We start from the raw sequence: 57,671 nt of genomic DNA, 5'->3' as shown, positions 1-57,671 counted from the left end.
TCTCCGAGCTTCATGATTGGAAAACGAGCCATAAAAATAAGGACTTATATTCATGCCTTTAACCCAAATCTCACCATTATTGATATAGCAAAAGGCATCCACCAACGACGCTTTGCCTAAGCGGATGGATTTTATCTCCGTACCCGTGAGAACAATTCCTGCGGTATAGGTGTCTATAAAAAAATATTCAAAAGAAGCCCTTTTGTTCTTAATTTGGATGGGGCTTTTCTTCCGAAGTGCTTGTTCATCTTTATTCATCATCAAATAATTTTAGCAAACTTATCAATATGCTGATCTACATAGTTTGCAATCTCGCTTGTCCAACGTTCTTCGTTTTCTACAAACGTATCATCATAATCGTCAAATTCTGGATACTTTTCAAACAATGCCATAAATTCATCTTCCGAACAATCGCGCTCAATTTCCTCACCATATTTACGGTATAGGTTATGACACTTTTTCATGATTCTAAATAAGTCTATCATTCCCCACGCTCTCACAGCCTTATCAAACGGATTATGAAAGATAAATGCACCATAACCATTATGGATTAACTGGATGAAGCCGCCGTCCATTACCTCCTTATGAAGAATGTCGTAAGCCAATAACGTAATTTGATCGGCATTTAGCTGACTCATCGTATCAGCCGTCAGTTCTCCACCAATGGCTTGATAAATAGCATCTATAAAGGTTTGGAGAAAAGCATCCATCCCTTGTTCAGCAGCTTTCTGCAAAGCGGTATCTCTAACTGTAACTTCTAACATATCTTTGTTTCTTCGTGCAAAGATATTTATTTTTTACTAATATTCTATCATTCCTTAGCGATATTTCAATTACTGACCGTGCCGACAAAACATTTCAAACAAAAACGCAGCAACAATCAATGAAACATAAATTATTCGTTTTCTTTGCTCGTTGTATTCAAAAAAGAATTATATTTGCAGCGGTTAAAGAAAGAGAGATAAAATGCAACCATCAGAACAAACAATCAATCAAATTGAACGTACCATTCGTAAAATTGCACAGAAATTTTCCGAAGAGATAGAATCTGTGAACATCACAGACATACATCTAAGAGTAGGTCAAGACGGTGGTGAACTAAGAGCTTATAATGACGATGATCAAGAAATTACACGATGTGTTATTTCTGAATGGATTGATTACAAAGACGACGATTTTTATGATGTGGTGACAGATATCTTAAGAACGAATCTTAAGAAACATAGCCACCTCGTTGACCAAATGAATATTCTTAAACCCTTCAGCTTTATTCTTGAAGATGAAGACGGTGAACATCTTGCAGAACTCTATGTGGCAGACGACGATACTGTGATTATTGGAAAAGATTTGATGAATAATTTGGAAGAGGACTTAGACTCTTTCTTAGATCACCTATTAAATGAAAATCTTTCATAAACGTCAAAAGAGCTTTTTTGAAGCTCTTTTGATGTTATAGTTTTATATTTTTATATTTTTCTTTTTTCCTTTACTCTCATTATTCATCCTATCTACGGCTGTTACCACATATCTATATTTTGTCTTACCATCTGCATAAGGCAACTTATACATTGTTTTATTTGTAATGGTAACAATCTTTGACGGGTCATCTAAGTCGACACGTTCCCCTTTATTAAAACGATATACCACATACTTCGTGGCAACATCATCCCAATTCTTTCCACGAGGTGGTGTCCAAAACAACAAGTAACCGCTACTGGTCCATACAGCTTTTACCTTTCGTGGCTTTTTAGGTCTCTTATCATCGATAAAAGGCATTTTGGGTTGCAGGGCAGGATATTTCCAGTAATAGTTTCGCAAAGTAGTGCCGTAGTTACCAACATTGTCAACCACCGCCTTTGCATACCACAGCACAGTGCCTTTTACATGATTCATCTCCTCATGGAGTTTGAACTTAGCAGGCATTTGGTGACTGTTAGGATTCTTAGGATCAGCAAATTTAACAGTTCTCTCAACATCCTCACCTATATAAAGAGGTCGGTTTCCTGCATACTTGTTCCACCATTTTATCAATGTCTCATAATCAGCAGCCGAATGTCCTATTTGCCAATAGAGCTGTGGCACACAATAATCTACCCATCCATTATTTACCCATAACAGTACATCAGCATAAAGGTCGTCATAGTTTTGCAACCCACGTGTATTGCTGCCTATGTTCGGATCAGACTTCTTATTACGATAGATACCAAAAGGCGAAACACCAAATTTGACCCATGGCTTTCGTTGATGTATTTTCTCTCCTAACTCTTTGATAAAAACATTTACATTATAACGACGCCAATCATCGATATTATTTATACCATTGTGATATTGTCTATACTCACGTCCGTCTTGAATAATCTCGCCTGGTGCAGGATAAGGATAAAAATAATCATCGATGTGAAAACCATCAATGTCGTATCGGCTCACAATATCATCTACTACTTGGTAGATATAAGCCCTATTGGCAGGATTACCAGGGTTAAGAATAAATTGTCCTCCGTAGGTAAATACGCTTCCTGGTTGCTTTATTGCAATGTGGTTGCTGGCTAAAGCCGTTGTTCCTTTTGTCTTTGCTCGAAAAGGGTTAATCCATGCATGCAGTTCCATGCCTCTTTCGTGACACTGTTCTATCATCCATTGCAACGGATCCCACAATGGATAAGGGGCTTTTCCCTGAACACCTGTCAGGTATCTGCTCCATGGTTCATATCTACTTGGATAAAGAGCATCACATTCTGCTCTTACTTGAAAGATAATGGCATTAACGCCGTCCTTCTGAAGTTCATCTAACTGATAACGAAGTGTCTGTTGCATTTGCTGGGTACCCATACCTTCAAATTGTCCATTGACACATTGAATCCATGCTCCCCTAAATTCATGTTTTTGAGCATTTCGTGCAAAAACAAAAACACTGAGTTCACAAAATAAGAATAAGAATAATAACCTTATTGAGATTAAATATTTGTTCATCTTGCTATTTCTTTTCTGCAAAGATAAAACATGTAATGCGAAAAACCAAAAATCCCTACATGTTGTTATATTATTTCATGTTTAGCAATGAATATTTAACGACTTAATTGGTTCAGTTTCACAAAGATTTTCTATCTTTGTAAAAAAGAATACGATGCTACACATCAAAGAAATAAAAAAGGATTCAAAAGATATAGAGCTCGTGAAAAGACTCTATGTAGAGGCATTTCCCAAAGTTGAACGCATGTCTTTTGACTCGTTATTGCTATTGCAACAAAAAGCAGATGTCCGTTTTTTAGGCTTTTATGATAAAAATAACGAATTCAAAGGGCTCACATATACATATCATCATGACAATTTGAGTTGGTTGTTTTATTTTGCTGTAATGCCTAACGAAAGAGGAAAAGGGTATGGCACGAAGATTATCAAACATCTTTTAAGAATATATAAGAACGAACGTTTTATGATTGATATAGAGGATGTCGACCAACCCGCATCTAATACCGAGCAGCGAAAAAAGCGATACGAATTTTACAAACGTATGGGATTTATTGATTATGGGGTCAGAAAGGTTTGGCCTGGCATTACTTACAATATCATGTCGTGTGGAGGACCGGTCACTTTAGAGGATTACAATCGCGTCTATAATGAGTTTTGGGAAATCATCGAACCTTTAGAAGAATCAGAATAACGATTGAAGAACATCATTGTATATGACAAACAATGGTTGCAAAAAAGATTCATCATCTATTTGCATTAGTACCTTCGTTTGCTGACAAGTAGAGAGGAAATCAGATAACAATCCATGCTATCGGTCAGATGATGTGAAATAGATGCAAAATACATCCACACTATTTGCAGTTGAACCAAAAAAGAAGCCACGAACCACACGTTACAATAATAGTAACAAGGTTCGTGGCTTGGTGAAAGAGAAATATATCAATCTTCCATTAACTTACGATAGCGTCCTTTTTTAATATCTTCGTTGCCTAATCGGCGCGCTTTATTGATTTCATATTCAGAATAAGTTCCTTCAAAATAGAATACTTCGCCATTACCCTCGAATGCCAAGATATGCGTACAAATACGGTCTAAGAACCATCGGTCGTGACTGATGACAACCGCACAACCAGCAAATGACTCCAGACCTTCTTCCAACGCTCTCAGGGTATTCACATCAATATCGTTGGTAGGTTCGTCCAACAACAAAACGTTACCCTCTTGTTTTAACGCCAATGCCAACTGTAAACGATTTCGTTCTCCGCCAGAAAGCACTTCGCACTTTTTGTTTTGGTCGGTACCAGAAAAGTTAAATCGCGACAAATAAGCACGTGCATTGACATCACGACCGCCCATTCTTATATTTTCATTGCCTTGCGAAACAACTTCATAAACTGTTTGCTGGGGGTCTATATCTTTATGTTGCTGGTCTACGTATGCCAGCTTTACCGTTTCTCCTACTTCAAAAGTACCCGCATCAGGCTGTTCGAGCCCCATAATCAAACGGAAAAGTGTGGTTTTACCTGCACCATTGGGTCCTATCACACCTACAATGCCATTAGGAGGTAACATAAAATTGAGATCTGTAAACAACACTTTTTCTCCAAAAGCTTTTTTCACATGCTGTGCTTCAATCACTTTATTACCCAAGCGTGGTCCGTTAGGAATGAAGATTTCTAATTTATCCTCTCTCGTTTTCTGCTCTTCATTCAGCATCTGTTAATACGAGTTTAGACGCGCCCTTCCCTTTGCTTGTCGAGCCTTTGGTGCCATACGCACCCACTCCAATTCACGCTCTAATGTCTTGCGACGCTTAGATGCGGTCTTTTCCTCTTGATCCATGCGCTTGGTCTTCTGTTCCAACCACGAAGTATAATTACCTTTCCATGGAATACCTTCGCCACGGTCTAACTCCAAAATCCACTCACTAACATCGTCTAAGAAATATCGGTCGTGCGTTACCGCAATAACTGTTCCCTCATACTGCTGTAAATGCTGCTCCAACCAATCGATACTTTCAGCATCAAGATGGTTGGTTGGCTCGTCTAATAACAATACATCGGGCTTTTGTAAGAGCAAACGGCACAGCGCCACACGTCGTCGTTCACCTCCCGAAAGATTTGTTACTGGCAGATGACCAGCAGGACATCGCAAGGCAGCCATCGCACGTTCTAACTTAGAGTCCATGTTCCAAGCATCGGTAGCATCGATGATGTCTTGCAGTTCTGCTTGTCGCTGCATCAATTTGTCCATTTTGTCAGGGTCGCCATAATATTCTTCCAGTCCGAACTTGACATTTATTTCGTCATATTCTTTCAATGCGTCATAGACTTTATGCACCCCTTCTTGCACGTTTTCTTTCACGGTTTTAGTTTCGTCCAATGGTGGGTCTTGTGGCAAATATCCTACACTATAGCCAGGACTCCACACCACATCTCCTTGAGTTGGCTGCTCTATACCAGCAATAATCTTCATCAAAGTTGATTTACCAGCACCATTCAATCCTATAATACCAATTTTTGCACCATAAAAGAAAGACAAATAAATGTCTTTGAGAATTTGTTTTTGGTTTTGAGGAATAATCTTTGATACTCCCACCATTGAGAAGATTATTTTCTTGTCGTCTACAGTTGCCATATAAGTTTTTGAGTTTTTGAGTTAATGAGTTATTGAGTTGAGTTGTTAAGTTATTAAGTTGCTGAGTTATTAAGTTCTTAAGTTGATGAGTTGTTGGTTGTGATTTCAAATTTCAAGCGCAATTTCATCAAGAGAGGCATCATTTTTTGAATTATATTTCTCGTAATCGAGCGATGTATTTTCCTAAGATATCAAACTCTAAATTGACAATAGACCCTACTTTGATATCACAAAAGTTGGTATGCTCTTTCGTATAAGGAATAATCGCTACGGTAAAACGATTGTCTGTTGGTTCGCAAACCGTCAACGAAACACCATTTACCGTTACGCTCCCTTTATCAACTGTGATATATCCTCGTTTCGCCATTTCTCTGCTATAAGGATACTCAAAAGTGAAATAAGTAGAACCGTCAGCATCTTGCATCTTCACGCAAGTGGCTGTTTGGTCTACGTGTCCTTGAACAATATGCCCATCCAGCCTGCCATTCATCAGCATTGAGCGTTCTACATTCACCTTGTCTCCAATGGTTATCAATCTCAGATTAGACCGTTCCAACGTCTCCTTCATCGCTGTTACCGTGTATGTATCATCGTGAAGACGCACAACGGTTAAGCAAACGCCATTGTGACTTATACTTTGGTCAATCTTCAATTCGTCAACAAACGAAGATTTCAATGTAAAATCAATGTTTTCTTGATCATGGCTAATCGCAACTACGGTTGCCATCTCTTCTACAATTCCAGAGAACATAAACAAAGTTTTTAATTGGGTTCTATAAATTATCCTTGTCAAGTTTTGAACTTATGTCACACGAAGTAGGCTGCACCTCAACGCAGAAAGCAAACTTTCGCTGCATTCGGCTTGCACTACCTTTTGTTATCAATCTGTAAGTGAGTAAGGTTGTGTAGCTACTACACTCCCAATGACACTAACGCATTGAACCATAAAGGTACGAAACGTTGGCAAGACGTAACCCATAATATATTTAGTTGTGGTGGTAATTTATAAAACCCACCTTATATTTATAAAGGCAGGAAACACACCTGCCTTTATGTATGAAAAAGGGGTTGCTCGATGATGTGATGAAACTCCGAACTATATAAGATTTGAGAGCTCTCCGTCTTTGTAATCCACCGGCTTTACAGCTTAGTCCTAAAAGGATTTATGTGGCCCGCCATTAACAAAAGAAGTCTTCTCGGTTTCATGTTTTTATTGATGAGTATCCCGATCAAATCGACACAACCCCATGTTGTACTCTTTCTAAATGCAAAGATACAAATTTAGAATGAAACCTACAAGTTTTGTTTTCTTTTTACATTCATCTGCTGATGTTTTTTTTAGTCAAGTCCTGCTTCTTCTGCTTTATAACGTTCAAAATGGTCTAAACTATAACTCACGCATTCCATTTGTTACAGCATACTTTATTTTCTTTGGTATTTTTCACTTCATTCAGCCAATGTGTAAATAAGAATATTCCTTACATATAAAGAATGGCGAACGAAATCAAAACCCTCCTTCATCAATGTATGAAACTTTTTTGCTACTTTTGTCGTCAAAGAAACGTATGGTAACCCATCTTCATACAAATAACAGTTACGAGTAACAACTCATCTAAAAAATCTACTATATGAACAAGATTTTTCAAATCAGCCTTTGTGGCATGGCTTTGCTTCTAAGTACATCTACGGTTCAGTCTAAAGAGTGGTCGTTGAAAGACTGCATTCATTATGCGCTAACCCATAACATTTCGTTGCAAAAGAAGACACTACAACATTTGAGTGCGCAAGAAGACACAAAACAAAGTCAAGCTGCCCTATTGCCGTCATTGGCGGTAAGCTCCTCCCAAAATTTGACATACCGCCCCTGGCCACAAACAGGAATTTCCACAGGGGGTTATATGCAGGCATCGGTAGATAAGGTGTATTATAATGGTTCGTATAGCATTAACAGCAATTGGACGGTATGGAATGGTGGAAAAAACAGACATACGATAAAGCTCAACAAAATTCTTGAGCAACAAACGGCATTGGATTCGGCAGAAATGGCTAACAAACTGATTGAGCAAATTGCACAACTATACGTTCAAATACTTTATTCCAAAGAAGCGGTAGCTGTTAATCAATCGATTTTAGCAACCAGCAAACAGAACGAAACACGAGGCAAAGAGTTCCTAAAAGTTCAAAAGATGAGTCGTGCGGATATGGCACAATTGACCGCCCAACGTGCTGCAGATGAATATAATGTTATAGAATCAGAAAACAACTTGCGCAACTATAAGCGACAGTTGAAGGAACTTTTACAAATTATTGACACAGAAGAGTTTGACGTGTTACCTCCTCACCAAATAGAGACCGTTGAAAATCAAGCGATACCCAGTGTGTCTGAGATTTATACGACTGCTCTCAACAACCGACCCGAAATAAGAAACGCAGCATTGGGCATCGAAAGTAGTAACCTTAGTGTGCGTATTGCCAAAGCTGGGAAATTACCTACATTGGGAGTAAGTGCGGGTGTAGGAACGAGTACTACCTCCATGAGCAACTATGAATGGGGCAAACAAATAAAGAATAACTTTGATATTGGAGCTGGTATTTCCATTAACATCCCCTTGTTTGACAATCGACAAACCAAAACAGCTGTCAACAAAGCTCTTTTGCAAAAGCAGAGTTATATGTTGGATCTCAAAGACAAACAAACCAAACTCTACTCTACTATCGAGGATTATTGGTTACAAGCCACCAACAACCAACACAGATTGCGAGCTGCCATGATAAGCACCAAGAGTGCCGAAGAAAGCTACCAGCTGCTCAAAGCGAAGTTTGACGAGAACCTTATAAATATTGTAGAACTGATGAAAGGGAAAGATCAGCTGATGAACGCTCAACAAAACGAGCTTCAAGCCAAATATCTTACCCTACTCAACATCCACCTATTAAAGTTCTACCAACAAGGAGTCATGGAATAAAATAAAGCAAAAGTGGCTTCTATCTATTATTGCTCACAGATAGAAGCCACCACTTTCCAAAACTTTTATTACTTGATATCTGGCGGTAACATCAATTCTTGCGGAGACGAAACGAACGTTGTCGCACCATGCGCCAACAGAAATTCCTTGTCACGAAATCCCCATAACACACTGATACACGGCATGCCGCTGTTACGAGCCGTTGCAATGTCTACGTCACTGTCACCAATATAGACAGCATCTGTTTTATCTACCCCTAATTGTCGCAACGCTTCCATTACTGTATCAGGCGCAGGTTTGCGGTGAATATCCTCCCGTTCCCCAATGGCTACGCTCACATAATCGCTAAAAAAATGTTGACAAAGCTCACGAGTAGCATCATAGAACTTATTACTGACCACAGCCAACTTTTTTCCATGTTCGTGCAAGTTTTTCAATAGGTCCATCACACCCAGATAAGGGCGCGTGTTATCTAAGTTGTGAACCATATAATGCTGGCGGAAATCCTGATAAGTTTCGTCAAATTCAGGATGTTCAAGACCGCCCGGAATGGCACGCTCCATGAGTTTTTTTACACCATTTCCCACAAAATGCCTTACCTCTTCTATTGTTCGTTCGGGCATTTGGTGTTTCTTCAGTGCATAATTACAACTAACAGCTAAATCTTGGAGACTGTCTAAAAGTGTGCCATCCAAATCAAAAATATACGTACTATACTCCATATTGTTACGTGCATCAATCGCACATCATTAAAAAATTAATTCTTAACTCAAACGATTAAGAAAATCGTTGCTCTCATCAACATCCTTATCATTTAACAGGAATGATGCAAGCAAAACAACCTGACACATCAGCATTGCTTTAATGACTGCAAAGGTACAAATTGTATTATGGATTTCCAAATCATCTTTCGTCTTTCGTGACATAGTTCCACATTCGCTCAACATCGCTTCTAAAGTTCAGTAATTAACTGTCAATAAATTTAACAAAACACCTCTCATAACTTTCATATTTTCAACAAAAAGAAAGTTGGTTGAAAATATTCGAGTATTTGCGAGTTTTCATAACTCTTTGAATAACACATACTTATAAAAATTCACCACTAATAAGCCCCTTGTTTAACCTGAATTTTCCACTAAAAGCAATGATTTATGTGGATTGGAAGCACCACCTAAGCCCGCTATTCCATTACAATAGGGCAACTATTATCACCATCTAACGGGGTTAACTCAATGGGATAACAGCCAAATCTACTCATTTTCACGATAAAAACTGCCAAAACTGTATGAAAGAAAGCCATATTTTGTGCTAGAATGCAAAATTAAAAACGCTCATTTTTGGTAATTAAAATTTACAAACTGCTGTATCACATAAAGGGAAAAATCTATTTGTCAATTCACAATTTTTTGCCATGAAAGAACATGCTGATTATAAGAAATTATAAAATTAATAAGGTTTTATTTTGCCCAATGTATAACTTCTACTACCTTTGCAGCCGTTAAAATCATTTGATAATGGATCAACAACATAAAAATAGATATTTAATAGCGGCTGCCACTTGCTTATTTTTAGTCTTTGGCTTGATGTACTATTACTTTTTTTCCGCATTCTCAAACTCAGAAACCACTCAGTATATCTACATTGATGCCGATGACAATGCAGACTCTGTTGTCGCTAAATTAACGCCCATCGCCAGACAACACAGTCTTCATGGATTTACCACACTGATGCGCCATAGTCAGTATGCCGACCATATACGAACGGGAAGATATGCCATTAAGCCCTCACAGGGTGCATTCACTGTTTTAAGGCACATAAAAAATGGCATCCAAGACCCCATCAACCTCACGATACCCTCTGTTAGAACCATGGATCGGCTGTCAGAAGAATTAAGCAAACGCTTAATGCTTGACAGTACCGACATCGCCAAGGCTTTGACCAGTCAGGAAGTCTGCAAGAAATATGGCTATGATACAGCGACCATTGCTTGTATGTTTATTCCCGATACCTATGAAATTTATTGGAATATATCCATAGACCAACTGTTGGACAGGGTAAAGAAAGAAAGCAATCGTTTTTGGAATAGCAAGCGCACGGCACAAGCACAAGCACTGAAACTATCCAAAAATGAAGTCATCACATTGGCAAGTATCATTGACGAAGAGACCGCTAACAATGCAGAAAAGCCAATGATTGCAGGAATGTATTACAATCGTCTGATGCTCAGAGACAGCAAATATCCAAATGGAATGCCACTTCAAGCAGACCCCACCATAAAATTTGCATGGAAAGATTTTGATTTGCGACGCATTTATCAAAAACTTCTAAACATCAAGAGTCCGTATAACACATACAACAATACTGGTTTGCCACCAGGTCCTATCCGTATAGCCTCCATTGCTGGCATTGATGCCGTATTAAATATGGTGCACCACGACTATCTGTACATGTGTGCCAAAGAGGACTTTAGCGGTACTCATAACTTTGCGAAAACTTACCAAGAACACTTGGGAAACGCAAATAAATACACCGCAGCACTCAACAAAAGAGGAATTCTATAAGATATTTTGCAAAGATGATTCATGAAAAGGCAGCTACCTGTCATTGAATGATCAAAAACTTTGAATTAAAAAATGCCCGTTTCTTCACAGAGATGGGCATTTATTTTCAATAGGTATTAGTTTTCTTTAAGGTAAAAGATTGTATTCAGGATAACACTGCAAATATAGAGAATTAAAATGAATCAAACAAATTTATTTCCATATTAAATAATATAATTCTATCATTTGCACAAAAAACTATGGCTGGTAGAATGAATAATCTTTAGTTTTTATTATCTTTGCACATATTATATTAATGATATAAAGGTTAGCCACGGCTTTTGTAAGCCAAGAGTTATCCCAAAAATAGTTGAATATGACAGTACAAGAGGACAATCACACAGAAGAGAAAAAAAGCCTGAGTTTTGTAGAGCAACTCGTTGAGGAAGACCTTGCGAAAGGCAAGAATGGTGGAAGGATTCAGACACGTTTCCCCCCAGAGCCCAATGGCTACTTACATATAGGACATGCCAAGGCTATCTGTATGGACTTTGGCATCGCAGAAAAATACAACGGTATATGTAATTTACGCTTTGACGATACGAACCCAAGCAAAGAAAACAACGAATATGTCGAAAATATTCTCAACGACATTTCATGGTTAGGGTTTAAGTGGGAAAATATTTATTACGCTTCAGACTATTTTGAAAAGCTGTGGGATTTTGCGGTTTGGATGATTCGAGAAGGACATGCCTACATTGACGAGCAAACCGCTGAACAGATTGCGGAACAAAAAGGTACACCTACAACTCCAGGTGTGGCTTCTCCTTATAGAGATCGTCCCATCGAAGAGTCGTTGAAACTCTTTGAACAGATGAACACACCAGAAGCCGTTGAAGGTAGTATGGTGCTCCGTGCAAAATTGGATATGGCAAATTCCAACATGCACTTCCGCGATCCTATCATCTATCGCATTATCCATATTCCTCACCATCGTACAGGAACTAAATGGCATGCCTACCCTATGTACGACTTTGCCCATGGACAAAGCGATTACTTTGAGGGTGTAACTCATTCTATCTGTACACTCGAGTTCGTTCCACACAGACCTCTTTATGATCATCTTATTGATTTTTTGAAGGAGATGGACGGAACAAGTGACGTCATGGACGACAATCGCCCACGACAAATAGAGTTCAACCGACTGAACTTAACCTACACAGTGATGAGTAAACGCAAACTTCATGCACTCGTAGAAGAGCATGCTGTTTCGGGATGGGACGACCCTCGCATGCCGACACTGTGCGGAATGAGACGTCGCGGGTATTCTCCTGAAAGTATTAGAAACTTTATCAAGTCTATCGGCTATACCAAGTTTGATGCGCTGAATGACGTGGCATTGCTCGAAGCTGCCGTGCGCGACGATTTGAACAAGAAGGCTTGTAGGGTGAGTGCCGTGTTGAATCCCGTAAAACTGGTGATAACCAACTATCCCGATGGAGAGTCTGAAGAAATGGAAGCCATCAATAATCCAGAGAATGAAGCAGACGGCACGCACACCATCACATTTAGCAAAAATCTGTGGATTGAGCGAGATGACTTTATGGAAGATGCACCCAGAAAGTTTTTCAGAATGACACCTGGCAAAGAAGTGAGACTGAAGAATGCGTATATTGTTAAGTGTACAGGATGTACCAAAAACGAAAATGGTGACATTATAGAAATCCAAGCCGAATACGATCCACAAAGCAAAAGTGGAATGGAAGGGGCAAATCGCAAGGTAAAAGGTACACTACACTGGGTATCCGCAGACCATTGTCAACAGGCAGAGGTAAGAGAGTACGACCGATTGTTCTACGTAGAGAACCCTGGAGCAGATGAAAGAGATTTCCATGAGTTGCTAAATCCAGACAGTCTACATATTTTCAAAAACTGTTATGTCGAAGAATATGCAGCTAACAAAAAGCCTGGAGAATACTTACAGTTCCAACGAATTGGTTATTTTATGGCAGACCCAGATAGCAGTGCATCGCATTTAGTCTTCAATAAAACAGTAGGATTAAAAGATGCTTGGGCAAAAGTAAAGAAGTAAGCATATCCATTTATTCTATCTAAAGAACCGCTTAAATGACAAGTAACGACAATTCGTATTTTGAATCGAAAGAGTTTAAAAATATTTTGCAGCAATTTGAAAAATCACAAACGTCAGGCAATCCTATGTTTATGGATTCAGACGACTTTTCAGATATAGCAGAATATTATTTTAATCACGGAGATTTCAAAAATGCCAAAAAGGCTGTCCATGTCGGTTTGGATATCTTTCCTCATTCAACGACTCTGTGGATTATCAAGGCAAAATTAACTGCTTTAGTAGAGAAGGATATTACAAAAGCTTACACCTATCTTGAGAGAGTTGAAGATAAGAGCGACTTTGAGTACATCTACTTGTTAGGTAAGTTGAAATTGCGTGAAGAACAAACGGAAGAAGCAGAGAAATTATTTCGGAATCACTTGAATGATTTAGTCGAGGAAGAGCGAGAAAATTTCATTTTCGACATCGCCTCACTATACGCAATAAACGAGCAATTCATGAAAGCCGAAGACTGGTTCGAGCTATTGAAATCAAAAACAGATGATGACTGCCAAGAGTTGAAAGGGCGTATACTTTTAGGTTTGGGCGATTATGAGGAGAGTGAACGAATCTTTCAAAAACTCATAGACAAGAATCCATACTCTGTTGATTATTGGACAGATTTAGCTTCTTTGCAAGCTATCAATGACCGCTTTAGCGATGCGATTACAAGCTGTGAATACGCTATTGCTATCAATCCCAAGAACTCACTCGCAATAATTATCAAAGCCAATTCACTTTTCAACTTAGGGAACTTTGAGGAAGCCTTGAAATATTATCTTGCATACCAGCAGTTAGACCCAAATGACGTGACTATTGACGGTCTGATAGGTGTTTCTTATCTTCAACTTGACCAGCCCGCAAAAGCACTTGCTCACTTGAAAAGGGCAGAACAACAGAATCAAGTCACTCCAGAAAGCTTGGCAGAGATTTATGAAAATATAGCCTTGACGCTGTCTCATTTAGGGAAAATGGATGAGGCTTTGTCCTACGTCGATAAGATGCAGAATTTGGAGTGCATGGACATGGAGGACATAAAACTAACGAAAGGGCATATCCTACTTGAAAATGATCAAGTAGAAGCAGCGCAAGAAATTTTTCAAGAAGCCATACGCCAGCCTAATGCTTCTACTTATACAGCCTTGAAAATAGCCGTCTTTTCATATAACTGCGGTTATGTACAAATGGCTTATGAAGTTCTTAAGAACTTACTTGAGAGTGTGGATGAGACTTGGGAATATGGATATTCCTATTTTGCTGTATGTTGTAAAACTCTCAATAAAACGGATGAATTTATACAAGCAGTGAAAAAAGCATGCGAAAAAAATCCATATGAAGCCCAAAAGGTATTACAAACCTTTTTCCCAGAAGGTATGGCACCTGAAGAATATTACAACTTTCTCCTTCAGAACCAATAAGTAAAAAATGTGTTTAGTATCACAACAAACTATTTAAAATTATTCACATGAACTGGTTTTCTTCACTCATGGGAAACTTAAATTATGGTACCGTCTTTCTACTGATGTACATTGAAGGTACTGTGATACCCGTCCCATCGGAGTTAATTGTGTCGCCAGCAGCTTATCACGCTGCCGCAGGACACCTTGATATGACACTTGTCATCATTGTCGCTACTTTGGGAGCTGTTCTTGGCTCCGCTACAAACTATATAGCTGCTTATTATTTAGGCAGACCGATTGTGTATAAGTTTGCAAATAGCAAATGGGGACACATGTGCTTGTTAAACCAAGAGAAGGTAGAAAAGAGCGAAAAATACTTTTATGATCATGGCGTTATCGCAACATTGACTGGACGTTTGTTACCAGGCATTCGACAAATCATCTCTGTACCAGCAGGTCTTGCAAAAATGAAGTTTTGGAAGTTTATCCTTTATACCACCATTGGTGCAGGAATCTGGAATTGTGTGTTAGCGGCATTGGGATGGTATTTGCATTTTATAGTACCAGAGGAACAACTCAACGAAAAGATTATTGAGTATAACGACCATATCAAGGTTGTGATTCTTGGTATAGCTGCCATTGTTGCACTCTACTTCCTTATAAAATATCTTTATCGAAAAAACAAGCAAAAAAAGACGGTTTAAGAACTTTTTTCCAGCTTAACAGCATGATGCACATAAGTCTGTTAACAGGTATTATCGTTCACTAAGCGTCAAATCGGCACTATTTTCATATCCGCAATGCCCATCAACAGGCGTTGCGGACTTCTTTTTGGAAAAGTAAGCCGCCTATTAAACTATCCTTCATCAACTTTTCACTAAAATGAAAGAATGGAAGACACTATCTTTAAAAGCTCCTAAACTTTCGAAAAAAGCTGATGTGTCACAAAAACAAAGTTTGATTTGGCTTTTTTTCAAACAAATATTATCTTTGCAAGAGATAGAAGCAAAAATGGAAAGATATTATTTTCCATTAGTAGCTTGTTCTATCTGGTGCAAATGAAAAATCAATATTTCAAGATATTCATACTACTCATCATCTGCCAGTATGGCTTGTTAGGATCGTTATCAGCTAAAAGCAAGAAAGATTCTATCTTAACTCGCATATTTACATATCCCGAAAAAATAAAGACACTACAAGCACCTGACACTGTGAGTTATGCATATATGAAGTCTTCTTTTCACATTAACAAGCGAAATCTGCTGTTAATGGCTGTTCCAACTATGTATGCAATGGCACATGTTGGCAGCAGACGTTATCTTGAAGAAAGCTATAATAAAGTCACTTTCTTACCAAATGGCAAGTACCAAATAGATAAAATTCTTTCATTATCTTCTGCTGGCACTCACCGTTTATCATTTCCTGCCATGCTTCATTACTTGACACCTAATATATATGATGTCACTCTGATTAACGAGAATGTGCTTTCTCCTTTTAACAGGCAAAATAAAATTTATTATAAATATACTATTGAAGAATCGGCAGACAGCTTACTAAAGCTCCATTTCAAACCACGGTTAAAGAACACACTGTTAGTAACTGGTGAGGCGAAAGTCGATGCTCGTTCGGGGAAAATTAGCACTATACAACTAACGGGCGAGTATGATATGATTTTTTACAGGCTATCCATTCAGATGGGTAACCATGGAGTACAATCTCTGACGCCTCAAAATTGCAGCCTTACTTCACGCTTTTTATTCTTTGGTAACGATGTCCGAACACATTATACCATTGCTTATCACTTGCCTAAGATTCTACCTAACATCTCGGAAGCGAATCAAAATTTTCAACTGATGGAGCAGATTCGCCCAGAACCGTTAACTTCTTACGAGAAAATGGTGTATAGCGAATTACTCAAAGATAAACGAAACGAAGAAAAAGACACTACCGCATTGGATTCTGTTGCAACTCCTCCTAAAGTAAATTTTGTGAAATCTGTCCTTTGGGATATGATTGGCGAAAATATATTCAATGACATCCACCAAGATTTTGGTCCAAACAAAGCAGGCTCTCTGCGAATAGATCCCATCTTAAATCCATTATACATGGAATATAGTCCGAGTCAGGGATTTTATTATAACTTCAACATTCGTGGCGGATACCATTTTTCTGAAAATAGCAACATTTGGCTTCAGCTAAAAGGAGGTTATTCTTTTCGACTACATCAATTTTCTTTTTGGATTCCTCTCATCTATTACTTTGATATACGGCACAACGGATTTATCAGCTCTGGATTATCAGGAGGTCGAAGAATTCAAAATGGAAATTTAGTAAATGAATTGAGAATAGCAACAAACAACAATCGTGTGTGGGATAATCTGAATTTATATGAGTTTAACGATTCCTTTTGGGATTGTTATGCGAACTACGACTTTACGCCTAAGATAGGCTTCCAAGCGGGCTTTGTTTTTCACCGCCGAACAGCATTAAACAAAGTAGGATTTGAACTTATTAACAAACCTTCTGTATATACATCTTTAGCTCCCAAGTTTCAAGTACATTATAGACCTTGGGGATATCAAGGTCCTACACTGATGGCTTGTTACGAAAAGAGCATCAAGAAGCTGGCAGGAACCAACACACCTTATACTCGTTGGGAGTTTGATGGACAATATATCTTGCCCCTTCACAACGTACAATCGCTATCCATGCGTGTTGGAACTGGATTTTACACCGATAGATCTCATAATGATTACTTTGTGGATTTTGAAAATTTCAGACAAACTTTCCTACCAAATGGTTGGAACGACGAATGGTCTGGTGAATTTGAACTCTTGGAAAGTAGTCTATATAACCAATCTAATTATTACGTTCGTGCAAATTTCACCTACGAATCTCCTTTCTTAGTATTGGCTTGGACACCTCTCATAGGGCATTTTATTGAACGTGAAAGGCTATATCTGAGTGCACTTCGTGTTAAAAATGCAAATCCATATTTAGAATTGGGCTATGCAATCAAGACACGCTTTCTCTGTATTGGCGCATTTATGTCGAACATGAATGGCAGAACAAAGGATTTTGGGTTTAAGTTTGGTTTTGAATTATTTAGGCGGTGGTAACCCTTCATCACAGAAATAAAGAATATGAATACACAGCAACCGAGTTCTCTTACTATCTCCAAGGCAAGTGCGGGGAGTGGCAAAACTTTTAAATTAGCCACAGAGTATATCAAAATAGTCATTGATAATCCGTACGCTTATCGCAACATCTTGGCGGTGACATTTACCAACAAAGCGACAGAAGAAATGAAAATACGCATTCTCAGTCAACTTTACGGTATTGCTCATGGACTGTCTGATTCAGAAAGTTATTTACAAGAAGTGAAAAAAGCCTTAGATTTATCAGACAAACAGATAAGGGAACGGGCTGAAAAGGCATTAGACTTATTGCTCCATAATTACAGCTATTTTCGGGTAGAGACGATAGACTCCTTTTTTCAGAGTGTACTACGAAATCTTGCACGCGAGTTAGACTTAACGGCAAACTTAAGGATAGAACTCAATGACAAAGAGATACAAGAAAAAGCGGTAGACCAACTGATAGAAGAACTTCATCCCAAACAACAACTGTTAGGGTGGATATTAGACTTTATTGAACAGAAAATAGCAGATGACAAATCATGGAATGTGATTGGGCTCATCAAGGATTTTGGTAATAATATTTTTCAAGAAACCTATAAAGACCATCAAAGCGAACTCACTATCAAGCTCAACCAAAAAGGATTCTTCCCTCAATATGTCCAACAGTTATATGCCATTAAAGAGAAGACTATCAAGGAATTAAAAGATATTCCGCAAGAGTTTACGTCCCTTCTGACGAAATACAACGCTTGCATTGACGACTTGTCGAGAAAATCAGGAGGACCTGCAAGCTACTTCTTGAAAATGAGCAAAGGTACTTTTGACTCCAAGATGCTCATCAATTCGTATGTTCAAAAGGCTTTAGATAGCCCAGACGGTTGGTTGACTAAAACAAATTTGAAAGACCCACGATTATTTCAATTAGCAACAGAACTGACACAACTTCTGGAAAATGCGGAGAAAAAGCGAAGAGCATTGACTAAGCCTTATCGCACAGCTGACCTTATTTTGAAGAATCTCAACCAGCTACGCTTATTAAGTAGTATTGAAAATAAGGTCAGAGAACTGAACGACGAAGGCAATAACTTCTTGTTGAGCGACACACAAACATTGCTACATGAGTTGATAGACCAAAACGACAGCCCCTTTATTTTTGAGAAAATTGGAACGCAGTTATCACACATTATGATTGATGAGTTCCAAGACACGAGTACCGTACAATGGAAAAACTTCAAGATACTGCTTCAAGAGACAATGAGTCATCAAGACACCAACAGTTTGATTGTTGGAGATGTGAAGCAAAGCATCTACAGATGGCGTTCTGGAGATTGGCGATTGCTAAACAATATTGAGCAAGAGTTTGCCCCGTCTCATCAATTAAAAATTGAACCTCTCGATACCAACTATCGGTCAGAACATCATATTGTGAACTTTAACAACCACTTCTTTGAAATTGCAGCACAACAGGAATACGAAGAGTTGGTTGCCTCACAAACGCAAGGAGCTGAGCAAATGCAGAAGGCTTACGCAGATGTCGTTCAAAAGATTCATAAATCGAAAGATAAACATGGCTGTGTACGTATCAAACTCTTCCCTAAGGAGCAATACAATGAAACTACAATAGATGAGATAATCCAAACCATTCAGTTGTTGTTAGACAACGGAGCCAAAGAAAACAGCATTGCCATTTTAGTGAGAAACAAAGCGAACATCCATGATATAGCCGATGTGTTGATGCAAGTAATGCCTCATATCAAACTCGTTTCTGACGAGGCGTTCCGCTTAGATTCTTCAAGTGCGGTGAACATATTGGTGGATGCCCTCCACTGTTTGACGCATCCAGAAGACCAACTAACAGTGGCAAATTTGGCAAAAACATATCAAACTCAAGTTCTCAACCACGATTTGGACGATGATGATTTGTTGATTCAAGGAAAAGATATTTGGGATTTCCTACCCAAGCAATATGTCTTAGAAGCAAAAGCGCTATTGTCTCTACCTGCAATGGACTTGGTGGAGCGACTATACGCACTGTTTGATTTATCCTCTCTCAAGCACCAAAGTGCCTATATATGTGCATTTTATGATGTACTCAGTCAGTATATTTCAGACAATATTGCCGAAATAGACAGCTTTATCAATCAATGGAATGAGACGTTGCACGAAAAGACCATCCAATCTGATGGCATTGACGGCATCAGGATGTTGACAATTCATAAGAGTAAAGGATTAGAGTTTGATCATGTCATTATTCCTTTCTGTGATTGGAAATTGGAAAAAGAAAAAACACTATGGTGCAAAACCGATGTTGCCCCATTCAATGAACTGCCCGTGATACCTATTACATTCAATGAGGGGAAAATGCAAGAGTCCTATTTTGAAGATAGCTATCAGTACGAACACCTGCAAAATGTTGTTGACAACATGAATCTTTTATATGTTGCCTTTACCCGTGCATGTAAGAGTTTATTTATTTTTGGGCAGCGAAAAGTACAAGCAAGGCGTTCTAAAATTATTGAAGACTCGCTGGAGAAACTGCATACGTCTTTATCCGAAAGTAGACTGGAAGGAGATATGAACAAGCGAGACGATGTGCTTTGCTTTAGCTACGGAGAGTTATGGGTACCTTCTGAAGAAGAAACGAAATTTTCAGAAAATGTTTTCTTTGCGCCCATTCAAACGCAATCCGTAGAGATGAAGAGTTATGGCAACAGTGTAGAATTTAGACAAAGCAATCAGAGCAGAACATTCACTCTCCCTGAAACAAACGAAGATACCACGCAGCAAAGCTACATTCAACTTGGTAATGTGCTACACATGCTATTTTCCAAAATAAAAACCACATCCGACATCCCCACCATTTTAAGAGAACTGGAGTTTGAAGGAGTGCTTTACGACAATATCATTACCCATGAAAAGCTGCAACAGCTATTGGAGAAACGCTTCAACAATCCAAAAGTAGCAGAATGGTTTTCGCCTCAATGGGAACTATATAACGAGTGTAGCATCATCCACACCAATCCTGTCACAGGCGAAGTCATGACCCACAGACCCGATAGAGTAATGATGCAAGGAGATAAAGTTGTGGTGGTAGATTTTAAGTTTGGTAAACCTCGTCCCGAATATCACGACCAAATCAGAGAATACATCCATCTACTTCAGCAAATGGGACACGCCCAAGTAAAAGGATATTTATGGTTTGTTTATAGTAACTTGATTGAAGAAATAAAATGAAATATAGCTTTTTAGAATATGTTGCCAAAGATTTATTAGAAAAATTTGGTACCAATTTATCACACATTGCCGTTGTCTTTCCCAACAAACGTGCCTCACTGTTTTTGAACAAGCACCTTGCACAGCTGTCCGATCGCCCTCTATGGAGTCCATCTTACCTCACCATCAGCGATTTGTTCCGACAACACTCTACACTTACTGTTGGAGATCCTATCAAGTTAATATGTGATCTCCACAAGTCGTTTATCACCTGCACTGGCAGAGAGGACACGCTGGATGTGTTCTATGCGTGGGGTGAACTGCTATTGGCAGATTATGACGACATTGACAAGAATTTAGCAGATGCCGATAAAGTCTTTGCAAATCTACAAAACATTCACGAGTTGGATGACATCTCGTATCTGTCCGAACATCAAAAGCAAATATTGCAAATTTTTTTTAGCAATTTTGATGAAAACCATCACACAGAACTCAAACGCCGATTCATCGAACTGTGGAGTCATTTAAGCGACATCTATCACCATTTCAATGAACAGCTATCGCTGCAAGGGCTTGCCTACGAGGGAGCATTATATAGAAATGTGGTATCAGACAAAAACCTCTCATTTGAATTCGACCAATATATTTTCGTAGGTTTCAATGTGCTGCAACAAGTTGAGCAAGAGCTGTTTCGTCATTTAAAGAGCATGGGTAAAGCCAAATTTTATTGGGATTTCGACGATTACTATATGAGCGATGAGAAACAAGAGGCGAGTCACTTCATCCGCCAATATCTTGACGTTTTCCCCAATGAGTTAGATAGTCACAATGCCGACATCTACCAACAATTCAAACAGCCCAAGCAAATTACTTACCTTTCTGCGCCTACCGAAACAATACAAGCAAGATATATCAGCGAATGGCTACAACACAATGGCAGAATGGAGGCTGGCATTAAAACCGCTATCGTGATGTGCGATGAGTCTATCCTGCAAACAGTCATCCATTGCATCCCGCCTGAAGTAAGCAAGGTTAATATTACCACTGGCTATCCTTTAGCCCAATCACCTGTAGCGTCATTGATACACCAACTGCTCAAATTGCAGTTGTCAAGTTATGCGCATAATGGCAAATATCGATTAACAGAGGTGAAACGCATGCTTAGCCACCCCTACATCAAATATCTCTCAGAAAATGCACCAGAATTGATAGTAAACTTGGAAGAAAATAAGCATTATTTCCCAACTCGGGAAGAATTATCTGTAGATGCAGGATTAACTTTGGTGTTCAAAGAGTTAGTAGACGATTCTACAAACCTCTATCTTACTGAGTGGATATTAGATATACTTCAACTCATTGGCAAGAATGGCAGAGATAGTGAAGATGCCTTTTTTCAAGAGTCTGTATTTCGGATGTACAAACTCATGAATCGACTACATGAGCTCATCCATAGCGGAGATTTGCGCATACAGCTCACTACTTATGAGAAACTCATTCTCCAGTTCATTCAAAATACTTCCATTCCTTTTCATGGAGAGCCTGCCGAAGGCATCCAAATCATGGGAGTACTCGAAACCCGCAATTTGGATTTCGACCACATCCTCATTCTCTCTTGCAACGAGGGGAACATGCCAAAAGGTGTCAATGACGCCTCATTTATCCCCTACTCTATTCGTGAAGCCTACGGACTCACCACCGTGAAGCACAAAGTAGCTATCTATGCTTATTATTTTCACCGTTTATTACAACGAGCCCCTGACATCACACTCACTTACAACAATTCGACAGAAGGAAGTCATAAAAGCGAGATGAGTCGATTTATGTTGCAAATGTTGGTGGAAAGCGGACATCCTATCCAAAAAATTGCGATGCTCTCTGGACAGGAAATCAAACACCATGAAGCCCACCCCATTGAGAAGAAGGAAATGGTCATGGAGGTGTTGTACAACATGAACCAAATTTCACCAACTGCGATTAACAGATATATGAGATGTCAATTGCAGTTTTATTACAACACTATTGCAAAACTCTACGAACCAGAGCCCGATAACGACATTGATAACCGCATGTTCGGAAACATCTTTCATAGAAGTGCAGAACTCATTTATACATCTTTACAACAAGAGAGCGAGTGGATAGAACCCACGCAGCTTAACAAGTTAAGAACCAAAAGTCAGCTACTCGAAAGATTTGTAGATCAAGCCTTTTATGAAGAAATTTACAAATCAAAAGACAAGGTACGCCCTATTGAATATAATGGTTTGCAACTGATTAACCGTAAAGTGATTATCGACTATCTAAAACGACTGTTGAAAATAGACGAAGCCTTAGCTCCTTTTAGGATTATTTCGTTGGAAGAAAGAGTAAATACAACGATTTCTTTTGAGACTGCACAAGGATTGAAAACCATCACTGTGGGTGGCATTATCGACAGGTTGGACGAAGTTACCGACCCAGACGGCACACATCGCATACGAGTCGTTGATTACAAAACAGGGCGACCAGCAACTTCTGTACCTACAGATGTAGAAGATATCTTTAGTGACGACAACTTAACAGAGAAGCACAAAGACTATTATCTACAAACCTTTCTGTATGCCAACATTGTAAGACAGCATCAAGAGCTCAATCCACATGGTTTGCCTGTCAGTCCTGCCCTACTCTTCATACAGCGAAATCCGGGTGATGACTTTGACCCGACACTGCTCCTATCAAAAGATAAAGTGAGCGACATCGGTACTTACAGCTCGGCTTTCAGCAAACACTTACAACAAGTATTGACCGATATGTACGATTCATCTCACCCCTTCACCCCTACCCAAGACACCAAACGGTGTACCTATTGTCCGTACAAGCGAATTTGTGGTCGAAATTAGTCAAACAGGATGAAGGTTGAGCACCAATGACTCAAGTTTAGAATGGTACGCAAATGGAAGGAGAATTGATGCCGAATTTTCTTTACAAAGACCCTCTCATAACTCGCGTGAAAACAACCAACGACAAAGTGGGTCGCAAATACGCGAGATATGAGCGAGGTTTGTAACATACTGTTAGTAAGGAAGTTATGAGAAAGTCGTTTCTTTTCGTTCGCATTTTTGCCCTTTCTTGGCGACTGAAGCATTGAGTTAAGCGTGTTATTTGCATGCTTTAAGGCTGCTGAAGCATGTAGATAACACCTCTAATACATGTTTCCAAGCCCGTTAACTCAATGTTTCAGCTTGAAGAGGCATTTATTTTGTGAAAATCAGCCCATTTTTGTTGGGCGTTTGCCTATTGAAATTTTCTATTTTGGAAATTTTTAATGACCGTTTTTTGGTAAAATTACAGGACAAAAACCACTTTCACACAACTGTCAACATCCCATTAAAAAGTATAAGGAGTGACAAGATCATCCCCCGCTAAAGAAACTTTTAATCGATATTTGTCCGTGTAGGTTATTTGCATTAAACGCTTCGGTTGGGGTACATCATTTGTCGACAAACTTAATGCAACATGTCCCATAGTACGGCGAAAATTGATTTCAACGCATGGGTGTACACACAATTCTGTTGCTTCAGCCAACTTTACAATCATCATATCCACGCCAAAAGGACCCACATACTTTCCAGATACTTCCGCAACCAACAAGGAATGCAAGGTACGTTGCAAGTAATTGAGCAAATCAAGGGATATAAATTGTGCAATCTCTTGACGCTTTACCTCCTCACTGGCAACGATATTCCCTAAATAAGCGCCATGCACAGTAGAAAAGAGAGAAAGCCCCAAATATTGGATATCACCTTGTGCGGAGGCTTCAAATTCCATTCCAAAATCTAATACCTTTTCATATTGTGGTTCTATCATGATGCCACCCTGTCGATGTATCAAGTTTTTGCACCACCCTTCTACATGGGGTGTGAAATCATGATCAACATATCGCATTCCTCTCCCACTGCTACTCCATGGCGCTTTCAACACAAAACGTTGACGAGGTTGATTGAACAGTGTCTTGAGACTTTGTACTTGTCCTGTAAAATAGGTACTTTTCCCCACAAATCTTGGATGAGAAGCAACCAAGGCAGGAAGGATATGGGTAGCTGCAAACCTACGATTGCTCATTTGTCGAATGGTGTCCAACTGTGCATCGTTGGGCAATACCGCTGTAAAGTCAGGATTGCAGGCTAACAAACGCTTTACCAAACTTTTGTTCATTCCCCATGATTCCACATTCATGGGTGACAATGTAGATAATTGTTGCAAATCACGATCCGTGACAAATATCACTTCCTGCGCATCATCACCATGATGCCGTACCGCTTCTAAAGCTGCAGGAACATCGTCGACCAATACCATATCTCCATCTTCAGCCCATAGTGCTGGCAGATAACCCAAGTCGGCACGCAATTCACGGGCCGCATGTGGCGCAGTAAACTGTTCCATATTGACAGCCAAAGCGATGTCATGTTCAGGATTGAAAACATGCAATTTCATTGAACAAATCTCCTTTCGTTTTAAGTACATGCAAAAATAATAAAAAAAGATGATATTTTGCAATATAGACTTTGCAATTATCGAAATTAATATTACCTTTGCAGTGGTTAAAACTTCATAATTAGTTTTTTTACATGGAATCTTTCTTTCGCACACATACGAACCTTGTCGAACATACAAAAGCGCCAGTTCGTCGCACCCTCATGGATGAGATTGACTGGAATGATAGGTTGATTGGAATCAAAGGCTCCAGAGGGGTTGGCAAGACAACCTTTCTATTGCAGTATGCGCAAGAGAACTTTGAAAGCACAGATAGAAGTTGTCTGTACATCAATATGAACAACTTCTACTTTCAAGGATGTGGAATTGACGAATTTGCAGCCAACTTTGTACAAAACGGAGGAAAGGTTTTACTGATTGATCAGGTTTTTAAGCAGCCAAATTGGAGTTCAGAACTCCGCCGATGCTATGATAATTTTCCTGATTTGAAAATCATTTTTACGGGTTCGAGCGTCATGCGCTTAAAAGAAGAAAACCCCGAACTCAATGGCATTGTCAAGAGTTACAACCTTCGTGGGTTCTCTTTCAGGGAGTTCTTAAACTTAAAAACAAATCAACACTTTAGGGCTTATACGCTTGATGAAATTCTTAAAGACCACGAACGCATTGTTAAGCAAATTTTACCAAATGCAAGTCCTAATAAATATTTCAAAGATTATATCCATCATGGTTTTTATCCATTCTTCTTGGAAAACTGCAATTTCTCGGAAAATCTACTGAAGACCATGAACATGATGACAGAGGTAGACATTCTGCTCATTAAGCAAATAGAATTGAAGTATTTGACAAAAATAAAAAAACTGTTCTACCTCTTGGCTACAGAAGGTCAGTGTGCACCTAATATCAGTAATTTGGCGCATGAGATAAAGACAAGCCGTGCCACGGTGATGAATTACATCAAATATTTGGCAGACGCACGTTTGATTAACATTATCTATCCCGTGGGGCAGGATTTTCCAAAGAAACCCGCGAAGGTAATGATGCATAATACTAACTTGCAATATGTTATCTATCCCAACAAAGCAAGTGAACAAGACCTGATGGAGACGTTCTTTGTGAACTGTATGTGGAAAGATCATATCGTTAATCAAAGTACCAAAGACCATTTCTTCATCGTGGATGACAACAAAAAGTTTAGAATTTGCGATGCCAAGAGTGAACATAAGATAAGGTACAACAATGACACGCTGTACGCAAGATATCATACAGAAGTTGGACACGATAATAAGATACCACTTTGGCTTTTCGGTTTCCTATATTAGCTTGATAATAAGCAGCGAGACAAGTTCAGAGTTATGCAAAAGAATAGTAGTATTTTGAATACATAGATGATATACAAAACATTCATTAATATTTAATAAAATGGCAAAAGAGAAAAAGTTTATCACTTGTGATGGTAATGAAGCCGCAGCACATATTAGTTATATGTTCTCAGAAGTTGCAGCTATTTATCCTATCACTCCATCATCAACGATGGCAGAACACGTGGACACATGGGCTGCCAAGGGTCGTAAAAATATGTTTGGACAACCTGTCCTCGTACAAGAAATGCAATCAGAAGCTGGCGCAGCTGGTGCCATGCACGGCTCATTGCAATCGGGTGCACTGACCACCACCTACACAGCATCGCAGGGTTTACTGTTGATGATTCCTAACATGTACAAGATTGCAGGCGAACAGTTGCCTTGTGTCATCAATGTTTCAGCACGTACAGTAGCTACGCACGCACTGTGTATCTTTGGAGACCATTCTGATGTTATGGCTTGTCGACAGACAGGATTTGCTATGTTCTGTTCAGGTTCTGTTCAAGAAGTTATGGATTTGTCAGCCGTACCACACTTGGCAACCTTGAAAACAAGCATTCCATTCATCAATTTCTTTGATGGTTTCCGTACTTCTCATGAATATCATAAAATTGAAATGATTGATGAAGAGGCTCTCAAAAACATGGTTGACTACGATGACATTAAGCGTTTCCGTGATCGTGCATTGACACCCGAACGCCCTGTAACACGTGGTACCGCAGAAAACCCAGAGACCTTCTTTACACATCGTGAAGCATGTAACCAATATTATGACGATGTTCCAGATGTAGTTGAAGGCTACTTGAAACAAATTTCTGATTTGACAGGTCGTGAATATCATATCTTCTCTTATTATGGTGCAAAGGATGCAGAGAACATCATCATTCTGATGGGATCGGCTTGCGAAGCTACTCGCGAGGTGATTGACCACCAAATGAAGGAAGGCAAGAAAGTGGGAATGGTTTCTGTACACCTGTATCGTCCTTTCTCTGTAAAGCACTTGTTAGCTGCTGTTCCTAAAACAGTAAAGCGAATTGCTGTGCTTGACCGCACGAAAGAGCCAGGTGCAGAAGGTGAACCATTGTACTTGGACGTAAAGAGTGCATTCTATGATGTAGAAAACAAACCACTCATCGTTGGTGGACGCTACGGATTGGGTTCGGCAGACATCACTCCAAGCCACATCATCTCTGTATTTAACAACTTGGAGATGAACGAGCCGAAGAATCATTTCACTGTAGGTATTGTTGACGACGTTACATTTACTTCTCTTCCTTTGTTAGAAGATAAGCCTTTAGCATCTGAAGGACTGTTTGAAGCAAAATTCTTTGGATTGGGTGCTGACGGAACAGTAGGTGCGAATAAGAACTCGGTGAAGATTATTGGTGATAATACCGACAAGTATTGTCAGGCTTACTTCTCATACGACTCCAAGAAGTCAGGAGGTTTTACCTGTTCGCATTTGCGTTTTGGCGACCATACAATTCACTCCACCTATAAAGTGATTACGCCTAACTTCGTGGCATGTCACGTACAGGCATATTTAAGAATGTATGATGTTTTACGTGGACTTCGTAAGAATGGAACATTCCTTCTGAACACGGTCTTCGAAGGAAAAGAATTAGCTAACTTCATTCCTAACAAGTTGAAACGCTACTTCGCTAAGAACAACATCACCGTTTACTACATCAACGCTACCAAGATTGCACAAGAAATTGGTTTGGGTAATCGTACGAACACCATTCTTCAGAGTGCTTTCTTCCGCATTACAGAAGTCATCCCTGTTGACCTTGCCGTAGAACAAATGAAGAAGTTCATTGTAAAATCTTACGGTAACAAGGGTCAGGATATTGTTGATAAGAACTACGCTGCCGTAGAACGTGGTAACGAGTACAAGCAATTGGAAGTAGACCCAGCATGGGCTCAACTCGAAGACGACCCAGAGGTGAAAGAAGAAGATGTACCCGCATACATCAAAGAGATTGTGCGACCTATCAACTCACAAGCAGGTGACTTGCTCAAGGTTTCCGATTTCATCAAGCATGATATGGTAGATGGCACCATGAAAAATGGTTCAGCCGCTTACGAGAAACGAGGCGTTGAAGCTTTCAACCCCGAGTGGACCTCAGAAAACTGTATCCAGTGTAACAAATGTGCATACGTATGTCCTCACGCAGCTATCCGTCCTTTCGTTTTAGATGAAGAGGAAGTGAAAGGCTTTGATGATACTACCTTGGCAATGAAGGTTCCGAGACCAATGGCAGGCATGAACTTCCGCATCCAAGTAAGTGTGCTTGACTGTGTTGGTTGTGGCAACTGTGCCGATGTATGTCCTGGAAACAAGCAAGGAAAGGCATTGAAGATGGTTCCATTTACCCGTGACGAAAAGATGATAGAAAATTGGAACTACCTCACAAAGAACGTAAAGAGCAAACAACATCTTGTAGATATCAAGAGCAATGTGAAGAATACACAGTTTGCACAGCCGCTCTTTGAATTCTCAGGAGCATGTGCTGGTTGTGGTGAAACGCCTTACGTTAAATTGGTTTCACAACTCTTTGGAGATCGAGAAATGATATCAAATGCAACAGGATGTTCTTCCATTTATTCTGCATCATTACCATCAACACCTTACACTACCAATGCAGAAGGAAAGGGACCAGCTTTTGCAAACTCATTATTCGAAGACTTCTGTGAGTTTGGTATGGGTATGGTATTGGGTAATAAGAAGATGCGAGACAGAGTTATATTGCTCTTAAACCAACTTATTGAAAAGGATGATACCTCAAGCGAGCTGAAAGAAGCTGCACAAAAATGGATGGAAGCGAAGGATAATGCTGATGCTTCGAAAGAAGCAGCAGCTCAACTCAGACCTCTTATCCAGGCTTGCGCTGACAAAGGCTGCACTATTGGCAAAGAATTGATGACACTTGAACATTATCTCATCAAACGTTCGCAATGGATTATTGGAGGTGACGGAGCATCTTACGATATTGGTTTTGGTGGATTAGACCATGTCATCGCATCTGGTGAAGATGTTAATTTCTTGGTTCTCGACACAGAGGTTTACTCAAATACTGGTGGACAGAGTTCAAAAGCTACGCCTTTAGGTGCCATTGCGCAATTTGCAGCACAAGGAAAGCGTATCCGCAAAAAAGATTTAGGTTTGATGGCAACCACCTATGGCTACGTTTACGTGGCACAAATAGCTATGGGAGCTGATCAAGCACAAACATTAAAGGCGATTCGTGAAGCAGAAGCTTATCCTGGACCATCACTCATCATCGCTTACTCACCATGTATCAATCATGGTTTGAAAGCTAAGGGAGGCATGGGAAAGAGTCAAGCCGAAGAAGCTCGTGCCGTTGCTTGCGGTTACTGGCATCTGTGGAGATACAATCCATTACTTGCTAACGAAGGAAAGAATCCATTCCAACTCGACTCAAAAGAGCCTGACTGGAGTAAATTCCATGACTTCTTATTAGGTGAAGTTCGTTATCTGTCTGTTAAGAAAGCCTATCCCGATGAAGCAGAAGAACTATTCCAAGCTGCAGAAGACATGGCAAAGTTGCGCTACAACAGCTATGTAAGAAAAGCACAAGAGGACTGGAGTTTTTCTAATGAAGAGGTAGATGAAACAGAGAACAACAATCCTAATACAGCTGAAACAAAAGAAGAAGTAGTTGCAAGCAAGCCGAAAGAAGATTCTAAGGCTGAGCATGTAGATGCAAAATCTTAAACATCTGTATTGATTTTGTGTATGAGTACGAAATCTTAACTCAATCTCGTTACACAAACACACTTTATATTTATCACAGCAAGGTTGTCCTTGCTGTGATTTTTTTTATAAATAGTTCGGTTCTATTTCATGATTGTACTGCTGTATAGAGTGTTTTATTCTTAAAATCTTTCATTTGAACATCTTGTTATATTCATCAATTTTCGTATCTTTGTCCATGAGAATCAGTAAGACCATTTTCAGATTCTAATAACCATACAATAAATTACATCATTCACTATTAAAAGAAGGAATGATCACTTTCTCAACAGAAAATATTTTTCTATTAGGCTCTTTCTTAGTATTAGTCAGCATACTTATCAGTAAAACAGGCTATCGCTTCGGCATCCCAACATTGCTGTTATTCTTGTTTACAGGAATGTTTTTTGGCAGTGAAGGGTTGGGTATGGAATTTGATAGCCCACACGACACACAATTCATTGGTATGGTGGCATTGAGTATCATCCTGTTTTCTGGCGGTATGGATACCAAATTTAAGGAAATAAAGCCTATCATTGGAATGGGTGTCATCTTATCTACTTTGGGTGTAGTGATGACAACAGTCTTGACAGGAGGGTTTATATTTGCATTATCGCAGTGGGCTGGTATGGATATTCAAATGTCCTTGATTGTATCGATGCTGTTGGCTGCAACCATGTCTTCGACAGATTCGGCTTCTGTGTTTAATCTTTTGCGAACACAAGGAATTGGCTTGAAACACAAATTGCGACCAACGTTGGAATTAGAGAGTGGTAGCAACGATCCCATGGCTTATATGCTGACGATAGCGCTCATCAACGTAGTCCTCTCGGGTGATGATTTTTCTTTTTTAGACTTATCACTTAACATTGGTGAACAGTTTTTATTAGGAGGAGCATTAGGCTACGGTCTTGGTCGCTTGACAGTTTGGTTGATTAATCGTATCAATCTCCCAAACGCAGCACTCTATCCTGTACTTCTCCTAAGTATGGTGTTTATCACCTTTACACTGACCGACTTATTAAACGGCAATGGATATTTAGCAGTTTATATAGCTGGACTTGTTGTGGGCAACTGCCGTCTGTCTTATCGACGAGAGATGTCTACGTTCTTAGATGGACTTACTTGGTTGCTCCAAATCATCCTATTCCTCACCCTTGGATTACTGGTTAATCCTTCTGAGTTGGTTGACGTAAGCCTCTTCTCTCTCGCCATCGCAGTGTTTATGATGCTTGTTGCGCGCCCTGTAAGTGTATTTTTTTGTTTACTACCCTATCGCAAAATTCCATTGAAAGCCAAGACTTTCCTTTCATGGGTTGGTCTTCGAGGAGCTGTCCCCATTATCTTTGCCACATATCCCATCATTAACGGTGTCGAAGGAGCAGACCTCTTGTTTAATATTGTCTTCTTTATCACCCTGCTATCACTTACGGTGCAAGGTACTACTATCTCTTTAGTGGCAAAAAAACTCCAGCTCGATATGCCAGAAGAAAAGAGCGGTAATGAGTTTGGAGTTGAGATTCCAGAGGAATTAGGTTCAAAACTAAAAGAGGTAACTTTAGAAGAGAGCATGCTTGAAAATGGAAACTTATTATCTGAAATGAACATTCCTAAAGGAACGCTTGTCATGATGGTGAAACGTGGAAAAACCATCTTGGTTCCCAATGGTCAATTACCTTTAGAGAAAGGTGACATCTTGTTATGCCTTTCCAGTGCCAACAAGAATCCTGAGTAGATGATTCAAAGCGAACATTAGCACAACATTCAATAATACTAAAAGAGTTGTAACTCATCTGGGAGTTACAACTCTTTTAATATTTGTGACTAAGTTTATCTTCCTTTACTTTACTTTGTCAACGATAGCCTTGAATGCTTCAGGGTTATTAACAGCGAGATCTGCAAGCACCTTACGGTTAATTTCAATGCCTGCCTTGTTCAAAGCACCCATCAAAACTGAGTAACTCATTCCTTCAAGGCGAGCTGCAGCATTAATACGCTGTATCCATAAAGAACGGAAGTTGCGCTTCTTATTACGACGATCACGATATGCGTAGGTAAGACCCTTTTCCCAAGTGTTCTTAGCTACTGTCCACACATTCTTTCTTGCACCGAAATAACCTTTAGTCTGCTTAAGGATTCGGGTTCTCTTTGCTTTTGATGCAACATGATTTACTGATCTTGGCATAGTTTTTCTTTCCTTTAAATAATTTGACTAAAAGTGAATTAACGCAAGTTGAGCAAGTCACGTACTTGCTTCAAGTTTGACTTGTCTACAAGAGTGTAGCCTACTAAGTTTCTCTTTTGCTTCTTAGTCTTCTTTGTCAAGATATGACTATGATAAGCATGATTACGCTTAATCTTTCCTGTTCCAGTGAAACTAAAGCGCTTCTTTGCACCGGAATTTGTTTTTTGTTTTGGCATTTTTTTACTTTTTAAATTGTTATTTATTTACTACTGTGGCAACGTATATACCAAGACGTTACGCACAATCCAGTTTTATTCTTCTTCCTTAAGCTTCTTGAGTGCCTCAGAACCATTTTTAGCGTTATCAAAAAGTCCGCCATTAGACTTTTCCTCCTTTGATGATCCGTCTGTTGGAACTTTCTTCTTCGCCTCTTTTGCTTCTTTCAAAGCTTGCTCACGATCACGCTTTTGTTGACTTTTCTTCTCCACACCTACTTGCTTTGGTGAGAGATAAATAAACATTCGTTTACCTTCTAACTTTGGCATTTGTTCTACTTTACCAAAGTCTTCCAAGTCGTTAGCAAACCGTAACAACAACACTTCGCCTTGTTCCTTAAACAAGATAGACCTTCCACGGAAGAAAACGTATGCCCTCACTCTATTACCTTCATTCAGAAACTCGCGTGCATGCTTGAGTTTGAATTGGTAGTCGTGCTCATCTGTTTGAGGTCCAAAACGTATTTCCTTGATATCTACCTTTACCTGCTTCTGCTTCATTTCTTTAGCACGCTTCTTCTGTTGGTAAAGGAACTTACTATAGTCGATGAGACGACAAACTGGTGGCTGCGCATTTGGAGAGATTTCTACAAGATCAACATCCTGCTGACGAGCTAAATCCAAGGCTTGACGGGTTGGCATTACCTGCGATCCGTCATCACCAACAACACGCACTTCCCTTACGCGAATCTGTTCATTCACGCGGTACTGTTTACTTAATTTGTCATTTTTCATTCAACTATATTAATGGTTCTAAGTGTGAAACGGCTGCAAAGTTACTGATTTTATTACAATGAGCCAAATCTTTATTCATATTTTTTAGCACAATAAGCATCAATACATGAAAGTGTAGAGACGATTAACAGATACAAAATCACGACTTTTGAATAGAGACAACCTTTCAGTTTCTTACAAAGTACTATTGTAGCAATTCGCAAACAAATTTCTCTGTTCAGTCATTTGCATTAATGTAGGTTCTATCTGTGAACCTCGAAACTTGAATAATCTTGCTGTTTGAGCAATTCTTCCCACGTAAAAGTTCTGTGCTGTCGCATAAATTGATCAATCATATTGACTTGAGAAGTTTGATAAATTCGTCTTCCAAGCACTTTATTTGTTGTCCACATCATTTTTGCCATGTGCAGTTCTTTCACAAATTCTGAATGCTGATGCTCTTTATTTAACGGATATTTACTTAACAGATAGAACACCAAACAATCAGGTACGATAAATTCACGCTTCATAGATTCACGCTGTCGCTCCGTATAGAATTGTCGATAAATAGGATAATCTGCTCCTAAATACTTATCCAAAGAAATGCCTATCGCATCATTTCCAATCACTATACTTTGATCTAACGCCCCAATTTGTGAATAAATAATAGGAACTTTGAGGTCAGGCAATAGCCTCTGAAGTTTTCTAAAGGCATTACTTAAATCTTTATTGATATCGTCCATGCTTACAAACTCCGATTCGGCATCGGCAATGATCACCTGCAATAGCGAATCTTGATAGAAGTTTAGAAACTTGGCATTGATTCCCGTCTCGTTTACTTCTCCAATATTCAGTACATCTTCTATGAGAGTACGAGTTTCCATAGGATAGGTAGTATTCATTTGTTGCAATGCCGAATAATCTCCTGTGGTGAGATAACGGCTTTCAAGTCGATCATAGCGCTGAACTTCTACCAGCAACTTGCGATCGTCTTCATTATTTGGCTTGAGTTTTAATTGACAGGCACTCAGCAAAAGAATAAATAATATGAATATGTGATGTACTTTTATCAAATCTCCAACCTATTCTTGATTATACTTAGCAAAAGTACATAAAAATAATAAAAGTTGCAAATTTTAAGATAAAAAGTATAAATTTTAAGCAAATTTATTTTAAGATAGTACCGAAATGCTCCTATTTCTTGGTGTCAACCCACTTTAATGATGTTTCCAATTGAAATCATCAAGACATGATTTCGCTTAACCAAATAGACCTTATTTAATGAGTTCAGTAAAATGGTGGCGACTCTTTCCGTAATATTGCCACAAGACAGAATATGGCGACAAGAGTTGATGATTGGAAACACTTCTATGTTGCTGTAGGTATTGTTGGTCGCCATCAAAATCTTTTTTCCACTTACGAAAGGCTTTACGTGCTTTGAATACGGCTTTGAAATCACCCCAATGCCCATCAAGAATCAGCATTTTGAAAGCAGCAACATAGTCAAGCCACCACCTGACACGCATCACATGCTGCAACTCGTCTGCCTCCAAGTTCTTATAAAGCATGGTGAGATTGTTCCTAAAGTTCAAATAAGTTTTCATTGGATTGTTCTTTGGCAAGGTTCCTCCACCCACATGATACACCTTACTTTTAGGAACACAATATATTTCTCGTCCCATGGCGCGCAATCTCCAGCAGAGATCAATCTCTTCGTTGTGTGCAAAGAAGCGACCGTCTAAGCCGCCTACCTTCCAATAATCAGTGGCTCTTATCATCAAACAAGCGCCAGTAGCCCACAAAATAGGACAAACCTCATCATATTGTCCCTCGTCTTTCTCAACCACATCAAACACCCTACCCCTGCAAAACGGATATCCATACTTATCGATAAATCCTCCACAAGCTCCTGCATACTCAAAATAGTCGCGTTGCCTTATCGACAACAACTTGGGTTGGCACGCAGCAGCCTCAGGATGTGCGTCCATCCATGTGATTAATGGAGAAAGCCAACCAGAAGAAACTTCGATGTCTGAGTTTAATAATATATAATAGGTGGCATTGATTTGTCGTAGAGTTTGATTATATCCCTCGGCAAATCCCCAGTTTTTATCCAAGAGTATGCGTTTCACTGAAGGAAACTTTTCCTTTAACAATGCAACAGAATTATCGGTAGACGCATTATCTGCCACAAATACCTCAACAGACTCCTGCAGATGTTGCAAGAGAGTTGGAAGATATTTGACCAACATTTTCTCGCCATTCCAATTTAAGATAACGACAGCTACTTTCATAAAGCTACTTTTAATGCTGATTGTTGATGATTGAAGTCGCCCAACTTAACGGTAATCAATTGGTTGTCGTATTTGTCTTTAGCTAAAGACGCAGGGAGTTCTACACGAATATAGTTCTTCGTAAAACCATGCATGGTTCTTCCTCTTACCGCTTTTTCAAACAAGACTTCTGCCTCTTGACCGATAAACTTTTGATAAAAAGCTTTTGTTTTTTCATCAGAAAGCTGAAGTAGACGCTTCGAGCGTACCTTCTTTTCTTTGTCCGTAACGACATAAGGTATCGATAGCGCTCTTGTCCCTGGGCGCTCTGAGTAAGGAAAGACGTGCAACTGGGTTACATCCAACTGTTTCAAAAATTGATAACAAGCCTCAAAATATTCAGGTTTTTCTCCACGTGAACCCACCATCACATCTACTCCAATGAAGGCATCGGGTATTTTTTCCTTGATATACTGTATTTTATGGGCAAACAATGCGGTATCATAATGGCGATGCATGAGTTGAAGAACCTCATCAGAACCACTTTGCAAAGGGATGTGAAAATGTGGCATAAACGCTCTGGAATGTGCGCAATAATCTATCAACTCATCGTCAATGAGGTCTGGTTCAAGACTAGAAATGCGAAAACGCTTGATGCCTTGCACCTGATCCAAAGCTTTGACCAAGTCCAAAAATGTCTCGTTGGTACTCTCGCCAAATTCACCTATATTTACACCAGTCAACACTATTTCCTTCCCTCCTTCGGCTGCAGCCTGTTCAGCCTGCTTCACTAAAAAGTCAATAGAGGGATTACGCGAGAAACCACGCGCAAAAGGAATGGTGCAATAGGTACAGAAATAGTTGCAGCCATCTTGTACTTTCAGAAAATAGCGAGTTCTATTTCCTCTCGAACACGAAGGTTGAAAAGTCTTGATATCCTTGGTCTTAACCGATTGATACGTATGAAGAGATGGACGATGATTCGGACTCGTTGCAGCCAACTCACTCTTTTGAAGCCAAGCATCATTGAGATACTGCACCAAATTCGCTTTTTCGTTGGAACCTAACACCAAGTCAACCCCTTCAATTTGGCTCACCGTTTGTGATTCTAATTGTGCATAACAGCCTGTCACTATCACAAATGCACCGGGATTCTCACGCACCATGCGCCGAATAGCTTGTCTACACTTATGGTCTGCCACCTCAGTGACAGAGCAAGTATTGATAAGACAAATATCAGCTGGTTCACCTCGCTGCACCGTTCGTACCCCCATCTCTTGCAAGAGTTCTGCAAAAGTAGAGGTTTCTGAAAAGTTGAGCTTGCAACCCAGTGTATAGTAGGACGCCGTTTTACCTTGAAAAGCACTTGTATCTATCATACCCATAAAATCAGACTGCAAATTTAAGAAAAAAAACTCATATAATATAGGTGTGAGTACCACTAATCCTAAAGTGGACAAAAAGGAAGCATGGTTGAAGGCTCTGATTGACACACTTTAACTGAAAACAGCCAACGTTTTCTCATTCCACATATCTTGTGCAGGATGGTCCATAGCATTCAACTGACTATCTACTTGAACAAAGTGTACTGAAGCGTCTGTCTCACATTGCTTTAGGATACCTCTATAGGAAACGAAACAGCCAACCGCTCCCACCTAAGAAAGGCTTTGCGGTCGGCTGCATATAGCATGAATGGGGATATGACTAATGTTCTGAATGATAAATATGAGTTCACGAACAATTCGTGCTGAACCAATAATTCTAATATTCAGTCTTGTCACATCAACAAACCTTTTCTCCTAATCTTGCTGTTTCTTTGAGTTGACATCGCCGTAACGTGGCAAATGGAACTCGTATGACTTATCGAATACCTGACTCACCCTATTTATTTCGAGCAAAGTAGTACCTCCATTCTTTCCAAAACTACCACTCAAATAAGCTATCTTATCTTCAGACTGGATGTAACCTTTTTGTCGAAGCATGCGGATAGCTGCTGTGAAGATATATTCTGAGTTGGTGTGTTCTTTTTGGTAGATGGGCAGAATACCATAACTGAGGTTGAGCAAGCGCTGTGTCCTCTCTCTGTAACAGATAGCCAAAATAGGTGTAGGACCACGGAAAGCAGCCAAATTTCGAGCTGTTAAACCAGTTTCACTGTCGGTGATGATGCCTTTCACACCTAATTGGCGTGTTGATTCAATGGCTGAATGTGCCAAAAATTCACGTTGAGTGATATTGTCTTTCTGAATAGGATTTACATCATTGTCCCATGTTCTATCTGCTTCTGCTTGTTCTGCAATACGAGCCATGGTTTGCACCGCTTCCAAAGGATATTTCCCTGACGCCGTCTCACCACTCAGCATAAGAGCATCGGTTCGCGAAAAGATCGCATTTGCTATATCAGTGACTTCTGCTCGTGTGGGTCGTGGATTTTGAATCATGGTATGTAACATCTGTGTTGCTACGATAACGGGCTTTTTTTTCATCACACACTTACGTATGATTTGCCGCTGAATACCGGGAATTTCCTCAATAGGAACTTCAATTCCCAAGTCTCCTCGAGCAATCATCACACCATAGGAGGCTTCTATAATCTCATCGATATTATCGACTCCTTCTTGATTCTCGATTTTTGAGATAATCTTGATGTTACTGTGGTGCTCGTCTAAAATAGCTTGTACCGCTTTGACATCCTCTGCATTGCGCACAAAAGAATGAGCAATGAAATCGATATCTTGCTCAATAGCAAACAAAATATTATGCTTATCCTTTTCTGTAAGTGCGGGCAAATCAATGTGTTCGCCAGGAATATTCACGCTTTTGTGAGCTCCTAACACTCCATCATTCTGCACTTGGACTATCAACATAGGACCAGCATTCTCGATTACCTTCATGCAGAGCGCGCCGTCATCAAACAAGATGTCATCGCCCACCCTGACATCTTTCGTAATATCCGCATAACTCAAATTGATGGCGTCATGGGTTGTGTCAATGTCTGGGCGTCCAAAGATTTTCACTATTTCGCCCGTTTTGTATGTCAGGGGTTGTTCTACATTGGTCGTTCTCACCTCTGGTCCCTTGGTGTCTATTAAGATACCGATGTGGGAGGATACTGCTCGCACATTTTTAATAATGCGAGTCATACCTTCAGGTGTAGCGTGTGCAGTATTCATTCGCACAACGTTCATCCCTGCAAAAAACAGTTTGCGCAAGAAGTCTTCATCGCAGCGCAAATCACTGATAGAGCAGACTATTTTTGTTTGTTTCATTATTCTTTTGAGTTAAATGGTGGTCGTTTACAAAGATTATAACGGATGTCGCAACATCACTGGCTATTATCCATATTTTTTGAATCAAAATTAAACAAAACCAGCTACGGAAAAGTAAACTGGATTTATTAACTGGTTGCTTATGTATGCAAAATTACGAAAGAAATCTGATATGTCCAAATGATTTTCTGGCTTATCTACGATACAAAAACGTTTTTTAGAATACAGCTCTCCCATGCACTACCATGACTAACGCTCACAGATTTTCAAACCCCTCTATCCATTCCTCCTTCCACTTTCGTTCGGTTGGGATATTTTCCTCTGTCCAAGGATTGGAAACTGCCAATCCTAACAGTCGAATAGGTCGTATGGAATAGTCAACACTTTTCAACAGTTGTTTAGCCAACGGCAGTATCTGACTCTTTGTTGTCAGTGCTTCCGAAATCGTAACACTTCGAGTAACCTGTTCAAAGTCGTAAAACTTGATTTTCAAAGTCAAGGTCTTTCCTTCAAACTTGGCTTCCTCTATTCTTTCCACAAGCTCTAACACGGTGTGATAAAGTTCAATTAAAACAGCAGATTGGTTTGAAATATCTTTCAAAAAGGTGCGTTCGCAACCAACCGACTTACGCAACCATTCCGAGACCACTGGCCTATCGTCGCAACCTCTGGCATGCTGATAATAAACATGACCTAACTTACCAAACACCTCTACCAGATGTTTTTCTGATACTTGTCTAAGTTGTGAACCAACAAAAATGCCCATCTTGTGCATTTGTGCTGCCGTTTTAGGTCCTACGCCCCAAAAATCTTCAATGCGTAACTGCCCTATAAAGTCGTATGCTTCATCTGCCGAAATCTCAAAAAGCCCATCTGGCTTTTGATATTCCGAGGCAATCTTTGCCAAAAACTTATTAAATGAAACGCCAGCAGAGGCTGTTAAATGCGTGCGTTCGAGTATCTTTGCTTTTATCTGTATGGCAATTTCTTTGGCATCTTCTATTTGAAATTTATTCTCTGTCACATCAAGAAAAGCCTCATCAATAGATATAGGTTCTACCGCATCGGTATATTCGTGAAAGATTTGTCGCACCTCTGTTGAAACTTCATGATAGCGCTCACCGTGATGAGGAACTATTAACAATGTAGGACATAAGCGTTTTGCTTTGGCAATTGACATCGCCGAATGGACGCCATATTGGCGCGCTTCATAGCTGGCAGTGCTGACAACGCCACGGGGTCCATCGTGCCCAATCGCAATAGGCTTACCTTGCAGTTCAGGATGATCGCGCTGTTCAACGGCTGCATAGAAGGCGTCCATGTCTACATGAATAATTTTCCTCATGATGCAAAGCTACTCATTTTTGCCAAATAACGCAAACCGAGGTGACTCTTATCCACAGCCTTTTTATTTAATAAAGGTGGATGCTGATACAAAACCATCTTTGTGCTTTCGTTTCGACAGCAAACCTACCGAATGGAGCAAATCGCATTGTAAACCTCAAGCGCTTCATTAGCATCATTTTTTGTAACTACAATGGCATTTCAAATTTTGTCATTTTTGATAAAAGCATTTCTTATTTTTGTCCTGTTATTTTACCAAAAAACGGTCATCCAAAATCTTCAAAATAGAAAAAATTAATAGGCAAACGCCCTACAAAAGTACGCTGATTTTCACAAATTAAACGTCTTTTCGAGCTGAAACATGGTCTTAACGGTCTTGAAAACATGCATTAGAGGTGTTATTCACATGCTTCAGCAGCCTTAAAGCATGCAAATAGCGAGCTTATCTCAATGCTTCAGTCGCCAAGAAAGAGTAAAAATGGGAATGAAAAGAGACAGTTTATTCATAACATATTTAATAACAAATAGTTACGTACATCGCTCATAACTCGCGTATTTGCGACCAACTTTGATGTTGGTTGTTTACACGCGAGTTATGAGAGGTACTTTGTAAAGAAAATTCAGCATTTATTTTTGATGTCAATGGCTCTTTGAAATCAATTGAAGATTGAGCATCATTGAGGTCTCTTCCTCCTCTTCTAAACATCTGAACACAAGAGCGCTTATGTGTTGATTATAGGCACTTTTGGCAAAAATAACTTAATATATTTTCGTATAAGGCAAAAAACCACTATATTTGCAGTTCAAAAAGAAAACTAAAGTAATAACAAACAACAAAATAACACGTTGGTAAAATGACAAAAGCAGATATTATTAATGAAATTGCCGCTTCTACAGGATTGCAAAAGAAAGAAGTTGCAGTGGTTGTAGAAAGCTTTATGAGCAAAGTAAAGGAAAGCCTTCTTGAAAAAAAGGAAAATGTTTATTTAAGAGGTTTTGGTAGTTTTATTATTAAACACAGAGCAGCCAAAACAGCAAGGAATATACAAAAGAACACAACGATAACGATTGACGCTCACAACTTGCCAAGCTTTAAGCCTTCAAAGAGTTTTGTGAATGCGATGAAAGAGTCGAACTAAGACTTTAGATAGGCTAAATCATTGATCTCATCTCCAGCATTTTACGTTATCGCCCATATTCATTTAATGGACAAATATTATAGTAATATAAAAAGAACAATTTAAACATTTAACATTATGCCAAACGGTAAGAAAAAGAAGGGCCACAAAATGGCAACGCATAAGCGTAAAAAAAGACTAAGAAAGAATAGACATAAGAGCAAATAATCCTGCTAAAACGTCTAAACTGACAGTGGGGCGTGTCAAAGAGTCCTATCGTGGATTTTGGTTGACCCGCCCTTTTTAATGTAACTAAGTAAAGTAAAGAAGAGAAATGACCAGCGAAGTTGTAATAGATGTCCAAGAGAAAGACATATCGACTGCCTTGTTAGAGGACAAACGACTGGTAGAATATCAGAACGAACCTCGATCAGCTTCTTTCTCTGTGGGTAATGTTTACATCGCAAAGGTAAAGAAATTAATGCCAGGCTTGAATGCCTGCTTTGTAGATGTAGGTTACGAACGTGACGCTTTTCTTCACTATCTTGACTTAGGAAGCCAATTTAATTCTTACACCAAGTACTTAAAACAAGTACAGAGTGACCGAAAAAAACTCTATCCATTCGCTAAAGCCTCGCACCTTCCTGACTTAAAGAAGGACGGCAGTGTACAGTCTACACTCACTGTAGGTCAAGAAGTTTTAGTCCAAATAGTGAAAGAGCCTATTTCTACTAAAGGACCTCGACTTACGGGAGAGCTATCGTTTGCTGGACGTTTCTTGGTGCTTATCCCCTTTGGAGACAAGGTATCAGTATCGTCGAAAATAAAAAAAGGTGAAGAACGTGCCAGACTGAAACAACTCGTTCAAACAATACGCCCCAAAAACTGCGGTGTCATTGTTAGAACTGTTGCAGAAGGTCAAAGGATTGCTGCATTAGAGGGTGAAATGAAAGTTTTGACAAAGCGTTGGCAAAATGCGATTGTCAAAGTTCAAAAAACACAGAACAGACCTCAGTTAGTGTATGAAGAGGCTGTTCGAGCTATCGCTCTTTTAAGAGATATTTTTAGTCCTGATTTCGAGAACATCTATGTAAATAATGACGAAGCTTACCGACAAGTCAGTGATTATGTCTCACTCATAGCACCCAATAAGGCTGGAATTGTCAAGAAATATACGGGAAGTGTTCCGATTTTTGATAATTTCAACATCACAAAACAAATTAAGTCAAGTTTTGGAAAGACTATCAACTACAAGCATGGTGCTTATCTCATCATTGAACATACGGAAGCCTTGCACGTTGTAGATGTAAATAGTGGAAACCGAACACGCAACGAAAATGGACAAGAAGCCAACGCTTTGGAAGTGAACTTAGGTGCTGCCGACGAACTGGCACGACAGTTACGTCTGCGCGACATGGGTGGTATCATCGTGGTTGACTTTATTGATATGCACCTTGCAGAGGACAGGCAATTACTCTATGAGCGGATGTGTAAGAACATGCAGAATGACCGCGCACGACATAACATACTACCTTTAAGCAAATTTGGGTTGATGCAAATCACTCGACAGCGTGTGCGACCGGTCATGGATGTGAGTGTTGACGAGACGTGTCCAACGTGTAACGGCACTGGTAAAATTCGTTCAAGCATACTCTTCACCGATCGGCTTGAGGATAAAATTGACAAACTGGTTAACAAGATAGGAATTAAGCGATTCTATCTGCACGTCCATCCATACGTGGCTGCGTACATCAATCAAGGAATTATCTCCTTGAAACGAAAATGGCAGATAAAATATGGACTGGGTGTGAACATTGTTCCTTCACAGAAACTCGCTTTTTTGCAATATGAATTTTATGACGCAAAAAAGGAGTTCATTGATATGAAGGAAGAAATTGAAACAAAATAAAATGATTATCTGTAGAATTTAGACATTCTGAAATGTTCTAAATTCTACTTTTTTTATACGGTCTTTTTTTCAACTAAAACAATCCTTCCATCCTCTTCTCTACACTTCAGCAAGCATCACCGAATGACTTTCCTACCCTACTTATTGATGATCAATCTTCTTCGGTGGTACTAACATTGCCAAAGAAGTACCCAACAAATTATATTTTCCGTCTTTTGTATGCTACAAAGAACGGGTGCCAAATTTATTAGGGAGCAAATTTTCAAAGTTTGCAACTTGTTTCTTTGAACAGCTCCTCAAGCAAATTAAAAAACAAGAAATAAGTAAAAGGGATACTGACTACTTCTTCAGCATAAGATGTTTTACTGTTTTATTTCATTTTCTTTTTCAACTTAAGTGCAGGAATCTTCACCTTATCGCCAGCTTTCAGTTCCGCTTTATCGTTCACGGCTTCCATATAGCACTCCATTCCAGGGCCAAGATAAGCTCTACTGATGGAGCTTAAAGTCTGTCCGGGACGAACCGTCACTGTTTGAGCAATGCCTGTGATGGCGTAAGCACCCGTTCTAATGCGAGGATCTGCATCATATTTTGAAGCATATTGGCGATTTTTCGTCTGTACCTCTTGTGTTTTGTCAGCAGAAGTGGCTCGGTTTGCTGAACGAGTTGTAGCTTGTTGCTGTGCTAAAGATGAAGTTTCCTTACTCACAGGAGCAGCATCCTCGTGCTGCTGTGTTGCAGTGGCGTCGTCACTTCCGTCCGTTTGGTTCGTTTGTTCTATTGTATTATTATCCTGCTGGTCGGCATTTTCATCCATTTGAGGTGTTTCTTTTACCGCACTCGCATTGGTTTTCTTTGCAGAAATTAGTTCTGCCATGAGATGTTCGATGCGATGATCACGAAGTGAGAATTGTTGAGCGACATACCAACCACTACCAATCATCAGCAATAACAGGAAGCAAACCGCTCCAATCAATAATTTTTGATTGCGCTGAGTACGATGCAAAGTTTTGCGTAAGTACTGTGTATCTTCACTAATCTCTTCGATTTCATCGGATACATCCTCTAACTTTTCAACCTTTTCCGTATCGGTTTTGGCGAATGTAGGTATCTCCTCACTCTGTTTGTCAGAAGTGTTCTGAAGGTTCTCACTTGCATCTTCCTTCTTTTCTTCGGTCATAGGAGCTACGATAACCGAGCTTTCAGACTGCTGCGAAGGCTCAACTAATGGTTCTACTTGCTTTTCTTCGGGTTCGTTCACCTTCTCTTTTGAAGGTGCATCAACGTTATCTGTCACTACTTCCTGTTGTGCAAGTTGTTCCTCTGGTTGCAGTTCTTCTTCTTTTGTAGGCTGTGTAGGCAAAGTCTCTTCTTGCTCTTCCGTATTTTCTTTAGCTTGATATCGTTCGTCTATTTCGGAGAAATCAGCATCATCGCTAATGGTCACTGTCTCAAATTGTTCAAATGGAGCGTTCACTCTATCTCTCAACGCAACTTCAGGTGTAAAAGATATTTTATCCCTTCCCTCAATTATAATTCGCTCTCCAGTATTCACATCCACACTTTCACGTGGACTCACTGCTGTCACTTTGAAAGTTCCAAGACCTTTAATCTTCACTTGCTTGTCCGATTTCAGTCCTGTTGTCAGTACATCTATAAATAAAGGTATGAAAAAATCAGCCTCTCGCTTTGTCAGTTCAGCTTTCTCAACCAAAACAGCTGCTAAATCTGTTAATTTAATCATGAGTTGCCTCCTTTCTTCAGTTGTTCTTTCACTAAAGGTGTGGGGCGGAAGTTGAGAACCAATTTGGGAGGTACCATCATTCGTTTACCTGTTGATGGGTTGACAAGGATACGCTCCAATCGCTTTTTTATATCAAAGGTACCGAAAGAAGGGATAGATACGGCTTCTCCTTCATCAAAGTTCGAAGCCATCGCTTCCACCAAGATATTGACTAAATTTTGCGTTTTTTCTTGTGTATATCCACAACGCTGCGCAAGCTCTGCGATAAACTCTTTGTTATTCATGGATTGTATGATATTTCATTCTACAACTTCTCCGTACAAATCAAATTCCTCTGCATCCGTGATATTTACTTGGTAAAATGCTCCAATTTCCAAGTTCTTCCTCGTCGAATGTATTAAGACTTCAGGATCAACATCAGGAGAGCAATATTCTGTACGTCCAATATAGTAATCGTTTTCTTTTCTGTCAATGATTACCTTCATTGTCTTTCCTATCTTTTCTGCCTCAATTTCTGCACTAATTTCTTGTTGCACAGCCATGAGTTGATCCAGTCTTTGCTGCTTCACTGTCTGCGACACGTCATCTTGATAATGTAAAGCACCATAGGTACCTTCTTCTTCCGAATACATAAAGGCACCCATTCTTTCAAATCGTGCCCACCGTACAAACTCAAGTAGTTCTTGGAATTCTTCTTCCGTCTCACCAGGGAATCCAACCATGAGCGTTGTTCGTAAATGAATACCCGGAACCTTTGCTCGAATGGTCTTGATGAGATTGAGCGTTTCTTGCTTACTCACATGGCGATGCATACGAGATAACACGCCATCTGAAATATGCTGTAAAGCAATGTCGAGATAGTTGCAAACTTTTTTGTTTTCTCTAATTACGTCTAAAAGTTCTAATGGAAATTGGTTTGGATAAGCGTAATGAAGCCGAATCCATTGCACTCCTTCTATCTCTGCAATCGCAGAAATCAAGTCCGCAATATGTTGTTTGCCGTCGATATCTCTACCATAATAAGTCAATTCTTGGGCAATGACCTGAAATTCTTTCACCCCTTGTGCCACCATGTCCTTGACTTCTGCTAAAATATCCGACTTCAATCTGCTCTTATGTTTACCTGTCATGAGTGGTATGGCACAATAGGCGCACTGGCGATCGCAACCTTCTGAAATCTTTAAATACGCATAATGGCGGGGTGTTGTCAGATGTCTCAATCCATGACAGGAGGATATTTCCGCTTTTCCCAAATCGGACAAAAGTTGCTTATAATTGAATTTCCCATAAAATTTATCCACCTCAGGAATTTCATTCTCCAGTTCATCTTTGTATCGCTGGCTCAAACAACCCATCACAAAAAGCTTCTTTAGTCTACCCTCTTTCTTAGCTTCGACAAAACTTAAAATGGTATTGATACTCTCTTCTTTTGCCGATTCTATGAAACCACAAGTATTAATGACCGCAATTTCACCATCAGGAGACTCACTGTCATGGGTGCAACGATAGCCGTTGTCTTCAAACAATCTCATCAACTTCTCACTGTCAACAAGATTCTTTGAGCAGCCCATGGTAATAATATCAATTTGATTTTTCTTCAAAACAAACAACTACTTTTTTTATTTTATCCAAAAAGGCTATCAACAAATTCCTTTCGCTGAAAGAGTTGCAAATCCTCCATTTGCTCTCCCAGTCCAATGTACTTCACAGGCACTTTCAATTGGTCGCTGATGCCAATCACTACGCCGCCCTTAGCCGTACCGTCAAGTTTGGTAATCGCCAAAGACGTAATTTGAGTTACCGCAGAAAACTGTTTTGCTTGTTCAAATGCATTCTGACCAGTGCTACCATCAAGTACCAACAACACTTCATCTGGAGCTTGAGGCAGTACTTTTTTCATCACCTCTTTGATTTTCTTCAGCTCGTTCATCAGTCCCACTTTATTGTGTAAGCGTCCTGCTGTATCAATCAAAACGACGTCTGCATGATTAGCTTTAGCACTCTGCAACGTGTCAAAAGCGACCGAAGCAGGGTCAGAACCCATTTGTTGTTTAATGACAGGTACTCCTACTCGCTCACCCCATATCACGATTTGGTCTACCGCAGCGGCACGATAAGTGTCGGCAGCTCCTAAATATACTTTCTTTCCTGCCTGCTTAAACTGATAAGCAAGCTTTCCTATTGTTGTAGTTTTTCCTACACCATTGACACCAACAACAAGGATGACATAAGGTTGATGATCGGTTGGCAGGCTCCAACTCTCATTATCTTCGGAATGATTCTCTGCTAACAAAGTGGCAATTTCCTCACGTAGAATGGCATTTAATTCAGAGGTAGAGACGTATTTATCTCGTTCTACTCGTTCTTCTATACGTTGGATAATTTTTAAAGTCGTATCAACACCGACATCAGAGGTAATAAGCACCTCTTCAAGGTTATCCAACACTTCATCGTCTACCTTAGATTTCCCTATAACGGCTCGCGAAAGTTTGCTTATCACACTTTGCTTTGTCTTCTCTAAACCTTGGTCTAAGGTTTCTTTCTTTTTCTTGTTGAAGAGACCAAAAATTCCCATAATACTATCTTTTCCTAATAATTGAGCATCCCGAAAGAGAGATAACTGTCAATAATTGAATAACTTAATTGGCATGCTTGAAGTTCTTCTATAAGACGAAACTCTCACGCATGAAATACTTTATCCTTGTTAAATCAACTGTATATATACGTTACAAAGATAGCACATTTTTTCGATACTTTCTCAATCTACAAGCAATTTTCAACTGTCTTGAGCATAATTATTAAAATCATCCACATCCATTGACTTCTATCTCTATGGGTTTAACACACAATCTCTAAGAGTTGACTACAGCTCCAAAATTACTCAACGTTTTTGGTTTGTATGTTCAAAATCACTTGTCAATGTTTTTCAATAAAACAAAAGGGAAAAACACTACACTTAGGCAAGACAGATGATGCACAAGGGATTATTGAAAAGATAATTGTTCCAATCGCTGACGCAATTCAGCAGCTTGAGATTTTCGTATGGCTAAGGAAATGTGGCAAGTATTATCGAATGTTTGAGAAACAATTCGAGGCTCCAACTCTTTCACTACTCTCATAACTTCATTTAACAGCGGATAGGTAAAAGAGTAATCGATAATATCTTCTACATATCTCGTTTCTATTTGTGCATTTTCTATGGCTGCCGCAGCAGCTGTTCGATAAGCGACAATAAGTCCACTGGTTCCCAATTTAGTACCGCCAAAATATCTCACAACAACGATTAAGATGTCAGTCAATTCATGAGCGTTAATTTGTCCCAAGATAGGTTTTCCTGCGGTGCTGGAAGGTTCACCATCGTCATTCGCACGGAAAACACTTCTGTCTGCTCCCAGCATGTACGCATAACAGCAGTGGCGGGCGTCATAATATTTCTTCTTGTAAGCTTGTAACAATTCCTTCACCTCATTTTCTGTCGTGACATGATGCGCAAAGGCGAGGAATTTACTCCGTTTCTCGGAGTAAAATCCCTCGCCCATTTGATGAGTTATAGTTCTATATTGATCTGTCATCAAGATAGTTTATGAATCACTAAGCCACTACGCAGTTTAGGTTCAAACCATGTTGCTTTCGGTGGCATAATTTTTCCTGAGTCAGCGATGTCCATTATCTGCTGCATAGAAACAGGATAAAGAGCCAATGCCATCTTCATTTCTCCACTGTCTACTCGACGCTCAAGCTCTTCCAAGCCACGCAAGCCACCAACGAAATCAATACGCTTGTCTGAACGTAAATCCTTGATTCCGAGTAATTCATCAAGTATCAATCGAGAAGAAATATCTACGTCCAATACCCCAATTGGATCGTTGTCGTCGTATGTTCCTGGTTTTGCTTTCAAGCTATACCATTTTCCGTCTAAATACAAAGAGAATTCATGCAACTGCTGTGGCTTGTAACTCTTCGTGCCTTCCTCAACAACATCAAAGTTTTTCTCCAAAGCTTTTAAGAACTCTTCTGATGTCATTCCGTTCAAATCTTTCACCACTCTATTATAATCTAAAATGGTTAACTGAGATGCTGGGAAGCAAACAGCCATGAAATAGTTATATTCTTCATGACCTGCATGATTAGGATTAGCTTTCGATTTTTCAACACCAACCAATGCAGCAGCTGCAGAACGATGGTGACCGTCAGCTATATACAAGGCTGGCATCTTCTTAAATTCTGCTGTAATCGTTTCAATATCCTTCGCATCGGAGATTACCCAGAACTGATGTCTGAAACCGTCAATAGGAGCAATGAAATCGTATTCAGGCTTTTCAGAGGCATAACGCTCTATCAAAGCTGTAAGCGTTTGATTGTCGGGATAAGCAAAGAAAACAGGTTCTATGTTGGCATCGCATACCCGTACGTGCTTCATTCTGTCTTCTTCTTTATCTCTTCGGGTCAGTTCGTGCTTCTTAATAACTCCATTGAGATAGTCTTGACAATAAGCACCTACTACCAATCCATACTGTGTCTTACCATTCATGGTTTGAGCATAGATATAGTAGTTTTCGTGTTCGTCTTGCTTGAGCCAGCCTTTATCTTGGAACTTCTTAAAGTTCTTAGCTGCTTGCTCATAGACACGTGGGTCATATTCAGAAGTTCCTGGTTCGAAATCGATTTCTGGTTTAATAATGTGATACAGACTCTTTTCATTATTTCCAGCTTCTTCTCTCGCCTCTTCAGAATCCAAAACATCGTATGGACGTGACTCAACCTCTTCAACTAAATCTTTTGGAGGTCGAACGCCTTTGAATGGTTTAATTGTTGCCATAGTGTTTACTTGTTAACTTGAAATTTCGTGCAACCGTCTTTGAAATAAGCATTGATTTGCTGTGCGGCAGCAATTCCTGCATTAGCGTTAGCTTCTGCTGTCTGTGCGCCCATCTTCTTAGGAGTAGTAAAGTAACGACCCTCCAACTTTGCAAATTCTGCATCAGCATCTGGCTTGATGTCTGTCACAAATTTAAGATCTTCACGTTCACCCATTAAACGCAACAATTCTGGTTCGTTAATAACTTCCTTGCGAGCAGTATTTACCAAAATGCCACCCTTCTTCATCAAATTAACAAGATCGTAACCAACACTTTGCTTTGTATGTTCATTGGCAGGAAGATGTACACTAACAATATCACACTGCTTGAAGAGCTCTTCTTTGGTAGCCACAAACTGAACACCATCTTCTTTTTTAGGATTCTCTGCATGCGAACGGCTGAAGCCATATACCTCCATACCAAAACCATTAGCGATGCGAGCTACATGACGTCCAATGTTACCGAAAGCCAAGATACCTAATTTCTTACCTTTCAGTTCACAACCTGATTTTCCAGAGAAGCAGCTACGGCACATATAAATCAACAAGCCAAATACCAATTCAGCAACTGCATTAGAGTTCTGACCAGGAGTATTTTCTACCACAATACCTTTTTCTTTGGCATAAGCGGTATCAATAGAATCGTAACCAGCACCCGCACGAACAACAACTTTAAGTTTTGGAGCAGCATCAAGGATTTCTTTCGTTATTTTATCAGAACGAACAATCATCGCCTCTGCATCTTTTACAGCATCTTTGAGTTCATCGGTAGAAGTGTATTTTTCTAACAGTTTAACGCAATGATTCTGACTCTCCAACTCTTTTTTAATAGCCTCGACTGCCTTTGCATTAAAAGGTTTTTCTGTAGCAATAAGTACTTTCATTTGTTTAGAATATTGAATGGGTTAATTAAGTACGTAACCACAATAGGAAGTGATTACGCATGAATTGATGAACAAACAGGCTAAAATAAGGTTGTATCAAGCAAACAGGATCATTATGCTCACTTAATTTTCTTATTTTAGCCTATTTGTAAATCATGATTAGTTTGTAGTTTGTAATGGATTAATGTTTGTCTTCGAATTCTTTCATGCAAGCAATCAGTGCCTTCACACCATCAACACTCATAGCGTTGTAGCAACTTGCACGGAAACCTCCAACAGAACGGTGTCCCTTGATACCAACCATACCACGTTCGGTAGCGAACTCGAAGAATGGTTTTTCAAGATCTTGGTATTCTTCGTTCATGACAAAGCAGATATTCATCAATGAGCGATCTTCTTTAGCAACAGTACCCTTGAACAGTTTGTTTCTGTCAATCTCAGCATATAACAAGTCTGCTCTTTGGTGAGCCAACTTATCCATAGCTTCTACACCGCCGCTCTTCTTAATCCAACGCAATGTTTCGAGAGCTGAATAGATAGGAACAACAGGAGGAGTGTTGAACATAGAACCCTTCTCAATGTGTGTGCGATAATCCAACATCGTAGGTATTTCACGTCCTGTCTTGCCTAACATGTCTTCTTTAACGATAACGAATGTAACACCAGCCATAGCCAAGTTCTTCTGTGCTCCACCGTAGATACATGCATATTTAGAAACATCAATTGGACGACTAAATATATCTGATGACATATCTGCAATAAGTGGCACCTTTACATCCAAGTCATTACGTATCTCTGTACCGTAAATGGTGTTGTTGGAAGTAATGTGAAAATAATCACAATCCTCAGGTACGCTCCATCCTTTAGGAAGATAAGAATAGTTCTTGTCTGCAGAAGAAGCTACTTCTACTACTTCTCCGAAGAATTTTGCTTCTTTCAAAGCTTTCTTAGCCCATGTACCTGTGTTCAGATAAGCAGCTTTCTTTACAAAGAAGTTGTTAGGAATCATGTGGAACTGCAATGAAGCACCACCACCTAAGAAGATAACTGCATAACCTTCTGGTATCTGCAACAACTCTTTAATCAAAGCTACAGCCTCGTCAACAACTGGCTGAAAGTCTTTTGAACGGTGACTAATCTCCATCAGAGAAAGTCCGCTACCATTAAAGTCAAGAATTTGTTTCGCTGTGTTTTCAATTACTTCACGAGGAAGGATTGATGGACCTGCATTAAAATTGTATTTTTCCATTGTTTTAAAGTTAAAATTAAACAAGTATTAGTAATTGGTTGCTAATTTACAACAATAGTTTGAAAGACAAAAATAAAAACTGTATTATTTTGCACTTTCCGCGTTTTTTCTATTCTGCAGCCTCAAAAATCGTTTTTAAACCCTTAATTTTTTGCCCTTTTGCCCTTTTTAGAACTTCTTGCAACTTATTTCTTTGGACTGCCACATATACGTAATAATTATTCACATCAATACGTCCTATCTCATCAGGAGCAAGTTGACATTTCTTACACAAGAACCCAACAACGTCCATTTTGCTTATCTTATCTTTCTTCCCTTTACCTATATATATAGTTGCCATTTTGGGTAATGCGGGCAGACTGTCCGTAACAGGGATGCTATATTCTTGAGTATGACTGATAGCGTATGCAGGTATCGCTTCTGTGGGGCCAATGAGCAGGAACGCCCTACCCTCTTTTTCCCAACGAGCGGTCCTCCCCGTTCTGTGCACATAGTTTTCTTCTTGGTCTGGCAATTGATAGTGAACGATGTTGTCTACATCTGGGATATCCAATCCACGCGAAGCCAAATCCGTACTCACCAAGATATTCACCGACCCATTAGAAAATTTATAGATCGAACTTTCACGTTCTTGCTGATCTAAACCGCCATGAAAAACAGTAGAGTAAAAATGTTGAAATGTCAAAAAATCATGGATGCGTTCGGCACTTTCTCGATAATTCGTGAACACTATCGTACTCTGATTTCCAAACGACAACAACAGTTGTTTGAGTGTTTGCAGCTTATCCTTGTCCGGACTATGAACCGAAAAGACTCGAACCTGATGAGAGACAGTTGCTGATGTGAGATAATCCAATCGATCGACATTATTCATGTTGACGAAATGAGGAATTTCTACGGCATCTGTTGCCGAAAGAAGAATGCGCTGTTTGACGGCAGTAAGCTTCTCAAGAATCTTGCTCATCTCCTCTTGGAATCCCATCTCTAAACACTTATCAAATTCATCAATAACGACATATTGAATCGTTTCGATAGTGATGTTTCGTTTGTCTAAGTGGTCATTCAACCTTCCAGGCGTAGCAAAAATGATTTGTGGCTGTACTTGTCGCAACTGTCGGTGTTCATCCATGGCGGGACGCCCCCCATAACACGCAAATCCTTTCATTGACTTGGTGAGCAGTTGCAAGACTTCTGCTGATTGAATGGCAAGCTCTCTATTGGGAACTATCACTACGGATTGCACCTCTTTTGAACTTACATCCAATTTTTGAAGAATCGGCAGCAAATAAGCCAAAGTCTTCCCCGACCCAGTTGGAGAAAGAAGGATAACATCACGTCCGCTTTGTGCAATGCTGTCAGAAGCTTTCAACTGCATGGCACTCAGTTGTTCTATCCCTAATTTAGCTAAATCAACGGTGACATTCATGACTTATTTTTGTTTTTGATTGATAATACGATCGATTTCTTCAAACTCCTTACCCATGTTCAAATTCAGATAGATGGTATACAGCGGCGTACCCCATTTATCTTTCAGCTCTGGAGCCAAAGCCCTATAACGCTCTAAATAGGGCAAAGCCTTATGATAATAGCCCAGAATTTGCTTTCTATTTTTCTTTGATAATTTCGTATCATTGTCTAAGAGAACAGCTTGATTGAAATAAGCAAGACCAGCATTGAGATAGGGTTCTGGCATGCTGTCATTCTTTGCGATGAGATCGTCACAGATTTGAATACACGCATCGTATCTACCTGTATTCAAAAGTACGGTACTCTTGGCAAATTGATATAACTGATTGGTACTGTCCACCGCTAACGCTCGGTCAATAATGTCCAAGGCATTATCAAATTGTTTCGTCATTACATAATAATCAACCAATCGAGGGAAGAAAAATGGAAAACTTGGATAAGTGGTAAATCCCTCGTCCAAAACCTTTAGATACATGGTTGTATCTTTTTTCTCTTCATAGATATTGGCAAGATATTGAAGCATATAGGGATAATGCACCGAATCCTTCAATGCGAGATGCGAATGTTTCAAAGTTGCATCATACTTCTTTAATTGATAAGCACTAAATGCAGCCCAATACGAAGCTTCAGGCATTCGCCTATCTTTCTCTACATACTGGTATTTTTCAAACAATGGCTCATAAGCACTCTGAATGTAAGTATTGTACATTTGATAGGCTTCAGCATATTTCTTTTTATTAAGGAAGAAAGCCCCACCGTTAAAGAGATTCGGTCTGATTTGATGCAGATATTGTGCATGTTCGCTACGATAGGCTGGAGCTACTTTACCTCTTTTATTAGGTAGTGCATCAATGGAATCAAATGCCTGTAAATCTTCAAACATATTTCTTGCCAAAGAAAACAACCGTGTGGTATCGTATTTTTGCTTCAAATACAACTTCTCATTTCCTTGCTCATATTGCTTTCTAACTGCTTCAAAAAGAGTTAACCATATTTTTTTATTGCATCTGTTGGTTGAGTCATTGAGCAAGCTGCGCATGGATTTTTCGGCTTTATCCAAATTGTTTCCACGTTTCACCCATTGTCTTGCTTGTGAAATCTCTTTTCTCTGTCCTTGGGCAGTCACCACAAAGCTTACTATAAAGAAAATATATAAAAGTCTTTTCATCGTCTACTACGTAAAACTATATTCAATTACTGGAACAATGTCCAAAAATAATGATAGGTATAAAATATGTCTTAAAAGCTAATCCCCCATTTGTTATGCAAATATACGCAATTTTCCATATATCAAAGAGATTATTCCGACAAAACTTGCATTATTATCTTCACCTTATTTATATATAGGGACAAACCGACACCTCTCTATTTAATAATAAGTACAGCTTGAATCTAAAAAAACAATGGGCTATCAACATAAGCACACGGCATAGCAGACAATATAAAATGATTCCCTCTTCATTATCCCTATGAACTACAGCTCTTTCATTGAAGAATGATATTTTCACCACGAAGCACACCTCCGAAGCAGTGTTCGTAATCTTGAAAATACGACGCATTAAATAAAAATAAATGCTGAATTTTCTTTACAAAGTGTCTCTCATAACTCGCGTGTAAACAACCAACTTCAAAGTTGGTCGCAAATACGCGAGTTATGAGCGAGGTTCATAATCGCTTGTTATTGAATATGTTACAAACAAAGTCTCTCCTTTTACTCTCTTTTCTCCCATTTTTCTTCGACTAACCCATTGAGATAAGCTGACAATTTGCATGCTTTAATGGGGTTGAAGCATGTGAATAACGCCGCTAATGTATGTTTCCAAGACCGTTAAATCAATATTCCAACTTGAAAAGACAGCTTTTTTGTGAAAATCAGCGTAATTATGTCTATTGTCTGCCTATTGATTTTTTCTATTTTGAAGATTTTAGATGGTCGTTTTTTGGTAAAATAAAAGGACAAAAACAACAAATTCCTTTACCAAAAATAAATTTGTTGTTGAAAAAAGAAAAAAGATAGTTTTTCATCGTCAACCAACCTTCATGTATGAAAAAACTATGAGATTTCAGTAAAAAAAGCCCTCCAAATGATACAACCTGTCATTATATTCATTATATTTGCAAACAATCTTAATAAAAACTTTAAACATAACACTATGAACATTCCATTTATTTTTTGGCTTGTGCCAGTTGCCTCCGTGGTTGCACTATCCATGGCATGGTACTTCTTTCAAAGCATGATGAAGTATGATGAAGGCACACCTCGTATGCGAGAAATTGCGCAACATGTGCGCAGAGGCGCCATGGCGTACCTCAAACAACAGTACACTGTGGTGCTGTATGTATTTATCGCATTAGCTATCCTGTTTGCTTTTATGGCTTACGTGCTCAAAGTTCAAAATCCATGGGTACCGTTTGCATTCCTCACTGGAGGTTTCTTTAGCGGACTCTGTGGTTTCTTTGGCATGAAAACTGCCACTTATGCATCGGGCAGAACCGCCAATGCAGCTCGCAAGAGCTTAAATCAGGGTCTGCAGATAGCCTTCCGGTCGGGCGCAGTCATGGGACTCGTTGTGGTTGGTTTAGGTCTGTTGGACATTGCCATGTGGTTTATACTCCTCACTTATCTTTATCATGGCAGCAACATGGCACTGGTTACCGTCACTACAACAATGCTGACCTTCGGTATGGGTGCCTCTACACAAGCGCTGTTTGCACGTGTTGGAGGAGGTATCTACACCAAAGCAGCCGATGTAGGGGCTGACTTGGTGGGCAAGGTAGAACAAGACATTCCTGAAGACGACCCTCGAAATCCCGCTACTATTGCCGACAATGTGGGCGATAACGTGGGCGACGTCGCTGGTATGGGTGCTGACCTCTATGAAAGTTATTGCGGAAGTATCTTGTCTACGGCTGCATTAGGTGCCACAGCCTTTGTGGCAAGCGGTGACATGCAACTCAAAGCCGTGGTAGCACCTATGATTATTGCTGCAGTAGGTATTTTCTTGAGCCTGATTGGTATTTTCTTGGTACGTACCAAAGAAGAAGCAACGATGAAAGACCTGCTGAAATCTTTGAGCCTTGGCACTAATGTTGCTGCGGTGCTTATTGCCATCGCAACTTTCCTCATCTTGTATTTCTTGGGCATCACCAACTGGTTGGGTGTTAGCTTCTCGGTAGTAACAGGTCTGGCAGCAGGTGTCATCATCGGTCAAGCCACCGAATATTACACCTCACATAGTTACAAGCCAACCAAAGAGATTGCAGCTGCTTCGCAAACGGGTGCAGCAACTGTCATCATCAAAGGCATTGGCACGGGAATGATTAGTACTTGCATTCCTGTAGTAACCATATCAGTAGCCATTATGTTAAGCTACCTCTGTGCCAACGGCTTTGATATGAGCATGAATGCCGATTCGATTAGTCGTGGACTTTATGGCATTGGCATTGCTGCCGTGGGTATGCTTTCTACACTGGGTATTACCCTCGCTACCGATGCTTATGGACCTATTGCCGATAACGCTGGCGGTAACGCTGAGATGAGTAACCTCGGCGAAGAAGTGAGAGAACGCACCGATGCACTCGATGCCTTGGGCAATACCACCGCTGCTACTGGCAAGGGTTTTGCCATTGGTTCGGCTGCATTAACCGCCTTGGCACTTTTGGCATCCTATATAGAAGAGGTGAAAATAGCCATGGTTAGAATGGTAGAAGATGGTCATCAGTTTGTCAATGCGGCAGGAAACGTATTCAATCCTATGAATGCCACCATGTCTGACTTTATGGATTTCTTCCAA

General features: G+C 39.6%; 41 protein-coding genes and 1 pseudogene (2 of these 42 cut by a window edge). 17 read left to right on the top strand and 25 right to left on the bottom strand.

Annotated features, from left to right (window positions below; genetic code table 11):
* Positions 1 to 258, bottom strand: the 5' portion of a protein-coding gene (smpB, locus tag BN35_RS07525) for an SsrA-binding protein SmpB (RefSeq protein ID WP_025071587.1). Its footprint begins 222 nt before the window's first position; 258 of the gene's 480 nt are visible here — the first part of the coding sequence; the start codon lies at positions 256 to 258; its stop codon lies off the left edge, out of view.
* Between the two features lie 2 nt (positions 259 to 260).
* Complete coding sequence (locus BN35_RS07520) at positions 261 to 764, bottom strand: DMP19 family protein (RefSeq protein ID WP_025071586.1); 504 nt, start codon at positions 762 to 764, stop codon at positions 261 to 263.
* A 202-nt stretch (positions 765 to 966) separates the two neighbouring features.
* Here BN35_RS07520 and BN35_RS07515 point away from each other — a divergent pair, with 202 nt between their 5' ends.
* Positions 967 to 1,416: a hypothetical protein gene (locus tag BN35_RS07515; RefSeq protein ID WP_025071585.1), complete on the top strand. Its 450-nt coding sequence runs from the start codon at positions 967 to 969 to the stop codon at positions 1,414 to 1,416.
* 42 nt (positions 1,417 to 1,458) lie between these two features.
* Here the strand turns inward: BN35_RS07515 and BN35_RS07510 are convergent, their stop codons facing one another.
* Complete coding sequence (locus tag BN35_RS07510) at positions 1,459 to 2,970, bottom strand: glycoside hydrolase family 10 protein (protein WP_028900827.1); 1,512 nt, start codon at positions 2,968 to 2,970, stop codon at positions 1,459 to 1,461.
* A 202-nt stretch (positions 2,971 to 3,172) separates the two neighbouring features.
* Here BN35_RS07510 and BN35_RS07505 point away from each other — a divergent pair, with 202 nt between their 5' ends.
* Complete coding sequence (locus tag BN35_RS07505; protein ID WP_234396634.1) at positions 3,173 to 3,661, top strand: GNAT family N-acetyltransferase; 489 nt, start codon at positions 3,173 to 3,175, stop codon at positions 3,659 to 3,661.
* A gap of 248 nt (positions 3,662 to 3,909) precedes the next feature.
* Here BN35_RS07505 and ettA read toward each other — a convergent pair.
* A pseudogene (gene ettA, locus BN35_RS07500) lies at positions 3,910 to 5,607 on the bottom strand (energy-dependent translational throttle protein EttA).
* A gap of 151 nt (positions 5,608 to 5,758) precedes the next feature.
* A complete protein-coding gene (locus BN35_RS07495) occupies positions 5,759 to 6,358 on the bottom strand; it encodes a riboflavin synthase (RefSeq protein WP_025071583.1) in 600 nt (199 codons plus the stop codon).
* Positions 6,359 to 7,235: 877 nt separating this feature from the next.
* Here BN35_RS07495 and BN35_RS07490 point away from each other — a divergent pair.
* Entirely contained in the window at positions 7,236 to 8,573 is a 1,338-nt protein-coding gene (locus tag BN35_RS07490; RefSeq protein ID WP_025071582.1) for a TolC family protein, read from the top strand.
* Between the two features lie 68 nt (positions 8,574 to 8,641).
* Here the strand turns inward: BN35_RS07490 and BN35_RS07485 are convergent, their stop codons facing one another.
* Positions 8,642 to 9,295, bottom strand: coding sequence for an HAD family hydrolase (locus BN35_RS07485; RefSeq protein WP_025071581.1), 654 nt, complete (start codon positions 9,293 to 9,295; stop codon positions 8,642 to 8,644).
* 792 nt (positions 9,296 to 10,087) lie between these two features.
* On the opposite strand from BN35_RS07485, the gene mltG reads away from it, so the two are divergent.
* The 8 genes from mltG (at position 10,088) to BN35_RS07440 (ending at position 23,873) form a co-directional block, all read left to right on the top strand.
* The gene (gene mltG / locus BN35_RS07475; protein ID WP_025071579.1) at positions 10,088 to 11,134 is read left to right on the top strand and encodes an endolytic transglycosylase MltG; all 1,047 of its coding nucleotides are present in this window, start codon (positions 10,088 to 10,090) and stop codon (positions 11,132 to 11,134) included.
* A gap of 355 nt (positions 11,135 to 11,489) precedes the next feature.
* Positions 11,490 to 13,205 (top strand): glutamine--tRNA ligase/YqeY domain fusion protein, encoded by a 1,716-nt coding sequence (locus BN35_RS07470; RefSeq protein WP_025071578.1) that lies wholly within the window; start codon positions 11,490 to 11,492, stop codon positions 13,203 to 13,205.
* A gap of 35 nt (positions 13,206 to 13,240) precedes the next feature.
* On the top strand, positions 13,241 to 14,662 hold the full coding sequence (locus tag BN35_RS07465) for a tetratricopeptide repeat protein (RefSeq protein ID WP_028900828.1): 1,422 nt from the start codon (positions 13,241 to 13,243) through the stop codon (positions 14,660 to 14,662).
* Between the two features lie 47 nt (positions 14,663 to 14,709).
* Positions 14,710 to 15,348, top strand: a complete 639-nt coding sequence (locus tag BN35_RS07460) for a DedA family protein (protein WP_025071575.1) — start codon at positions 14,710 to 14,712, stop codon at positions 15,346 to 15,348.
* Between the two features lie 178 nt (positions 15,349 to 15,526).
* A complete protein-coding gene (locus BN35_RS07455) occupies positions 15,527 to 15,706 on the top strand; it encodes a hypothetical protein (protein WP_025071574.1) in 180 nt (59 codons plus the stop codon).
* Positions 15,703 to 17,763 (top strand): DUF5686 family protein, encoded by a 2,061-nt coding sequence (locus BN35_RS07450; RefSeq protein WP_025071573.1) that lies wholly within the window; start codon positions 15,703 to 15,705, stop codon positions 17,761 to 17,763. Before BN35_RS07455 ends, BN35_RS07450 begins: the two co-directional genes overlap by 4 nt.
* Positions 17,764 to 17,787: 24 nt before the next feature.
* Positions 17,788 to 21,018, top strand: a complete 3,231-nt coding sequence (locus BN35_RS07445) for a UvrD-helicase domain-containing protein (RefSeq protein WP_028900829.1) — start codon at positions 17,788 to 17,790, stop codon at positions 21,016 to 21,018.
* Positions 21,015 to 23,873 carry a PD-(D/E)XK nuclease family protein gene (locus BN35_RS07440; RefSeq protein ID WP_025071572.1) on the top strand — a complete coding sequence of 953 codons (2,859 nt, stop codon included), beginning with the start codon at positions 21,015 to 21,017 and terminating at the stop codon, positions 23,871 to 23,873. The genes BN35_RS07445 and BN35_RS07440 overlap by 4 nt, the downstream gene beginning before the upstream one ends.
* Before the next feature lie 487 nt (positions 23,874 to 24,360).
* Here BN35_RS07440 and BN35_RS07435 read toward each other — a convergent pair whose 3' ends face one another.
* On the bottom strand, positions 24,361 to 25,467 hold the full coding sequence (locus BN35_RS07435; RefSeq protein ID WP_028900830.1) for a hypothetical protein: 1,107 nt from the start codon (positions 25,465 to 25,467) through the stop codon (positions 24,361 to 24,363).
* 134 nt (positions 25,468 to 25,601) lie between these two features.
* On the opposite strand from BN35_RS07435, the gene BN35_RS07430 reads away from it, so the two are divergent.
* From BN35_RS07430 to BN35_RS07420, 3 genes are all read left to right on the top strand, one after another.
* On the top strand, positions 25,602 to 26,789 hold the full coding sequence (locus BN35_RS07430; RefSeq protein WP_025071571.1) for an ATP-binding protein: 1,188 nt from the start codon (positions 25,602 to 25,604) through the stop codon (positions 26,787 to 26,789).
* 100 nt (positions 26,790 to 26,889) lie between these two features.
* Entirely contained in the window at positions 26,890 to 30,570 is a 3,681-nt protein-coding gene (nifJ, locus tag BN35_RS07425) for a pyruvate:ferredoxin (flavodoxin) oxidoreductase (RefSeq protein WP_028900831.1), read from the top strand.
* Between the two features lie 292 nt (positions 30,571 to 30,862).
* Positions 30,863 to 32,323 carry a potassium/proton antiporter gene (locus tag BN35_RS07420; protein ID WP_174362018.1) on the top strand — a complete coding sequence of 487 codons (1,461 nt, stop codon included), beginning with the start codon at positions 30,863 to 30,865 and terminating at the stop codon, positions 32,321 to 32,323.
* A 105-nt stretch (positions 32,324 to 32,428) separates the two neighbouring features.
* Here BN35_RS07420 and rplT read toward each other — a convergent pair whose 3' ends face one another.
* From rplT to dinB, 8 genes are all read right to left on the bottom strand, one after another.
* Positions 32,429 to 32,773, bottom strand: a complete 345-nt coding sequence (rplT, locus tag BN35_RS07415) for a 50S ribosomal protein L20 (protein WP_008125626.1) — start codon at positions 32,771 to 32,773, stop codon at positions 32,429 to 32,431.
* 38 nt (positions 32,774 to 32,811) lie between these two features.
* Entirely contained in the window at positions 32,812 to 33,009 is a 198-nt protein-coding gene (rpmI, locus tag BN35_RS07410; RefSeq protein ID WP_008125624.1) for a 50S ribosomal protein L35, read from the bottom strand.
* Positions 33,010 to 33,084: 75 nt separating this feature from the next.
* Positions 33,085 to 33,783, bottom strand: a complete 699-nt coding sequence (gene infC / locus BN35_RS07405; RefSeq protein WP_025071569.1) for a translation initiation factor IF-3 — start codon at positions 33,781 to 33,783, stop codon at positions 33,085 to 33,087.
* A 242-nt stretch (positions 33,784 to 34,025) separates the two neighbouring features.
* Positions 34,026 to 34,835 carry a gliding motility protein GldB-related protein gene (locus BN35_RS07400; protein ID WP_025071568.1) on the bottom strand — a complete coding sequence of 270 codons (810 nt, stop codon included), beginning with the start codon at positions 34,833 to 34,835 and terminating at the stop codon, positions 34,026 to 34,028.
* Positions 34,836 to 35,036: 201 nt separating this feature from the next.
* A complete protein-coding gene (locus BN35_RS07395) occupies positions 35,037 to 36,056 on the bottom strand; it encodes a glycosyltransferase family 2 protein (RefSeq protein WP_025071567.1) in 1,020 nt (339 codons plus the stop codon).
* The gene (gene mtaB, locus BN35_RS07390; protein ID WP_025071566.1) at positions 36,053 to 37,414 is read right to left on the bottom strand and encodes a tRNA (N(6)-L-threonylcarbamoyladenosine(37)-C(2))-methylthiotransferase MtaB; all 1,362 of its coding nucleotides are present in this window, start codon (positions 37,412 to 37,414) and stop codon (positions 36,053 to 36,055) included. Before mtaB ends, BN35_RS07395 begins: the two co-directional genes overlap by 4 nt.
* Before the next feature lie 420 nt (positions 37,415 to 37,834).
* Positions 37,835 to 39,304, bottom strand: a complete 1,470-nt coding sequence (gene pyk, locus BN35_RS07385; protein ID WP_025071565.1) for a pyruvate kinase — start codon at positions 39,302 to 39,304, stop codon at positions 37,835 to 37,837.
* A gap of 256 nt (positions 39,305 to 39,560) precedes the next feature.
* A complete protein-coding gene (dinB, locus tag BN35_RS07380; protein ID WP_025071564.1) occupies positions 39,561 to 40,649 on the bottom strand; it encodes a DNA polymerase IV in 1,089 nt (362 codons plus the stop codon).
* Positions 40,650 to 41,502: 853 nt separating this feature from the next.
* Here dinB and BN35_RS07375 point away from each other — a divergent pair.
* On the top strand, positions 41,503 to 41,787 hold the full coding sequence (locus tag BN35_RS07375) for an HU family DNA-binding protein (RefSeq protein ID WP_008125609.1): 285 nt from the start codon (positions 41,503 to 41,505) through the stop codon (positions 41,785 to 41,787).
* A gap of 313 nt (positions 41,788 to 42,100) precedes the next feature.
* The gene (locus BN35_RS07370; protein ID WP_008125607.1) at positions 42,101 to 43,675 is read left to right on the top strand and encodes an Rne/Rng family ribonuclease; all 1,575 of its coding nucleotides are present in this window, start codon (positions 42,101 to 42,103) and stop codon (positions 43,673 to 43,675) included.
* Between the two features lie 370 nt (positions 43,676 to 44,045).
* Here BN35_RS07370 and BN35_RS07365 read toward each other — a convergent pair whose 3' ends face one another.
* The 10 genes from BN35_RS07365 to BN35_RS07320 all read right to left on the bottom strand — a co-directional run bounded on the left by BN35_RS07365 (position 44,046) and on the right by BN35_RS07320 (position 55,045).
* Complete coding sequence (locus BN35_RS07365; protein WP_028900833.1) at positions 44,046 to 45,419, bottom strand: HU family DNA-binding protein; 1,374 nt, start codon at positions 45,417 to 45,419, stop codon at positions 44,046 to 44,048.
* Positions 45,416 to 45,703 carry an HU family DNA-binding protein gene (locus tag BN35_RS07360; protein WP_025071562.1) on the bottom strand — a complete coding sequence of 96 codons (288 nt, stop codon included), beginning with the start codon at positions 45,701 to 45,703 and terminating at the stop codon, positions 45,416 to 45,418. The genes BN35_RS07365 and BN35_RS07360 overlap by 4 nt, the downstream gene beginning before the upstream one ends.
* 15 nt (positions 45,704 to 45,718) lie before the next feature.
* On the bottom strand, positions 45,719 to 47,020 hold the full coding sequence (gene rimO, locus BN35_RS07355; protein WP_028900834.1) for a 30S ribosomal protein S12 methylthiotransferase RimO: 1,302 nt from the start codon (positions 47,018 to 47,020) through the stop codon (positions 45,719 to 45,721).
* 23 nt (positions 47,021 to 47,043) lie between these two features.
* Positions 47,044 to 47,994: a signal recognition particle-docking protein FtsY gene (gene ftsY / locus BN35_RS07350; protein WP_008125600.1), complete on the bottom strand. Its 951-nt coding sequence runs from the start codon at positions 47,992 to 47,994 to the stop codon at positions 47,044 to 47,046.
* Between the two features lie 409 nt (positions 47,995 to 48,403).
* Complete coding sequence (locus BN35_RS07345) at positions 48,404 to 48,991, bottom strand: IMPACT family protein (RefSeq protein WP_025071561.1); 588 nt, start codon at positions 48,989 to 48,991, stop codon at positions 48,404 to 48,406.
* Positions 48,991 to 50,238 carry a DUF1015 domain-containing protein gene (locus BN35_RS07340; protein ID WP_025071560.1) on the bottom strand — a complete coding sequence of 416 codons (1,248 nt, stop codon included), beginning with the start codon at positions 50,236 to 50,238 and terminating at the stop codon, positions 48,991 to 48,993. Before BN35_RS07340 ends, BN35_RS07345 begins: the two co-directional genes overlap by 1 nt.
* Before the next feature lie 5 nt (positions 50,239 to 50,243).
* On the bottom strand, positions 50,244 to 51,161 hold the full coding sequence (locus BN35_RS07335; protein ID WP_025071559.1) for an NAD(P)-dependent oxidoreductase: 918 nt from the start codon (positions 51,159 to 51,161) through the stop codon (positions 50,244 to 50,246).
* Between the two features lie 181 nt (positions 51,162 to 51,342).
* Positions 51,343 to 52,410 (bottom strand): 3-phosphoserine/phosphohydroxythreonine transaminase, encoded by a 1,068-nt coding sequence (gene serC, locus BN35_RS07330; protein WP_028900835.1) that lies wholly within the window; start codon positions 52,408 to 52,410, stop codon positions 51,343 to 51,345.
* Positions 52,411 to 52,519: 109 nt separating this feature from the next.
* Positions 52,520 to 53,836 carry a DEAD/DEAH box helicase gene (locus BN35_RS07325; RefSeq protein ID WP_025071558.1) on the bottom strand — a complete coding sequence of 439 codons (1,317 nt, stop codon included), beginning with the start codon at positions 53,834 to 53,836 and terminating at the stop codon, positions 52,520 to 52,522.
* Between the two features lie 3 nt (positions 53,837 to 53,839).
* On the bottom strand, positions 53,840 to 55,045 hold the full coding sequence (locus tag BN35_RS07320; RefSeq protein ID WP_025071557.1) for a tetratricopeptide repeat protein: 1,206 nt from the start codon (positions 55,043 to 55,045) through the stop codon (positions 53,840 to 53,842).
* A 985-nt stretch (positions 55,046 to 56,030) separates the two neighbouring features.
* On the opposite strand from BN35_RS07320, the gene BN35_RS07315 reads away from it, so the two are divergent.
* Positions 56,031 to 57,671, top strand: the 5' portion of a protein-coding gene (locus BN35_RS07315; RefSeq protein ID WP_028900836.1) for a sodium-translocating pyrophosphatase. 561 nt of this gene lie beyond the right edge of the window; 1,641 of the gene's 2,202 nt are visible here — the first part of the coding sequence; it begins with the start codon at positions 56,031 to 56,033; its stop codon lies off the right edge, out of view.

This window comes from Hoylesella timonensis 4401737 = DSM 22865 = JCM 15640, assembly GCF_000455445.1.
In the GTDB taxonomy this organism is placed as follows: Bacteria; Bacteroidota; Bacteroidia; order Bacteroidales; family Bacteroidaceae; genus Prevotella; species Prevotella timonensis.
Note: the sequence above shows the minus strand (reverse complement) of the source record. Positions and strands in the feature narration are given on the sequence as shown.

Excerpts from the sequence above, each read along its gene's own strand:
- rpmI (WP_008125624.1), bottom strand. The coding sequence starts at position 33,009 with ATGCCAAAACAAAAAACAAATTCCGGTGCAAAGAAGCGCTTTAGTTTC.
- BN35_RS07435 (WP_028900830.1), bottom strand. The coding sequence starts at position 25,467 with ATGAAATTGCATGTTTTCAATCCTGAACATGACATCGCTTTGGCTGTC.
- BN35_RS07455 (WP_025071574.1), top strand. The coding sequence starts at position 15,527 with ATGAAAGAATGGAAGACACTATCTTTAAAAGCTCCTAAACTTTCGAAA.
- BN35_RS07325 (WP_025071558.1), bottom strand. The coding sequence starts at position 53,836 with ATGAATGTCACCGTTGATTTAGCTAAATTAGGGATAGAACAACTGAGT.
- ftsY (WP_008125600.1), bottom strand. The coding sequence starts at position 47,994 with ATGGGAATTTTTGGTCTCTTCAACAAGAAAAAGAAAGAAACCTTAGAC.
- pyk (WP_025071565.1), bottom strand. The coding sequence starts at position 39,304 with ATGAAACAAACAAAAATAGTCTGCTCTATCAGTGATTTGCGCTGCGAT.
- nifJ (WP_028900831.1), top strand. The coding sequence starts at position 26,890 with ATGGCAAAAGAGAAAAAGTTTATCACTTGTGATGGTAATGAAGCCGCA.
- BN35_RS07510 (WP_028900827.1), bottom strand. The coding sequence starts at position 2,970 with ATGAACAAATATTTAATCTCAATAAGGTTATTATTCTTATTCTTATTT.
- infC (WP_025071569.1), bottom strand. The coding sequence starts at position 33,783 with ATGAAAAATGACAAATTAAGTAAACAGTACCGCGTGAATGAACAGATT.
- BN35_RS07515 (WP_025071585.1), top strand. The coding sequence starts at position 967 with ATGCAACCATCAGAACAAACAATCAATCAAATTGAACGTACCATTCGT.
- BN35_RS07520 (WP_025071586.1), bottom strand. The coding sequence starts at position 764 with ATGTTAGAAGTTACAGTTAGAGATACCGCTTTGCAGAAAGCTGCTGAA.
- BN35_RS07465 (WP_028900828.1), top strand. The coding sequence starts at position 13,241 with ATGACAAGTAACGACAATTCGTATTTTGAATCGAAAGAGTTTAAAAAT.
- BN35_RS07335 (WP_025071559.1), bottom strand. The coding sequence starts at position 51,161 with ATGAAAGTACTTATTGCTACAGAAAAACCTTTTAATGCAAAGGCAGTC.
- BN35_RS07420 (WP_174362018.1), top strand. The coding sequence starts at position 30,863 with ATGATCACTTTCTCAACAGAAAATATTTTTCTATTAGGCTCTTTCTTA.
- BN35_RS07320 (WP_025071557.1), bottom strand. The coding sequence starts at position 55,045 with ATGAAAAGACTTTTATATATTTTCTTTATAGTAAGCTTTGTGGTGACT.
- BN35_RS07440 (WP_025071572.1), top strand. The coding sequence starts at position 21,015 with ATGAAATATAGCTTTTTAGAATATGTTGCCAAAGATTTATTAGAAAAA.
- dinB (WP_025071564.1), bottom strand. The coding sequence starts at position 40,649 with ATGAGGAAAATTATTCATGTAGACATGGACGCCTTCTATGCAGCCGTT.
- BN35_RS07340 (WP_025071560.1), bottom strand. The coding sequence starts at position 50,238 with ATGGCAACAATTAAACCATTCAAAGGCGTTCGACCTCCAAAAGATTTA.
- BN35_RS07395 (WP_025071567.1), bottom strand. The coding sequence starts at position 36,056 with ATGAAAGTAGCTGTCGTTATCTTAAATTGGAATGGCGAGAAAATGTTG.
- BN35_RS07490 (WP_025071582.1), top strand. The coding sequence starts at position 7,236 with ATGAACAAGATTTTTCAAATCAGCCTTTGTGGCATGGCTTTGCTTCTA.
- mltG (WP_025071579.1), top strand. The coding sequence starts at position 10,088 with ATGGATCAACAACATAAAAATAGATATTTAATAGCGGCTGCCACTTGC.
- BN35_RS07470 (WP_025071578.1), top strand. The coding sequence starts at position 11,490 with ATGACAGTACAAGAGGACAATCACACAGAAGAGAAAAAAAGCCTGAGT.
- BN35_RS07345 (WP_025071561.1), bottom strand. The coding sequence starts at position 48,991 with ATGACAGATCAATATAGAACTATAACTCATCAAATGGGCGAGGGATTT.
- serC (WP_028900835.1), bottom strand. The coding sequence starts at position 52,410 with ATGGAAAAATACAATTTTAATGCAGGTCCATCAATCCTTCCTCGTGAA.
- BN35_RS07370 (WP_008125607.1), top strand. The coding sequence starts at position 42,101 with ATGACCAGCGAAGTTGTAATAGATGTCCAAGAGAAAGACATATCGACT.
- rplT (WP_008125626.1), bottom strand. The coding sequence starts at position 32,773 with ATGCCAAGATCAGTAAATCATGTTGCATCAAAAGCAAAGAGAACCCGA.
- BN35_RS07360 (WP_025071562.1), bottom strand. The coding sequence starts at position 45,703 with ATGAATAACAAAGAGTTTATCGCAGAGCTTGCGCAGCGTTGTGGATAT.
- BN35_RS07365 (WP_028900833.1), bottom strand. The coding sequence starts at position 45,419 with ATGATTAAATTAACAGATTTAGCAGCTGTTTTGGTTGAGAAAGCTGAA.
- BN35_RS07460 (WP_025071575.1), top strand. The coding sequence starts at position 14,710 with ATGAACTGGTTTTCTTCACTCATGGGAAACTTAAATTATGGTACCGTC.
- BN35_RS07445 (WP_028900829.1), top strand. The coding sequence starts at position 17,788 with ATGAATACACAGCAACCGAGTTCTCTTACTATCTCCAAGGCAAGTGCG.
- BN35_RS07495 (WP_025071583.1), bottom strand. The coding sequence starts at position 6,358 with ATGTTCTCTGGAATTGTAGAAGAGATGGCAACCGTAGTTGCGATTAGC.
- BN35_RS07450 (WP_025071573.1), top strand. The coding sequence starts at position 15,703 with ATGAAAAATCAATATTTCAAGATATTCATACTACTCATCATCTGCCAG.
- BN35_RS07430 (WP_025071571.1), top strand. The coding sequence starts at position 25,602 with ATGGAATCTTTCTTTCGCACACATACGAACCTTGTCGAACATACAAAA.
- mtaB (WP_025071566.1), bottom strand. The coding sequence starts at position 37,414 with ATGATAGATACAAGTGCTTTTCAAGGTAAAACGGCGTCCTACTATACA.
- BN35_RS07375 (WP_008125609.1), top strand. The coding sequence starts at position 41,503 with ATGACAAAAGCAGATATTATTAATGAAATTGCCGCTTCTACAGGATTG.
- BN35_RS07485 (WP_025071581.1), bottom strand. The coding sequence starts at position 9,295 with ATGGAGTATAGTACGTATATTTTTGATTTGGATGGCACACTTTTAGAC.